The sequence below is a fragment of the Paenibacillus sp. GM2 genome (assembly GCF_900069005.2).
Lineage (GTDB): Bacteria > Bacillota > Bacilli > Paenibacillales > Paenibacillaceae > Fontibacillus.
In genome coordinates, this window is record NZ_LN831279.1 from 1,421,989 (window position 1) to 1,479,659 (window position 57,671).

The window sequence follows — 57,671 nt, forward strand, 5'->3', positions numbered from 1 at the left end:
GAGGACGGACTGGCTCCTTACCCGTGCTGGAATACGGCAAAAACAGCGAAAGGAAGTATGTTCAGTGAAGCTTCCTTGCAGTGGTTGCCGGAGACTCCGGATTGGGTGCCGGCGGAATGCGATGTGCCGATCCGCAAGGATCACTGGTTCTGGCATCCGAATGATGAGAGCTCTTTATTGACCTTAGAGCAATTGATGGATATTTATTACCGTTCAGTGGGGCACGGCGCGACCCTTCTGCTTAACGTCTCTCCGGACGATCGCGGGCTGCTCCCCGAGATAGATGCGAAGCGTCTGCTGGAGCTCGGAGAGGAGATCAGACGTAGATTCAGCCATCCTCTGGCTGAGACGGGGGGCAGCGGTGAACTGCTGGAACTGGAGTTGGTCGAAGCCGCGTTGATTGATCACGTGGTGCTGATGGAAGATATAGCGTACGGGGAACGAGTGCGCCAATATGTTCTTGAAGTCCATGCGGATGGAGAATGGAAGGAGCTCGTTCATGGCAGCGCAATCGGCCACAAGAAGATCGATGTCTTGACACCCGTAAATGCAGATAAAATCCGGTTGCGGCTTACGGAATCTGTGGGTAACCCTATCATCCGCAAATTTGCTGTATACAGCTCGCAATAGTTCTAAATAAATTTGACGACGTATTACAAAGGCCTTCTTTTCCTGGTTGGGATAATTCCTGGTTGGGATAAGAAGGCCTTTGTAATTAGGATGGGTTATAATAATAAGCAGGACAACCTAAGGAGCAAGATATCGAGTGCAAGGAGAATAGAAAAGCATGAAGGAAATAGAGAATTTAAGCAATTATGCTGAAGTAGAAGCATTTATTAATGAGCATGAGTTAAGTTTCCTGTACGTGTCCAGGCCGGATTGCAGCGTGTGCCACGCTATTCTCCCCAAGCTGAGAGCATTATTGGAGCATTTTCCGCAAATGAAGTTAGGACAAGTCAATGCGCTGCAGGTAGAAGAAGTCGCCGGGCATTTGTCGATCTTCACAGCTCCCACGCTGCTCCTATTTGTCAAAGGCAAGGAATATCTGAGAGAGGATCGTTTCGTCCGTTTTGCGGATTTAGAGGAGAAGCTGGCCAGAATATATGAATTCTACACTTCGGATTAACTCATCCGACTATATGTTCTCGGATTTGCCATTATCAGTCCGTGATATCAGGTCCATTTGTTCAGATTTATATTGCCAATGGTATCGTTTGTGCTATAATGATGTCGAATGGGCAGCCATTCACGTCATGTACAATAGAAAAAGTTATAGACAATGGAAGTTTGGTGTAAATCCAACGCGGTCCCGCCACTGTGATAGACCGAATACGCGGTCTTAAGTCAGGTCTTTTGTCTATGAACTTTGCCAAGACCGGTCATTTCGAGGCGAAAGTGGCTGGTTTACAAGTCTAGTGATGTTCACGCCTCGCTAGGCTTTTTTAATTTGCAGCAGGCTCCGACAATGTCGTCGGTACAGCCGGGTGTTCGCCGCCGAACATATACAATGATGTATTTCAACCCAACCGGGAAATTCTTCAGGGCTGAAGAAACCGTGCACAATGGAGTGCATATCCCTTTTTTTATGTTCATAGCCGTTTATGTGTCTGATCTAAGGACAAGTTCCGGAAGCGGTTGACGCAGATCGGAATAACGGTGTACAGTATAAATGGAAAATTAAATGATAAGAAGCTGCACAATGGCGTGCGCTTATGATAACAAGCAAAGAGGCTTTTGAAGGGAACATCCCTTTGAATGGCCTCTTTTTTTGTTGCAATTACTTCTTGGAGGTGCTTGTATGGATAAACTTTCAATTAAAGCCGACCTCTACATGGGGCAAGGCGCAATGGATCGTCTATCGGAATGGCGAGACAAACGAGTGTTCATCGTCACGGATCCATTTATGATCAAGTCTGGAATGATTGATCGGGTGATTGATCGGTTGGACAGCAGCAATGAGCAGTATATTTTCAGCAATATTGTACCTGATCCGCCGATCGAAGTGGTTACGGAAGGCGTCGAGGCGCTTGGCTCGTTCAACACCGATCTGATCATTGCCATTGGCGGCGGTTCAGCTATCGATGCGGCTAAAGCGATGAAATTGTTTGCCCAAAAACTGCTTGGCCGGCGTGATATCCCGTTCATCGCTATTCCGACAACAAGTGGAACCGGGTCGGAAGTTACGTCATTCTCCGTTATCAGCGACAAACAGAAAAACATTAAGTATCCGCTTGTATCCGACGATATGCTGCCGCAAGAAGCGATTCTGGATCCTGAGCTTGTCCAAAGCGTGCCGGATTTTATCACGGCTGATACCGGGATGGATGTGCTGACGCATGCGATTGAAGCGTACGTATCGATCAAAGCCAATGATATTTCCGATGCGCTGGCGGAGAAAGCAATGAAGCTGGTCTTTGCCTATTTGCCACGAGCTTATAAAGATGGGAATGATCTGGAAGCGCGCGAAAAAATGCATAATGCCTCCTGCCTTGCGGGGATGGCCTTTAATATTGCCTCACTGGGATTGAATCACGGGATCGCCCATGTAGCAGGAGCCAAATTCAAAATTGCCCACGGACGCATGAATGCAGTTCTCCTTCCGCATGTTATCGAATTTAATGCAGATTACAAGCCGGGATACGGCAAAGAGGACAGCAACAGAGCGGCGATTCGCTATGCTGAAATTGCCAAGATTTTAGGGTTGTCGGCCCCCCATGCGAAGAGCGGCGTCCGCAGTCTTATCCAAGCGATCAAACAGCTGCAGAAGCAGGTGAATATGCCGCAGACGCTGCGAGAATGCGGTGTGGAACAAGCATTGCTTGAAGAGATGAGGGAATCGATCGCTGAAGGAGCGCTGAAAGACAGATGTACGGAAACGAATCCACGTGTTCCTGCGGCAGAGGATGTGCTTCGAATTTTGAACAAAATGTTTCAATTCTAGGATCAAGTCGAGATTTGACGGATTTTGTGTTGACATCGCTTGCATTATTCAAATATAGTAAAAGTAACACAACGGCGTGTTGCCTATAATCAAAGCAAAGTGGCTTCTTAAAAATTCCGCGTGAACTTTTCCGCGTAAACTTTTAAGGGGCTTTTATTGTTTTTTGCAGGGGCTTTTAGCGTTTTTGATACGAGAGTGAGATGAGAAGCATGGAACAAGGAGCCGAGAAACAACGTGTAATTCAGGAGTATGTGCCTGGTAAACAGGTCACATTGGCTCACATTATTGCAAACCCGAACCCGGATATATATAAGAAGCTGGGACTCGGAAACGAAGCGCATCAGTCGATCGGCGTCATGACGATTACCCCGAGCGAAGCCTCCATTATCGCTGCGGATATCGCAACAAAGGCGGCTGGCGTCCAGATCGGTTTTGTCGATCGTTTCAGCGGCTCACTTGTTATTACGGGCGATGTATCATCAGTTGAATCTGCGATCAGCGAAGTGTTGCTTGGATTGCAAAATATATTGGGCTTCTCGGCGAATACAAGTATTACGAGAACGTAGGGGAAGCTTAGGATGAAGAAAATCATATTTGCCGGAAGTACGGGATCGGGCAAAACCACGCTGTGCCAATGGCTGCACGGTGAGAAGATTGCCTACAAGAAAACGCAAGCCGTCGAAAATTTCGATCAGGCCATCGATACGCCTGGCGAATGCATCGAGAATCGGTATTTATACAAAATGCTGTTGGTCTCCAGTGTAGACGCTGACGTAATCGGACTGGTTCAGGATTGTACCAAAGAAGACAGCTACTTCCCGCCGGCTTTTGCGACAGTATTTGCCAAACCGGTTATCGGGGTGGTAACGAAAGTCGAGCTGGCTAAGTCGCAAGAGGAAATCGAACAGGCCAGAGCTCATTTGGCGGCAGCTGGAGTGGAGCAAGTTTTTGAAGTCTCAACGATCGAGAATGTAGGAGTGGATGCCCTTCGAGATTACTTGGAGGAGTAAACGATTCCGGTTCAATGCAAGCGGGACTTTAACTGTATGGCAGACAAGCAAATAACGACAGACAATGAGGTGCATGACGCATGAATGGAAAAATTGTAATAGTCGATGACGAACCTATTACAAGAATGGATATTCGTGAGATGCTCGAGGAGGCGGACTACAATGTAGTAGGCGAAGCTTCCGATGGCTTTGAAGCTATCGAATTATGCAAGAAGCATCTGCCTGACCTCGTCATCATGGATGTTCAAATGCCCATTTTGGATGGGCTTAAGGCGAGCAAACGAATTCACTCAGAGCAGCTGGCAGGCGGGATCATTCTATTGACCGCTTACAGCGACAAACAGACGATTGAAAAGGCATCCGCTGTCGGTGCGCTTGGCTACCTGGTAAAGCCGCTTGATGAAAAGTCGTTCATTCCTATGGTGGAAGTAACCATCGCCAAAGGCAGGGAATTCCGCAAGCTGGAGCAAAATCTCTCGAAGCTCACGCAGAAGATGGAAGAACGCAAAGCCGTCGAAAAAGCAAAGGGCATATTGATGAGAGAAAACGGTTATACGGAAGAAGAAGCCTATCAAACCCTGCGCAAACTAAGCATGGATCGACGGTGTCCAATGATTGAAATTGCAAGCACTATCGTCATTTCCTATGATTGATTTCAAAGAGCGGGTCAGGCAGTTGTGCCACCTTCATACCGGATTGTCGGAAGGGGAGATAACCCAGATCTGCGAAATTGCCGAGTCTTTCGAAATGACCGAGGTGGAGGATGATGTCTTCATCGACGTATTGTCCGGCATGGCAAACGAAGCAGTGGTAGTATACCATCGCAGTCCCTGTCCAGGAAAATCGGTATATCAATTTCCGGTAACGGGTAAAAGGGCGCTTCGTGAAAATGAACCTGGCGTTCTGCGCACGTTGGAGACAGGCATTATGTCGCAGGGGCTCGTTGCCAATACACAGGAGAATCATCTGGTTCGGCAAACGGTATATCCTATTAAAAATCAGGCAGGCGTCATTGCCGTCCTGATCTATGAAAAAGATATCAGCGATAATATACAAGCTCACTTCAATATGCAGGGGATGTCATACGAGGATGGGGAGATGTCCTCAATGCTGACGGCAATGCTGCAGTTCAAGGATTCGATCATCAATCAATTGGAGGATGCCGTTCTGGTGTTCGACAAATACGGGTTTTTGAAGCTGAAAAACGAACGGGCGGATGTATATTACAGACAGCTTGGTTATTTGGAAGATATCCAGGGGTTGCATTACGATAATTTATCACTGGATCAGACGATGTTCTCGGAGGTGATGAGCCAGCATTCCTCCTCCCCATGTTGTCCGCTTACAGTTGAGGTGAAAGCCGCGGGCCGTTACTATCAGGTCAAACGCTTGTTTATTGAGGAAAAGGGGTTATGCGTAGGCGTTATTTTGCATGATATCACCGAGATCAGGAACAAGGAAGCCGAGATTATCTCCAAATCGGTTGCCATCCGCGAGATTCATCATCGGGTAAAAAATAATTTGCAGATGGTAGCATCCCTGCTGCGCATTCAGGGACGGCAGTGCAAAAGCCCGGAAGCCAAGAAATGCCTGGATGACAGCGTCGCCAGGGTACTTGCGATCGCGGCCACGCATGAATTATTATCGACGGAGATCCAGGCGGAAGTGGACCTGATGGAGGTGATCCGATTGATTGCATCTAATATCGAACGCTGTTTTGTCGATTGTCATGCAATCAAGATGGAGATCCTATCGGAGCAAGGGATTTGCTTGGACAGCGATCGAACCGTCACCGTCGCATTGATTGTCAGCGAGTTGCTGCATAACAGTTATGAGCATGCCTTTGGCGATTGCTCGATTGGGAAAATCACGGTCAAAACCAGAGCAGAAGGCGGATTGGTGACGGTCGTTGTGGAGGATGACGGAGCCGGCTTCATCGTCGAGGAAGCTTCGCAAAAAAGCTTGGGGCTGTCGATTGTGCGAAGCTATGTCAAAGACAAGCTGAAAGGCAAGCTTTCAATTGAATCCGGCAATAAGGGCACAACCGTGACCTTTACATTTAAACAATAATATCAGCGGGCTACAAGGGCGTAGTCTTATAAGCGATGAGGCTTAAAGTAAACCATTTCGGTACATCCGGGTGGTTATCACTTTAAGCCTTTTTGTGTTAAGTGCGCGTTCAGAATGGCCGGTTTTCTTGTCAAAAGCGGGCTTTTTGAACAAGGCGTAGTCCCATGATCAGAAATCAAGCCAGGGGGTGAACAAAGTGGAAGAACAATTGCTCAGCGTAGGCATCGATATGGGAACTTCTACGACTCAGCTGGTACTTTCGAAGCTTCATATCCAAAACATGGCTTCTTCGTTTTCGGTGCCGCGCTTGGTGATTACGGAGAAAGAAGTGGTCTACCGAAGCGACATTTGCTTTACTCCCGTGTTGGAGGACAACCGCATCGACATGTTGAGGATTCAGTCCTTCATAGAGGAGCAGTACAAAAAGGCCGGCATCCATAAGGATGAAATCCAGACAGGAGCGGTTATCATCACGGGTGAGACGGCACGTAAAGAAAATGCCAGTGAAGCCGTGTTATCGCTAAGCGGTTTTGCCGGTGATTTCGTAGTCGCCACTGCGGGTCCTGATTTGGAGAGCATTATCGCCGCCAAGGGAGCAGGTGCCCATACGTATTCCAAAGAGCATGGCACTTCGATCGTCAACATCGACATTGGCGGGGGCACAAGCAATTTGGCCTTATTCGCCGATGGCGATCTGCTGGACACGGGCTGCCTTGATATTGGTGGGCGGCTGATCAGGGTAGATCGAGACTCGCATGCGATCACGTATATTGCGCCTAAAATTAAGCTGCTTGCCGAACGAAAGGGAATTCGTCTTGCAATGGGGCAGCGGGCCACTCCGGATGAACTTCAGCCGATGATCGGGGAGATGGTCAAGCTGCTTGAAGAAAGCGTCGGCCTCAGACCGCCGGGAGACTTCTATGGCACCATTCTCACCAACAAAGGGCTAAAGCTGGATCGGGCAATCCCGTGCATTTCCTTCTCCGGAGGGGTCGCGGACTACATTTATCATGAAGCGACAGGGGACGTATTCGAGTTCGGAGACATCGGCATATTGCTGGGAAGAGCTATCGCCGCTTCCCCATTAACGCAGCAGTTAACCGTGGCCCGATCAACCGAGACCATCCGGGCTACCGTTGTCGGAGCAGGCTCCCATACGACAGAGATCAGCGGCAGCACGATTACCTATACGGAGGACAGCTTCCCGATCAAGAATATACCGATTCTAAAGCTTGCGGCCATCGATGAGTCGGGAAGCAGCGAGCGGCTGGCTCAGGCCATCACGGATAAGCTGGATTGGTTCAAGCTGAACAATGATTTGCAGCGGGTGGCTATCGCGGTGGAAGGAAAAAAGAATGCGAGCTTTCAGGAGGTTCAGAAATATGCCCAAGGTTTGTATAAGGGGATGTCTGAAATGCTGGAGCGGGAATATCCGCTCATTGTGATTGTTCATCATGATCTGGCGAAGGTGCTTGGACAGACCCTGTATGCCCTGCTGGATTACAAGAAAGATGTTATCTGCATCGACAGCGTACAGGTAGACAATGGCGATTATATCGATATCGGCAAGCCGATTGCGGATGGCAAGGTGCTGCCTGTCGTTATTAAAACGCTGGTGTTTCACTAAGAGTAGTCCATTACCATTACCGATTCAAGATTCTACTAATCGAGCAGCATTTGGAAGGAGGAGCTTTTATGATTTTAAAAACGAAATTGTTCGGCCGAGTCTATCAATTCAAGACGCTTATGGAAGTGATGGCAAAAGCTAATGAAGATAAGTCGGGGGATATGCTGGCCGGATTGGGAGCAGCTTCGTCCGAAGAGCGCGTAGCTGCCAAGGTGGTTCTTTCGCAGATCAAGTTGTCGGACTTGCGCAATCATCCGGCGGTTCCTTACGAAGAGGATGAAGTAACCCGCATTATTCAGGATGCCGTGAACGAGCGAATTTACAGTGAAATACAAAACTGGACTGTAGAAGAGCTTCGGGAATGGATTTTGAATGAGAACACAACGGAAGGCGACATCAAGCGCATCTCCCGTGGACTGACAGCGGAAATGATCGCTGCGGTTGCAAAAATTATGACGAACCTGGATCTGATATACGGAGCCAAGAAGATCCGGGTAACGGCGCATGCCAATACGACGATCGGTCGTCCAGGCACGTTGTCGGCACGGCTGCAGCCGAATCACCCGACAGATGATCCCGACGGTATCATGGCTTCCCTGATGGAAGGCCTGACCTTCGGGATCGGGGATGCGGTGCTCGGACTTAATCCGGTTGACGACTCCGTCGAAAGCGTTACGCGTGTCCTGAATCGGTTCGAGGAGTTCCGTCAGAAGTGGGAAATTCCAACGCAGACCTGTGTGCTGGCTCACGTCACCACCCAGATGGAAGCAGTTAAACGCGGCGCGCCAACAGGACTTATTTTCCAATCGATCGCAGGTTCGCAGAAAGGCAATGAAGCGTTTGGCTTCAATGCGGCCACGATCCAAGAAGCGCAGCAGCTTGTGCTGCATCAAGGCCAGGTGGTTGGGCCAAACGTCATGTATTTTGAAACCGGGCAAGGCTCCGAGCTGTCTTCCGAAGCCCATCACGGCATCGACCAGGTGACCATGGAAGCACGCTGCTACGGCTTTGCGAAGCGGTACAATCCGTTCCTTGTCAACACGGTTGTCGGCTTCATCGGGCCTGAATATTTGTATGATGCCAAGCAAGTCATTCGCGCCGGTCTGGAAGATCACTTCATGGGCAAGCTGACAGGCATCTCGATGGGCTGCGACGCCTGCTACACGAACCATATGAAGGCAGATCAGAACGACTTGGAAAATCTGGCGGTTCTGCTGTCTACTGCAGGCTGCAACTTCTTTATGGGCATCCCGCATGGCGACGATGTAATGCTGAACTATCAAACGACCGGATACCATGAAACGGCAACGCTTCGTGAATTGCTTGGACTGCGTCCAATTCGGGAGTTCGAACAATGGATGGAGAAAATGGGCTTTATCGAAAACGGCAAATTGACCAAAAGAGCCGGGGATGCGTCCGTATTTCTCAAGTAAGGAAAGGAGGAGGCTCATATGAACGAAAAAGATTTGAAATCGATGATCGAATCGATATTAAACGAGATGGTTGGCAACAAGATAGAGCAAGAAACAGCGGTGCCGGTTGTAGTAGCAGAACCTGAGGAATCGGCGCATGAAATTAGTGCAGAGGCGGCCGCAGATCCCCAAGGGGCAGACGAGCCCGAGGCGGTACAGCCCGACGACGGCGAATGCCTGGACGACATAACGGAAATTAACCTTCGCGAGCTTTTGCTTGTGCCTGATCCGGCAGACCGTGAAGGCTACATGAGAATGAAAGCAAAGACACCGGCTCGCCTGGGTGTCTGGCGTGCAGGGCCGCGGTATAAGACGATTACTTCGCTGCGTTTCCGCGCCGACCACGCCGCTGCGCAAGATGCTGTATTCTCCTACGTATCGGAGGATTTTGTCAAGGAAATGAAGCTGCTGCCGATCGCAACGATGTGCAGGGATAAGGACGAATACATTACGCGTCCGGACCTGGGACGCCAGTTCTCAGCCGAGACCATCGAGTATATCAAGCAGAACACAACTCCGCAGGCCAAGGTACAAATTATGGTTGGGGACGGCTTGAGCTCGGCGGCCATTGAAGCCAACCTGCGGGATATCATTCCATCGATGACTCAAGGTTTGAAAATGTACGGAATTGAAGCCGGCCATATTTTATTCGTCAAACACTGTCGGGTTCCTTCGATGGACGTGATCGGCGATGTGACGGGAGCGGATGTTATTTGCCTGCTTGTCGGCGAACGCCCGGGTCTTGTAACGGCAGAATCCATGAGCGCCTACATTGCTTATAAACCGACAGTGGGCATGCCTGAAGCGAGACGTACCGTTATCTCCAACATTCATTCGGGCGGTACGCCTGCGGTAGAAGCAGGGGCGCATATTGCTGAGCTGATCAAGACCATGATTGACCGAAAAGCATCGGGGATCGATCTGAAATTATAGGGAAGGGCTGGGAGATACGTATGAGAAACGAACCGATTCATGCACAGGTGCTTGGCATGAAGCTCATTTCCAACGTAAGCCTGGATATGGCAAACAAGCTTGAGCTGAAGCCGCACCATAAAAGTTTGGGTATCATTACGGCGGATATTGACGATGTAACCTATGCAGCGCTCGATGAAGCGACAAAAGCAGCTGCGGTCGATGTTGTATATGCAAGAAGCATGTACGCCGGATCAGCCAATGCTTCGACGAAGCTGGCGGGTGAAGTCATAGGGATTTTGGCAGGGCCAAACCCGGAGGAGGTACGAAGCGGATTAAATGCCGTCGTTGATTTCATCGAAAGCGGGGCTCATTTCGTTAACGCCAATGAGGATGGTAGCATTACCTATTTCGCTCATTGTGTATCCCGCACAGGTTCCTATTTATCCGAAACGGCAGGGATTCAGGAAGGGGAGGCGCTGGCCTATTTAATCGCTCCGCCGCTGGAAGCGATGTATGCCCTCGATGCGGCATTGAAAGCCGCCGATGTTACGATGGCCGCCTTCTTCGGCCCGCCTTCCGAGACTAACTTTGCCGGTGGTCTGCTGACCGGAAGCCAGTCGGCCTGCAAGGCAGCCTGTGATGCCTTTGCGGATGCTGTCCAGTTCGTAGCGGACAACCCGACGAGTTATTAAGGTAACGGCCCATGAGATATAGCGCATTAGGGTTGGTCGAGGTTAGAGGATATTTGGGCGCAGTCGCTGCAGCAGATGCCGCTTTAAAGGCGGCAAGCGTTACCTGCATCGGCGTGGAGATCATCAAGGGCGGATTGGTGACCGTCAAGCTGGAAGGTGATGTTGGAGCTGTGCAAGCCGCCGTTGCAGCGGGAGCGGAGATGGCGAAGCAATTAAATGTGCTGCTGACCCGCCATGTGATTGCCAGAATGCATGAGGAGACGGCAGCCTTGGTTGAAGGACTGCACGATGCAGACGCAAGTCCGCGTCCGGCAGATGGAGCCGCAGATAAGTTGCCACAGAAACAAGCCGTGGAAGCTGCTGAGATGGATGCTGGACAATGGGCTGGATCAGGTGAGATCAAAGAGGATGCAGCCGAGGCTCAACCAGAGTCGATACCACCAATAACGGAGGAAATCCAACTCCGGGCGGCGGAAGAGAAATCCACAACAGCTATCAAAGAAGCAGAAATAGCTAAAGACGGTGTGAAGCAGGCGGATGCTGCCGAGAAGTCATCTTCACCGGATAAAAAGCAGACCGATGCCCTTAATAACAAGGACAATGACGGTAAACCTCGTGCGCAGCCGAAGCAAACCTCGGCAGCCAAAGTCGGGAAGAAATCAAATAAAGCAAGTTCATAAATACGTCTAGCGATCTAAAAATGCAGTAGAGAGAAGGAATATTGATGGAAACATTGGATAAAGACCTGAGATCCATTCAAGAAGTCCGTGATTTGATCAAGAAGGCCAAGCATGCGCAAGTGAAGCTTGCCGCTATGACGCATGAACAAATCGATGCGATCATCAAAGCTGTTGCCGATGCGGGTTACGAGCATCGCGAAGTACTGGCGAAAATGGCCAGTGAGGAAACAGGCTTCGGTCGCTGGCAGGACAAGGTCATCAAAAATGCTTTTGCTGCTAAGCAGGTGTACGAGTCCATTAAGGACATGAAAACCGTCGGCATCCTGAAGGATGACAAGGAGGCCAAGCTGATGGAGGTAGCTGTTCCAGTCGGCGTCATTGCCGGCCTGATTCCCTCTACCAACCCGACCTCGACGGTCATCTACAAAACGCTCATTGCGCTTAAAGCCGGCAACAGTATTGTGTTTTCCCCGCATCCCAATGCGCTGAAATGTATTTTGGAAACGGTGAAAGTGATCAGTGAGGCCGCTGTACAGGCCGGATGTCCGGAAGGAGCGATTGGCGTCATGACGGTCCCGACTATCCAAGGAACGGATCATTTGATGAAGCATAATGATGTTGCCTTGATTCTTGCAACGGGCGGAACGGCGATGGTTAAGGCCGCATACTCGTCCGGTACGCCGGCCATTGGCGTTGGACCTGGCAACGGTCCGGCATTTATCGAGAAGAGCGCGAATATCCCGCTTGCGGTTAAACGCATTATGGATTCCAAGACTTTCGACAACGGCACAATTTGCGCATCGGAACAATCCGTTGTCGTCGAAGCATGCAGCAAGGAAGCGGTTGTGGCTGAATTTAAAAAACAAGGCGCGTATTTCCTCTCTGCAGAGGAAGCCGATCAACTTGGCAAATTTATCATGCGTGCCAATGGCACCATGAACCCGCAAATCGTTGGCCGCAGCGTAGAGCATATTGCAAAACTGGCGAATCTGGATGTTCCTGCAGAAGCGCGCGTGCTGATTGCCGAAGAAACCCGCGTAGGCCGCAATGTTCCTTACTCACGCGAGAAGTTGGCCCCTATTTTGGCTTTCTATACTGAAGACAGCTGGGAGGCCGCATGCGAACGCTGCATCGACATTTTAAATGGAGAAGGCGCGGGCCATACGATGTGCATTCACTCCGAAAATGAAGAGATTGTGCGTCAGTTCGCTCTGAAGAAGCCGGTATCCCGCTTGCTCGTCAATACACCGGGTACGCTGGGCGGTATCGGCGCTACAACAGCACTTGCACCAGCGCTTACACTCGGCTGCGGCGCGGTTGGCGGAAGCTCCACATCCGACAACATCAGCCCGTTGAATCTGCTTAACATACGCAGAGTCGCTTATGGACTAATGGAGATGGAAGATTTGGAGCGCAAGGAAGAGTCGCAATCGAAGACAGCCTGCAGTCTTCCAGAGGATAAAGAGCAGCTTATCAGCATGATTGTGGCACGCATCCTTGAACAAATGTAAGTTCAACATGATTTCATAGACAAACAGATCCATCTTTTATAGAACCATCTAATCTATTATAGGTAACACCGGTAACCCCAAAATTCAATATAAATATAAATTATTAGGAGGAATTTTATTATGGCAAACGCAAACGCATTGGGAATGGTAGAAACGAAAGGTTTGGTAGGAGCCATCGAGGCGGCAGATGCAATGGTGAAAGCAGCGAATGTTACCCTCATCGGCAAAGAGCAAATCGGTGCAGGTCTCGTAACGGTTATGGTTCGCGGTGATGTAGGTGCTGTGAAAGCAGCTACCGATGCAGGCGCAGCAGCGGCAGAACGAGTTGGCGAGTTGCTGTCGGTGCACGTTATTCCAAGACCACATGCCGAAGTAGATGCAATCCTGCCAAAAACCAACAAAGCGGAATAACTATAACCGGACAAGCCGGATAACAAAGACAGCAGGATGCGGGCGCTCAATGCCCGCATTCCGCTTCTATTCATAGTGCTTGATCCTGGCTTGAAACGGTATGGACGTTCGCATATAGGAATATGAACACGCATTCGCCATAAAAGGATGTGAAAGCATGGCTGTGATTACGGAAAGTGAGCTGCGGAAGGCTTTTCGAAATCGGAATCCGAAGGATGCTGCCGTTTATGAGGCGGCGGCTGGAACTATACTGACGCCCTCAGCTAAGAGCTTCTTGACCGATCATCAGATTGAATTGCGGTATGTGACGGCCGCTGAGACGGATAAAGATACGAAAAATGAATCGGTCCCAGAAACCGCGCAAGCCCAGGCGTCACAAAAAGAAGTAAAGCTTCAGGTTACGTCTAACCTGGACGTTGAACCGGCAGCTGGCGGGAAAAAGAGGTTTCGTACGCTGTACGGCGGATTTTTGGAAACGAAGCCTGAGCATATGACTCATTTGTATGGAAATATGCTTGTTTTTAAGGATCATCCACGGATATTGTTCCGCGGGAAGCTGGACTCATTAGAGACGAAAATATTGGAAGCGCAAATCAGCTGCTCCAAGCTGAAGATGAGCAAGCTGGTCAGCGACTTGGAAGAGATTTTGCAGTTCGTTAGACGGCTTGTACGCTGCGAGGTGTTAAGCGAGAGCATTGAGGAGTTCTATTTGCTTGGACTGGATCCCAAGGAACTCAGGGAGCAGTCCCATTTTCCCAAGAAATATTTCGGACTGGAACATTTTCAACCCAGCTATGATATGGGCGAAGCGGTTGTTGTCATAAATGCATTGCGCACATTGACGAGGGAGACAGAACTGCTGGCTTATCAAGCTTTTAAGAAGGAACACGGAGATGTGGAACGTGAAGATATTATTCGCTCATTGAACAGGTTGTCATCCTTGTTCTGGATTATTATGTTCCGTATCCGTGTTGGAGAGTACAACTGAAGAGGTGACTTAGGTGGATAACCAACTGGTTGAGAGCATCATTCATGAAGTGGTCAAACGCGTGCAGGAGGAAACCTGCATCGAAATCGAAGCATCCGGCAAGCATGTCCATTTGTGCCGCGAAGATATCGATGCCTTGTTCGGCAAGGGCTATCAACTGACAAAAGCCAAGGATCTTTCCCAGCCGGGACAATATGCTTGCAAGGAACGCGTGACGCTGATCGGGCCCAAGGGCTCTTTGCATAATGTTGTCGTGTTGGGGCCGGAACGTAAAGCATCGCAAGTAGAGGTATCGCTCACGGATTCGGTCGTGCTTGGAATATCCGCTCCGGTAAGAGAAAGCAGCAAGCTGGAAGGGACTCCGGGAGTGATCATTGCTTCCGGCAGCAATATGATTTGGCTGGAACAAGGATTGATTGCTGCACAGCGCCATATTCACGTTAAGGCAGAAGATGCCGAGAAATACAACGTGAAAAACGGTGAAATCGTACAGGTAAAAGTGTATGGCAAACGTCCGCTTATTTTTGATGATGTGCTGATTCGGGTAAGCCCGAATTATGAGACTTATATGCATATCGATTATGACGAGGCCAACGCCTGCGGTTTTACAAAAGGCACGAAGGGAAAAATTTTGAAATAAAGGCATCCGGATTTAGGAGCGTGAAAAAATGAACATTGAAGCTCTGGATCGGGCTGCAGTGATCGAAGCCGTAACGGCCGAGGTTATGAAGCAGCTGGAACAACTGGCGGAGGGAAAGTCGGTAGCGGCAGCCCAAAAGCAAGCGGTGCTTCTGACTGCGGAGCCAATGCCGGAACTGGAAAACAAGCTGAAGCCCTATTATGAGGTGCGTTATTACGATGAGACACTTAGAGACTGCGATGTGCTGATTATCCCCAGCATCTGCATTCAGCTCTTAGCCCACCTTGCCAACGGCATAAGCGCAGGCCCGCGTGAACGGTTCGTATTGACGATGCTGCTGAAAGGACGCAAGGTTATTGCACTTGAAGAAGGATTGCTTTATCGCAAATACAAATCGACTGCTCCTGTATTGCTATACAAAATGTATGACGAATTTGCGGGCAAGCTAAGCAACTGCGGTATCCGAATAGCGAACGAAGCAGGATGGCTTGCGGCTTGCTTGGACGAAGACCGGGCTGCCGATATGCAGGCAGTCCATCATGCATCATCGGCAGAGGTAACGGATGAGGCCGAAGTATTAAAACGCAAGGTCATAACCGAAGCAGAAGTGAAAAAGCATCGCTTGCGGAACGGAACAGAAATCATTATAGATCGGCATAGCATCATTACGCCGCTGGCTCAGGATTATTTGCGTATGCAGCAAATGCAGGTACGAAGAAGATAACGGGCGGGGTGAACCTATGATCATGGGACAAGTTATGGGAAGCCTATGGGCTACCCGCAAGGATAATAAGCTGAACGGGATGGCCTTCCTCGTGGTCAAACCATTAGCGTATGGCAAGGAACCCGCCACTGGCGAATGTTTTGTCGCTGTGGATAATGCCGGGGCGGGAATAGGGGATACGGTGCTGGTTACGACCGGGAGCGCGGGCCGAACCTCGTTTGCTAATTCAGACGTTCCTGTTGATGCGGTCATTGTAGGTATCGTTGATTCCATCGAGGTGACACATGACTAGTGCAATAGGTGTGATTGAGCTGCGCAGCATTAGCAAAGGTTACGAGACGGCTGACCGTATGCTGAAGACTGCGCCCGTTGAAGTGCATCATATGAAACCGATCTGCCCAGGCAAGTTTCTGATCATCATGAGCGGCGATACAGCGGACGTACAGGCGGCGATGGAGACTGCTAAGGCAGAAGCCGGCGAATTTCGAATCAGCGATTTTGAATTGCAGGGCGTTCATTCCGATATTATCGCTGGCTTAAAGCGCCGTAGCTCCTCACAACCTGTAGATGCGCTTGGAATTGTGGAGACGTCGACGGTGTCATCGGGGATTTTCGCGTTAAATGAAGCTTTGAAGCAATGCGATATTCATATGAAAAAAATGAATCTTGGCATGGCGATAGGCGGCAAATTCCTCGCCGTGTTTACGGGAAGTGTCAGCGATGTCGAGCAGGGGATGAAGGTATTTGTATCCTCCATGGATCCAAAGCGAATGGTTCATCATACGGTGCTTCGTTCCCCGTCTGAGGAAATCATTCAACACTTCCGGTAAGGAGTTTCCAGAGCAGCAGGCTATCATTTGCTTTGGGTCATATAGCGAAAGAATGGGGGAGCATGTACGTGGAGATTAATGAAATTATCATATACGGCATGGTTATTTTCATGATTCTGGGTGCGATCGATAAGTGCATTGGCTACAAGTTCGGCTTGGGGCATCAATTCGATGAGGGGATTATGGCTATGGGGTCGCTTACACTTGCCATGGTGGGGATCATTTGCCTGTCTCCGGTCCTGGCCAAAGTGCTAAGTCCGATCGTTGTTCCGGTATACAGCGCATTGGGGGCAGACCCTGCCATGTTTGCCACAACCTTGCTGGCGAATGATATGGGCGGCTTCTCGTTAGCCCAAGAACTGGCGCAAAGCCCGGAAGCAGGATTATTCGCAGGCACGATTTTGGGGGCTATGCTTGGCCCGACGATTGTATTTATCATCCCGGTTGCGCTTGGCATTATTAAGAAGGAAGACCAGAAATATTTGGCTACCGGCGTGCTTGCCGGTATTGTAACAATCCCGCTGGGCTGTTTGATTGGCGGTTTGGTTGCAGGTTACTCGATCAGCATGATTTTGTCCAACCTGGTTCCAATCATTTTGTTTGCTGTCCTGATCGTGCTTGGATTGTGGAAGTTTCCGCAAGGCATGATCAAAGGATTTACGATTTTTGGGCAATTCATCGTTATTGTAGCGACATTGGGACTCGCTTGCGGCATAACTCAGCAATTGACCGGGATGACCATCATTCCGGGGCTTGCTCCGGTTGAAGACGGAATCAAGATCGTTGGCGATATCGCTATAGTACTCGCCGGCGCTTTTGCAATGGTATTTGTGATTACGAAAGTATTTAATAAACCGCTAATGAAGCTGGGCCAACTGCTCGGTATGAATGAGATTGCGGCAGCTGGCCTGGTGGCTACGCTCGCTAACGTCATTCCCATGTTTGGCATGATGAAAGACATGGATGCGCGGGGCAAGGTCATTAACGTCGCATTCGCTGTGTCGGCTGCATTTGTATTCGGCGATCATCTTGGCTTTACGGCCGGAGTTGCGAAACAAATGATCTTCCCGATGATTGTCGGCAAGCTGGTCGGAGGGATTACGGCGATCATTGTAGCCGTATTTCTGGCTAAGAAGATGGCTCCGGACTCGAAGGAGCCGCAGAAGGACTTACAGCAGATTTCATAGCATTCAGCATTTCCCTCAGTTCTTTTAATAGAGCTGAGGGTTTATTTTTTTTCGATAGGATGCGGGACAAGGAAGGCTTCAAGGGCTTAAAAACCAAATGGTTTATATTGCTATTAAAGGTATCATATGGTATAAAATTAATAGAATCATAGAGTTCTATTTTAATCAATAAAGGGAGATTCACAGGTATCCGGAAGGCGGTGTATAAAACAGACGGAAGGGCGGTAAATGCAACAAGTTCAAGCCCGTCAACGTCGGTCAATGTAACCGGGTGGTTCAAGAAAAATTATGCCGAGGTGAGCATTTTGAAAATTAAAATTATGAAATTAGCGGTCGCAGCTATCATTCTACTTCCACTATTGCTCGGTCTTAGCTTTCAGGCAAATGCAGAACTAACGAATATCGGAAGCCCGAAACCGGGCATTGATGTGAAATATCCGGATAATCTGAACGATACATGGAAGACACCGATTTCCAATGGAATCTCCGCCTGGAATGGTACTGCAACCAAGGTCACTATCGGTTATCTGAGTTCCTCCACGAATACCATCACGGCAGCCCAGTACGCCGATACATGGTACGGATTAAACACACAATGGTCATCCCCTTATAAATACACCATTCAATTAAACGCCAGAACTATCACCAGAGATGCCACGAATTTCTCCAATTTCGTCAAGGGAGCCACCGTTCATGAATTTGGCCATTGCTTCTTCTTGAAGGATAACCCCAATACAACACAAGCCTCGATTATGAAATATACTAACAACTTTAATACCATTACAACCCCACAGCCGTATGACATTAATGACGTTAATTCCGTTTATTAATTAGAGGACCTGGAGGAGGATGGGCATGAATAAAAGTAAATGGGTTCCTGTGTTCTCGGTATTTTGCCTCACTATGGCGCTGCTTGGTTGTGGATCTAATGGAGCAAAGTCCAACGAATCGCAAGCTTCTGCCAGCAAAGCTTCTGAAGCCGTTCCGAAGCAGGAAATCTCGATTGAGGCTTCTTTTCCGAAATACAGCAGCTTGGGGGAACTCGAAAATCAGGCAGACCTGATCGTCGAAGGGCGGATACTAAGCTCTACATTCCAATTTCTGAATGTTGCTCAGAAGCCTTCCGATCCCGCTGATGCGCAATTAAACCCGGGCACCGATCCTGCGGACAGTCCGCTGATCCCATACACTATTTACGATGTGCAGATTCAGAAGGTTTATAAAGGTGAGGTGACGGAGAAGGAGACTATACAAGTAAAACAGGTTGGCGGCGAGAATCAGAAGACGATCTTCAAGGTTAATGATTCGACCGGGCTTAAAATGAATGGCGATTATATTATGTTCCTGGCAACTTACGATCACTCTCCGGCATCCTTGCTGAACCCGATTCAAGCTTCTTATCAGCTGGTTGATAACCAGATTGTTGCTAGCGACAAGAACCCGATCAAGCTGAACTTCAAGGATTTGAAGCAGCTAACGGAGTCATCGTCTATGAAGTGACTATGCTGTTAAATGCAGAAGACTCATATCCAGGGCCAGCAGGTCTGAAGAATATGAGTCTTTATTTTTAGCGATTTAGGGTTGCCGAAGCGGAAGGACGACAGCTCCTTTTTCGGGCATAGGCACTGCATCGGTTCCTGTGAAATATAACGGAAGCCCCTCCGCCAATATGGGATGAGGAGTGGACAATGGATTTTGCCGCTGATGATGAATATGCAGATGGGGCTCAGAGCTTGAACCGCTGTTGCCGACCCGCCCCAGAACATCGCCCGGCTTCACATGGTCCCCAACCTGAACTTGAACACTATTTTGCCGAAGATGGTTCAGGAGCAAATAAGTCCCGGTCTCTTCTATTTTCAAGTAGACATGATTGCCTTCCATAGACAGCACATCCTCTGAACCGGGTGTTATATCGGGCTCTGCGCCGTATGCAGCGATAACTGTACCGGATACAGGGGCGATTACATCTTGATTCCATATCCCGTAGTCTTCAAAATGAGTACTGCCTGTGCTATATGGCTCCATCAGCAGATCATATGCCCAGCGCTCTGACGGCCATATGACGTGGGGAAGATTGGTATGGGTGGAATCCCCGCCCCAGCCGACAACCGTGGGTCCGGCAAGAGGCCAGGTAGCGGTAACGGCGGGTTTGGTTCTGTCGATTTGTGCGGGGTAAGGCATCCGAATGATATTTAATGTGAGGAGCAGATGCAGCGCCATTATCGTACATAGCCCAAAAGTGATTATTCGACCTGCAAGCCGTCTTCTCTTGGACAGATTGATCGCGATAAGGACAAGACTGATCAGCATGCCTGCGGAGCCGAGGAACGGTATAACGAGCTTTAGCAGAAACCAGGCGTAAACCGACGGCAAGCCGGACGCCCCCAGGACAATCATCCACAGCAAAAAAAGGATGAAGGCCAGCAACGTGTTGGTATTCCCGATTTTGCGGTTAATTTTTCTCATAACTACCTCTATATTCAATATTGTCGATAATAACCTCTTAATCTATAACGATTGAAATAGTAGAATTACTACATAAGTATAGCTGAGATGAGCGGATGGATTAGAGAATGGTTGATATTCTGACATAATGAGAAGCTGGGAGATTTGGAGGAGACCAGAGTTGAACACACATGTAGCAGAACGGGTTAGAAATTTGCCTTTAACGCCGGGGGTATATTTGATGAAGGATTCCCGGGGAACGATTATCTATGTTGGCAAGGCCAAGCAGTTGAAGCGGAGGGTTCAGTCGTATTTTCATCATACCAAGTCTCATTCGCCGAAGATCGCCAAGCTGGTCGCCCACATCGCTGAGCTGGAGTATCGCAATACCGATACGGAGTTTGAAGCATTTATGCTGGAGTGCAGACTGATTCAAGAGCTGAAGCCAATGTATAACAGGAAGATGAAGAATCCGCTCGCCTATACCTATGTAGCGGTTCGAAATAAGGCCGGTTTGCGGCGTATGGAAGTGACTGAAACCTCAGAGGGTGACGGCGAGAGCATGTATTTCGGCCCTTATACCGCCAGTAAACATTCGGTTCAGCGAGCCATTGAGAGTATTGAGGAGTGCTATCACCTTGCTTGCCGTCAGCCGTTAACGGGGAGGGCGTGCCTAAATTATTCTCTCGGGTTATGTCTGGGAGTCTGTCTTGGCGGGGAGGCGGTGCAGGAGTATGAGCGGATCATGGATCGTATCGTCAGTTTGCTTCAGGGCTCGGGTTCAGCGCTTCTTGATGAGATGGAACAAAGCATGCAAATGGCGGCAGAGAGCTTTGAGTTTGAAGCGGCTGCGAGATGGAGAGATCATATAGAATCCGTGAAATTTCTGTTAAGCAAGAGAAAAGTAATTGAATTTTCGGCGCAAAATCTTAGCACTGTCGTCTATGAGTATATAGATGATGCTGCAATCAAGCTTTTTCTGATTAGACAGCACGAACTTTTATTTAGTCAAAAATATGCTCTCCCTGCAGATGGGCATCAGAGAGGGTTATTAGCGGCGGAGATTCGATCGAGAATCCTGCAATATTTTCGGATAGATTCAGACCCTGGCAAGGCCATGGCTCAAATAAGCCGGGAAGAGATCGATCAGGCTCAGATTATATATAACTATTTACATGGAAGTGGAAGCTGTCATCTCCATATCCAGCAATCCTGGCTGAAGGAGATGGAGCAGCAGGAGTTGGATGAAGCGCTGGACAGCTTCCTGCCGCCTATTTCCCGCGAAAATATTTAGGGGATTGCCCGATGATCTTCTTGAACATTTTCGAGAAAATGAATGGATCCGTGTAGCCGACGGAACGCGATATGTCGCTGATGGACAAAGCCGGGTTAGCTAACAGTTCAGTCGCCCGGTTCATTCGGTATTCTACGAGGAAGCTCTGTAGGGAGCTGCCGTATTTCGCCTTGAACAGGCTGGATAAATAGGTTCGGTCCAGACCAACAAACGCGGCGATATCCTGAATCGTAATCTTCTGGCTGTAATTGCTCTCTATAAAACCTATCGCTTGCTGGATATAGGCATCTCTGGAGGGAGAAGGCTTGGACGGTTCCAAAGAGGTTTCAGAGCAGGATATAAGCTCGGCGATTAGCCGATAAAGAATGCTTTGGCTTAACACATCGCTGCTTCGTTCGGCATGAACGGCCAATAGATCATCGTAGAAGGATTCAAAATAGGGGTTATGAGGCGCATCATATATAAGCTGGGATGCTTCAAGCTGAGCGCGTCTCATAAATGATTTAGCGCTGAGACCGTGAAAGGCGACCCATGAATACGTCCATGGATCAAGCTCATCTGCTTCATAATGAACAATCGTACCCGGTTCGATCAGAAAGCCTTGACCGGCGGATAGCGAATAGCTATGATTGCCGCTGTGAAATACACCGCATCCGCTATGAACATGATGAAGAATATAGGTATCGCGTACCCCTGGACCCCAGGAATGATTAGGCAAGCACTCCTCCTTGCCGAAGAAGATCAGGTTCAGGTCCAGCCGATCCGGCGGCATCGCGGAATTAATGGTAACATTGATTCGAGACATGCAGCAGCATCCTCCATTCGTAAAGTAAGTGGAAGTTACATATTACATTATAACAGGTAAAACAAAGGTTTAACGCTAAAAATGTTGTATACATATTGGATTATGACATGTGAATCATGGGTTGCTCCATGTTCCTTGCCCCTGTCTGCGCTTATACTCGAGATAGATTATGACATGGAGGCGATGATCAATGTCCAAAATAACTTTTCTAGGTGCAGGCAGTACGGTGTTTGTAAAAAATGTGCTAGGTGATGTCATGCTGACGGAAGCTCTGCAAGGCTATGAACTGGCTTTGTATGACATAGATGAGGAGCGTTTAAGCGATTCCGAGAGATTGCTGAATAGCATGAGACAGACCCTTGGAAGCAATTGCACAGTCAAGGCGTACCATGATCGGAAGGAAGCTCTTAAGGGCGCTAAATTTGTTATTAATGCCATTCAGGTTGGCGGCTATGATCCTTGTACGATTACGGATTTTGAAATTCCGAAGAAGTACGGTTTGCGTCAGACAATCGCGGATACTTTAGGAATCGGGGGGATATTCCGCAATTTGCGAACGATCCCGGTGATGCTGGATTTTGCGCGGGATATGCAGGAGGTATGCCCTGATGCGTTGTTCCTGAACTATACGAATCCGATGGCGGCACTTACGAATGTAATGAATACCGTTGGCGGAATCCGCACTGTAGGGCTGTGTCACAGCGTGCAGGTCTGTGTACCCGGATTGCTTGAATCATTAGGCATGGATCATGAAGGGGTTCAGTCGAAAATCGCGGGAATTAATCATATGGCTTGGCTGCTTGAAGTCACGAAGGACGGGGTAGACTTGTATCCTGAGATTAAGCGCCGGGCGGCGGAGAAGCAGAAGGAGAAGCATCATGACATGGTACGCTTCGAGCTGATGCTGCGCTTTGGCTATTATGTAACAGAGTCGTCCGAGCATAATGCCGAGTACCATCCTTACTTCATCAAGCGCAACTATCCGGAGCTGATCGAACGCTTCAACATTCCGCTTGACGAGTATCCGCGCCGCTGTGTTGAACAGATCAAGGGCTGGAAGGAGATGCGCGAGAAGCTGTTCGCCAGCGAGAGCATCGAGCATGTGCGAACTCATGAGTATGCTTCTTACATTATGGAAGCGATTGAGACGAACAAGCCGTTCAAGATCGGCGGCAATGTGATGAACACCGGGTTAATTACGAACCTTCCGTCCGAAGCCTGCGTGGAAGTGCCATGTCTGGTGGATGCCTCCGGAATCACCCCAACCTATGTAGGCGCGCTGCCGCCGCAGTTGGCTGCCCTGAACAGAACAAATATCAACACGCAGCTGTTGACTATTGAAGCCGCCGTCACCGGACGCAAGGAGCATATTTACCATGCCGCCATGCTTGATCCGCATACCTCTGCCGAGCTGTCGATCGATGATATCGTCTCGCTCTGTGACGACCTGATTGAAGCGCATGGCAGCTGGTTGCCGGCATTTAAATAATTGATTCGTCTGCTTATTTAGGAGAGACGGTCCCCCGTTTTAGACGATGGGGGCTGTCTTTTTTATATGGATATTTTTCATCTAAACTTTAAGCCTTTATCCGGGATATAAATTCATATCTTTAATAGAAACTACCATCAAAACTTAAAGTCTTTATCTAAACTTGAACTGTAAAAATGCCGGATTTTTCGTGCCAAACCATCTGTTCATAGGAGACTTTACAATCGGTAGTTTTTTCTAGCTTTTGAGCTGATAGCGTTGAAGAATAACTGCATTTTCGCAGGAATTTATGCTCTGCGGTGTCTACGGTTACAAGATGGGGTAAATTGCTGCATCTTGCAGGCTTTTTAGCTCCTGACATCCAATATATGGTATTATGGCTTGGTAACATATTCGATCGATTGGGGGAAGTGGGATGAAGCGAAGGGATCTCTTCGGAAAATGGTGCATTATAGCTTGCCTGGCCATCGGCGGCTTATGGGCGGGCGGTTATGAAGTTAAGGCGGCTTCGGCCCAGGTCGTTAGCGCCGCAGGCGGAGATGCATATGGAATTGCGGCCTGGAGCGACGGCACGGTTACCGGTTGGGGATACAATAAATTCGGCCAGGTCGGGGATGGTACGGGCATTCATCAATACATACCTAAGAAGATAGCCGGATTAGAGCACGTTACCCAGGTTGCTGCAGCGATGAATACGTCATTTGCTGTGACGGCTGCAGGAGAGGTCTGGGCCTGGGGGCAGCAATATTCGGGATATGTAAATGATGATCCTTTGCTTCCTGCTCAGAAGAGAGAGCTTCCGGTCAGGCTCAAAGGCTTGAGCAACGTGAAATCCATCAGCACGAACGGATTTGCAGGCATTGCCGTGCATGAGGACGGTACGGCGACATTGTGGCATATTTTTTATGATGAGGATTCCAACAAGCAGGTCAAATATATACCGCTTCAAGGGATTGCAGGGGCCAAAACGGTGGTGATTATGGACTTTTCGGCATTGATTCTTGATCAGGAGGGCAAGGCCAGCTCATTAAGCACCTATAACAATGTTTACGGAAGATATCGGGCGGGGAAGGAGCTGAAGGCGCCGCAGCCGCTCAAAACGGAGATATCCCGCATTGCCGTATCAGGACGCAACGCCTTCCTGCTTTGTAAGGACGGAACGGTTCTGCGCTGGAACGAGGACATTCAGAAATTAACAGCCGTCAGCGGTTTAAAAGGAATTTCCGACATCGGGACAGGTTATAACCGGCTTTATGCATTAAAGCAGGACGGTGCGGTATGGCAATGGGACTATAATTCTGGCAGCAAGGCCAAGCCATTTCAGGTCAAAGGTTTGACGGGCATCTCGGCAATATGGGGAACGACGGGGCAGACCGGCTTTGCCTTAGATGAAAAAGGGGAGCTCCTGGCCTGGGCTAATGGCTATAACGCCGGGCTTGCCTCCGGCAGTGGCTCGGAGTATAACGGCTCAGAGGTGCTGATAACTCCCGTACAGCAAGCTTTGTCTTGGAAAGTGAACGGTGAGGACATCAGTTTTTATGCTACCTCAGGCGTAGTGGATCATCAATTATACGTTCCCTACACCAGTGTGTTTGAAGTAATGGGTGTAACCATTACCCGTAAAGAAGTAAAGGCGGAAGATCCGAAGGCTGTCCCGCGTTCTTATACAGAATGGAGCTTCAATTCCGGGAGCCGGACGGTATCTATAAACAAAGGCAAGCCAGGCGAGGTATACATCAATGGCAAAAAATCGGTGGCTCCAGCCAACATCATTTTCATGTCCAACTCGACCTTGTTCCCGCTTGAGATAATTTGTGAAGGTTTGGGCATCGATTTAAAATGGAACAAAGCGACCGGCGAGGTTGTGATTCAATCATAATAGAGCGGGTAATTGCAAAATGACTCGAGCATATTGGTGTTGCTCGCTGCCCGCTGATTTGACCATCTGGTAATTGAAGTTATGACGGTGTTTTTATTAGATCGTTGGGCTTTGGGGCTATTGGCTTGTGGAAGTGTCAGCAAAGCAGGCTAGGCTTCGAGCCGATTTGCACATAAATACTGGACCACACAACAAAAATAGGGGCAGTCTCCAAGGTTGATTTTTCGATCTTGAAACGGAGACGCTCCTGTTTTGTTTTTTTATCAGGACGGTAGTGTTTTCCCCTTGAAGAGAGTTTGTCGTTTTATGTTTTTTAAATGCTGAATGGAAATAATAATAAAATCAATTTCGAGCAAACTAGGTACTGGAGGTGTTTAAGATGAATGGAAATGTAGAGTTGTTAAATTATATTCACCAAAATGCTGAGATGGGGAAAAATACAATTGGTCAGTTAATTGGTATTTCTGAAGAAGAGGAATATAAAAAATTGCTTCAAACCCTGCTTCAAGAATATAAATCGATTTATGATCGTACAGATAAAAAATTAAAAGAAGTAAATAAGGAAGCAAAAAATATCAATTCTTTCTCGAAAGCATCTACTTATATCATGATTAATTTGAAGACTTTGACCAATAAGACCCCTTCTCATATTTCCGAGATGCTGATTCAGGGGAGTACGATGGGGATTATTGATTTAACGAAGAAGCTGAAAGAATATGCTGATGCGGATCAGGAGATCCTGGCTCTGGCCAATCAACTGCTTAAGCTGGAACAAAATAATGTGGAAGAATGCAAAAAGTTTCTTCAATAAGATTCACTGTTGAAAATAAAGCCTTTAAAAGATTCTGTTTCCTGGAAAATGGGCGACTTCTTTAAAGTTGCCGAGGTCTTACACCAGGTCAAACGGCATCTTTTTTTCTATTCTCAAGGCACCTGGCGGACATAATTGACCGTTAGCGCTGATCGATGAGTGCATTGCCTGTGCAACGGACAACAAGGTTCATTACAAGGGAAAATGACCGTAAGGAGGGCGAGATCGCTGTTTTCCTGCTTCTAACGGTCAAAAATGTCCCTAAGTGGAGCAAGGTCGCTGCTTGTTGAGTCTAACAGTCAAAGCTATCCATAAGAAAGGCGAGGTCGCTATTTCTTGCATCTAGCGGTCAAAAGTTTCCGTAAGATAGGGGGGACTCTTTACAAATCATTTTTGATCGGCTTGTTAGGCAAGCTAGTTAAATAGCATATAAACTTATGCAGCCATAATCGGAATATAGCGCCAGGTAATCTTTCGTAAAGACCAAATTGCAGTTCTTCACGACATGCTCGGGCCTGAACTCGAGTATTCGCTGCCAGGACTCTGTATGATAGAGTTCAACTGTTCCAAAGCTGAATAGGGCCAATAAGGGCTTGGAAGGATGTACGGCGAAGCTTCGAACATGCTCGGTTTTCCATTCTGATCGCCTGGTTAGAGTATTCATATCATAGCATGCAAGCTCCCATGAGCCGTATTGTTCTTGAGTAAATAAGTAGCGGTCATCGGCTGAAAAGTCCATAGCTGCAGTCATAGCACTGATATCTTTGGCAATCGAATGCGTAGAGCTTGTCTCCATATCGCAAATGATAATTTCATCAGGATGGGTACAGTAGGCCATTAAGCGTCCATTTCCCGATAAGGCGGCGCATAGCTGAGGGCTGTGACCATTAACGATTTCTGGTGTTGCCTCCCTCTGATAAAGACGTTCCTGTGTCAGCAGGTCTGTCACCACTAAATAAGTTCCATCGTACCAAAGCCCATGGTTTCCGGCTAGGGATAGCGTGCTATGATGATATGTAAACGAAGTGCAGCTGCGAACGCTCCCATCCGCGGAGATTCCTGAAATCTGATGACTGTCGTTGATCAGAAGCTCTCCCGCCTCCGGACAATAAAACATATCATAAATCAAATGATTGCCTGCCAACTCCCAAGTGAGCTGTTTTTGCCCCTGCTCATCCAGAAGATAGATTTCTTCCTTTTCAAATTGGCCGACCACATATCCAGCATAAAACTGGTTGGTGCCGGAGACCGCGGCCAGCGGCATGAATCCGGTGTAACCGGCACCGATATAGAGTTGAAACAATGGTGTACCCGGCGCTGCCTTGTCATTCCTATAGATGAAGCCTTTTTTTAGCTTGTTCCACATTTCTTTTTTCGCATATTTTGCCGCTGCTTCGAGGTCATCAAACATCTTCTCCCGAGGCTTGCCCCCGTTATTGGACATCACTACACGATTCCCGTCCCAATCGATTTTCCAGGTTTTGTCGCTATTAGAATCTTGAAATAATCTGCTCATAGATAGCTGATCCCCTTTTCATTATAGATCCGTCAAATTATACCATGAAAGTAGGACCAAACAGCCCATAAACAGGAAAATTCAGGTGAAAAGGCCGAGCCCGATGCGTCGCTGGTCCTGTGTGCTTCTCAAAATGCTTCCTTTATACTGAAATAAGACTGCCGGAAAGGAGGGGAAGTTGGGTGCAGACAAGGCAAAGATAGCTACCTTGCGGGAGTTTAAGGCTCAGCAACCTGATGTAATGCCACATCCACGCAACGTCCACCCGCTCACCTGCGTATAACATGAAGTAGGCAGCGATGTCATGAGAGGAGGTGAAAAGCGATGAGTGTAATTCATATGCTGGTCGGCATTCCGGGCAGCGGGAAAAGCCATTACGCCAAGCAATTATGCAAGCGGGAGCAAGCCGTGTTGGTAGCAACCGATTCCATTCGGGAAAGATTGTTCGGCAGCGAGTCGAAGCAGAAAAACACGTATTTGGTTTTTGAGCAGGCCTTTGCAGAGATAGGAGAGGCGCTTGGGACGGGCAGAAATGTGGTCTTTGATGCTACAAATGTCAGCAGGGATCGGCGGCTCAAGTTTTTAAAACATTTCAAAGACTTCCCGGTTCAGTGTCACGTATTTGATACTCCTTATGCGATAGCAAAGGAACGAATCGAGGGAAGAAAGCGACGAATCAGTGATACGGTGCTTACCAAGTTTGCCAAAAACTTTGAATTCCCTGTTCGAGGCGAAGGGTTTCAAGCTTTACAGCTGGTGCATGCTGCGGCAGAAATCGGTCTCGGTCGGTCCAGACTAGAGCAGCTGTTGGAGGAGCGGGCGGGGCATGATGAACTGTTTGTTTATTTGGCAAGTTCGCCGCATTTCCGCGTCATGCTGGGATATGATCAGGAGAATCCGTATCATTCCAAGACCTTATCCGAGCATACCTATGCTGTCCTGGATTATATCAATGTCTTCTATGAAGGCGACAGCTTGCTGGCGATGCAGCTGGCAGCTTTATTCCACGATGCGGGTAAACCGTTTTGCAAAGTATGGAAAGAGATGCGCGGGAACTACTCCTATTTCGGGCACGAGCATGTGTCTGCCATGATTGCTTGCCATGTGCTGAAGGAACTCGGCTATGAGGAGAATTTTATTCTGCATGTCGTGGATATAGTCAGCTTCCATATGGAGATTTTGCACGGCGGTGATACCGGTGCGTCTCGAATTTATCATTTACTTGGCGAGGATCGGCTGGCGGAGCTGTATTTTTTTGCTGAGGCGGATTCCTTTGCTAAATGAGGATGCCGTAGCATTCTAAATAGAAAAGAGGTGTTTGATCCATGAAAATCAAATATCCAAAAACGATGCACCTGCCATGGTCGCGCGGGTATACCGATGACGATAAGATTTTGCGACATACCGATCATTTTGCAGGGCAAGAAGTTGTTATTACCGAAAAAATGGACGGTGAAAATACAACCATGTACCCGGATCTCATTCATGCCAGATCGCTGGACAGTAAGGACCATCCGTCCCGGCATTACGTCAAAACGCTGCACGGCGGCATCAAATATTTGATTCCGGAAGGATATCGATTATGCGGTGAGAATGTGTATGCGAAGCATTCCCTGTACTATTCGGCATTGCCAAGTTATTTCATGCTGTTCTCCGTATGGAATGAGCGCAATATTTGCCTGTCCTGGGATGAGACGGTGGATTGGGCGGCACGGCTCCATTTATCGACAGTTCCTGTGCTGTATCGGGGAATCTGGAGCGAGGAAGCGGCCAAGGCGTGTTATACGACACAGTCTCGCTGCGGCGGAGAGCAGGAAGGATACGTTGTCAGGCTGGCATCCGCCTTTGTGTATGAGGATTTCAAACGGTCCGTAGCCAAATTCGTCCGTAAAAACCATGTTCAAACCGATGAACATTGGTTAAGCAAACCGATTGAACCGAACCTGCTTGCCGAGATAGCGGCGGAGTAGAAAGAAGGCATACGGAGTGGCTCCAGGTCAGCGAAGCGGCGACACTAAGTAGGCTTGGAAAATAAGCCTTAATAAACATTTTAGAAAAGAAAGCGGTGTTGATCATGTAATTCCGAGTAGAAGTACCTTAAACAGAAGTTCTAACGAAACTGGATATCGCTATTGAGGCCAAATAGAGAGTGCGAAAGTTTTAACGAAACAGGGTATCGCTATTGCACGAAAATGAGAGCGTAGAGCTCGCTTTTACCGTAAATAACGTTCAGCAGTTTCGTTAGACTGGAATTGGGCTTGTAAATGAGGCAATAGCGTTCTGTAGTTTCGTTAGAAAAACCAGGAAGTTCTAACGAAACTGGATATCGCTATTGAGGCCGAATAGAGAGTGCGAAAGTTTTAACGAAACAGGGTATCGCTATTGCACGAAAATGAGGGCGTAAAACTCGCTTTTACCGTAAATAACGTTCAGCAGTTTCATTAGACTGGAATTGGGCTTGTAAATGCGGCAATAGCGTTCTGTAGTTTCGTTAGAAAAACCAGGAAGTTCTAACGAAACTGGATATCGCTATTGAGGCCGAATAGAGAGTGCGAAAGTTTTAACGAAACAGGGTATCGTTATTGCACGAAAATAAGGGCGTAGAGCTCGCTTTTACCGTAAATAACGTTCAGCAGTTTCATTAGACTGGAATTGGGCTTGTAAATGCGGCAATAGCGTTCTGTAGTTTCGTTAGAAAAACCAGGAAGTTCTAACGAAACTGGATATCGCTATTGAGGCCGAATAGAGAGTGCGAAAGTTTTAACGAAACAGGGTATCGCTATTGCACGAAAATGAGGGCGTAAAGCTCGCTTTTATCGAAAATAACGTTCATCAGTTTCGTTAGACTGGAATTGGGCTTGTAAATGCGGCAATAGCGTTCTGTAGTTTCGTTAGAAAAACCAATGCGTCCGAAAAGGAGGTGGTCATTTGGTGCACAGGAGTTTCGCTTTATCAAACTTTTCCCATTCACCTGTTGGATGCTTCGTCTGACCGGCTTTTATAAGGAAAGTACCTGTTGGGTGCTTCGTCCGATCGACAGTCATTTTATATGGGAAGTGGAAGTGGAAGTGGCCCGTTGGACATCTTGTAGCCGTGAATCAGCACTTGGGTGAAGCCGGAATTCTTGTGGCCTGGAAGCCTGAAAATAGCCAAGCAAGCATGCGAAAATTACCGTAAATGATGGAGGAAGCTCCGCAATTATATATACATAGGAGGCAAAGTGATGAGTGAAGAAGTAAATGCACCCGGCTGGGATGCGATTGATCAGGAAGTAGGCAAAATCTATGGGCAGCAGGAACCGAAGCATTATGGGACGCTGGTTCCTTATTCACTTGGAGGCGAGGATCCGCTTGATGGTATTAGCGCCTACAAAAGCGAGACGCCGGTGCCTCATTGGCATTTTGTTACGTACGGATTCTCGGAACTGTATGAGAAAGAATTGGACAATGCAGAGTATAGCGGCTACGGGTTTGAACTTACGTTCCGGCTGGTGCGGAATGAAGACGAGGAAGAGCCTCCAGCATGGGCGCTCAATTTGCTGCAAAATATGGGAAGATACGTGTTCGGCAGCGGCAATGTATTCCGCTCCGGTGATTATTTGGATGCCAATGGCCCGATCTGCCTCGGCGCAGACACGAAGCTCACTGCACTCGCTTTTACACTCGACCCGGAACTGCCGGCGATCGAGACACCGAACGGCCTATTGGAATTTATTCAAATGGTCGGCATTACAGCCGATGAGCTTGAGGCCATGCAGACTTGGAATACTTTAGGCGTGCTGAAAGCAGGCTTGGAGCAGATCCCAGGCTATGTTACGGATTTAGCGCGTGATTCTCTTTTAGAGGTTCCGGCGATTGCCGAGGCAGTTGAACAGGGGATGGAGAAGGAAGGCTCGAATACTGGCTTTTTGTTCGTGGATCAGCTGGGCTGGGAGCCCGGGAAGAAAGGATGGTTCAACAAGCAGCCGGATCATGTGAAGCTTGGAGCGAAGCAGGCCGGAATCATTGGCAAACTGCTGCGCGGCCGGATATTAAAGCAAAGAAGTCTTACCCTTGTTAGTCAAGAAATCCGCGTTGTATTTGAGCCCGGAGAAAGCGCAGTGTTTCGTATGGAGGATAAGGAAGTCAGTATCCGTTTGAATCAGAAAGCTGCCGCCGAGCTTAGCCAAAGGCTGATACCTTTGGAAAGCGAGTTTGTACTGCCTTCCTTGCCAGGGCTGGGGTTCCAAATCGTCAAGACTCATATTAAAGATCAAGAGGGCCATGTCGTCGAGACGATCGGCTAACATAAACAGGGTGAGGCAGAGGATGAAGTTGAACCTATACGTAGGTCTATAAGGGGAGAGTTTGTTTGAATCAATATGTCAAAGCTTTTCTTGACGATGTATGGAGTCAGATTAACCCGGTCTATGAGCGAGAAAGCAAAAGAATTCAGGAACTGAAAAATCGTAGCCGGCTTCAGGCTGGGGTAAACGATTATTTTAAAGTTTCATGGAAGAGCGGACAACAAAACGGCGGCGGATATGGAACGATATATATCGATTTATACGAGCCCTTTGATTGGAGCGATAGCTCTTATACGGTGAAAGCTGGTTCTTATATCGAAGGTTTGATGGAAATGAATGCTGAAGCGCTGTTGGAGGAACTTTATTGCGCATTGCGTGGTCAAGTGGAGGAGGTTTTTCAATCCGATCGATACGGCAGCCGATTTTTCGACTACCGACTGGAGCTGATTCTGGAGTTGGAGCCGGAATCTGCCGCCGCCCTGCGCCGCCAAGAGGTGCTAATCAATCAGCATAAACTCCAAGCGCTGAAGCAGGAGCTGGCTGTGTTCATCCAATCCAGGGTATTGGCGGAGCTGCCCGTGCGGCCGGACAAAGATGATGAATTTTTCTTTGCGCGCCATTTGCTGAATCCGCATTTTTTTGCCCAGAAGTCTGACATTATAGATCCGCTAATTCAACGTCTGAATGATAAGCATCGTACGAACCGCAGTCGTCTGGAGCAGTGGTGCTATCAATATACATCGGCCTTTAAAGGTTGGGCGGAAGAACAGTTTTTGCAACCGTATTTTGACCGCAGCGGGGATTTCGGGCAAGCCTGGCTGATAAAAGAGGGGGCCATGACCAGCCCGCCGAAGGCTGATGTAATGGAGTTTTTCCTCTATGCGGCGCTGCAGATAGGCTATAAAGAGCCGGACACTCGCAAGGCATATCTTGAGCTTGCCAAGCAGCTTGGATCGGAACAGGCAGCGAATTATTTGCAGCAGGGCAGCGGGCGGTATGAAAGCATGCGGCAGGGCAGCTTGTTCCAAGGCAAAGCGAATGATATTTTGCAGACGATCGATCTTCGAATCCTCTCTGAAGAGGAGGCCGCTTACCGCGAAGCGCTGGATTATGTGATTTCGCTGTTGGAGCAAGGTTTTCCTAAAGGTTATAAGCTTACGTTGCGAAGCAAAGCCAAAAACGTTCTACCGGTCAAAAAGCTGGTGAAATCGCAGCAGCATCGTTTTTTTGCCAATTGCCTCCTGTATCCAGGCTTGTTTCCGCGTATAGCGGAATATGCAGAAGCTGCTATGGAGGAATTCGCCTGGTACGGAGATGTCGAGCCTGGCGAGAAGTCGGCAATGCCGGGAACTTATGCGGTATTTGGACTGGGATTGTACAGCGATGCCTATTACCCGCTCGTGCAGCGGTATATGGAGCTGGTGGATACGGAGCATCAATCGGTTCAGGATGGATATGCGGAGGCTTTTGTGGAAGCACATGGGCTTTCCGTGAAGTTAATGCCGGTCTTGATATCCATCCTATTGGGAGGCAATGAGTCGGCAGGGGGGGTCAAAAATATCGTCATCGACAGTCCGGAACTGGCGGTCGCACTGGTGCATGAGCTGGCAGCAAAGCAGGACTATCAGCGTGAATACGTGCTTTATCGGATTTTTGGCAGCCGCAGCAAGCTTGCGCAGCGTGTGAGGAAGGAAGCATCGCCACTCAAGGACGAGCTGGAGGAGCTGCTGGCTTGGATGAGGTAAGTAAGCTGGAAACGTCCGAACGAAGGAATCTGGAACAAGGCGGAATTAGCTGAACTGAATTTAGACGAACTTCGTACAGCATGCAAATCAGTCAATCAACGGGAGGAGATATGGATAATACACCCGCTAGACCTATAACCATCGAAGAACTTATAGATACCGCGAATGATTCCTGGGCCGAGCTTAGTGAAATGCTAAAAAACAGCACAAATGCCTGCAGGATTATACCAGCGGAGCTAGATGCGGCTAAGGAGACTTTATACGCTTTGCAAGTGAGCACCCGATCCTATTTAGGCAGTGTTGCCTATCGGACCGGAGGGATTTTGTTTGACGAAGGCTGGATCACTCTGCTAGGCGCAGGCGGAGCGGAAATATGCGGCAGCTTGGCTTCTTGGAATGGACTTCATAAGAATGATCCAGAGTTTGCTCCCTTGGAGGGAATGCTGGTTGTAGCCTATGATGCGGCTGGCGGTTTTTTTGCCTTGAATACAGGACGATATGAAGATGCTGGACGCATCTATTATTTTGCACCGGATACGCTGGAATGGGAGTCGACCGAGCTGGCTTATTCCGGATTTATGGCTTGGCTGGGCAGCGGAGATTTGGAGCAGTTCTACCAGACCTTCCGCTGGAAAGGCTGGCAGGAGCAAGTCAGGCAGCTTGAGGCTGATCAGGTGCTGAGTTATTATCCACCGCTATGGTCGGCAGAGGGGGATGGAGAGAGCAGCAGCAAACGTGCGATCCCGGTCAAGGAAGCATGGCTCGCAGCCGTGAAATAATGAATTTGCCCAGGTTACCAACCAGGAGGAGGGAGGAGAAGGTATGACAGAAAAGGTTCCCTGCCAAAGCGAAGGCTGCACGGCAATGATATTGCCAACAACGGCCGCTAAAACGGGAGGATACTGCATGCCCTGCCACCAGGAGCAAGAGCGGAGGAAGCGGGAAGCTTATATTCTACAGCATCGTAAGACGGTGAATTTGTATGAAGGGCTAAATGATCCGGTGGAAATTTTGAAAATCATGCACAGCCCCCGGCAATATGATCCGTTGATTAAATACACTGCATACCCTCGCAGCAAAGAGCAGGTTTACGCATCGCTATCCCCCGTTGAAGCGCAAAGCATGGCTGTTTATGCCTTGAACTTATTAGGATCAGGAGATGAAGATACGAGCCGTGATATTTTATCCTCCCTTATGTGCTTCCGTGATGAATCGATTGCCGATGGCTTGCCGCTTCTCTTGGAACATGAGGTATACTATCCGGGAATTTTGTATAGAGACGCTGGACCCGAGGTTCGGGACCGGCTCTTCGATCAGGTAGAATGGGATGACGAAAATAGAAATTATATTTTGCTTGCCTTAGCCTGGATTGGGGACGAGCAGGTCGTTCGCCGCTTTCATGAATGGCGGATGAAGCCTCCGCAGTGGGCAGAGCAATTGCACGTTGTTCCGGAATTGTACGCCCGGGAAGCGGGCTGGAAGCTGTCGGATTCTGGGCAACGCCGCGATCTGTTTCAAGGGAGCAGCTATGCTGTTGAGAAAAGGGAAGACCCGCGTGATCTCTCAGTTCAACAGATGTCCTCCGGATTTTTAAAATATGCCGCTGCCGATTGTCCATGGTGCGGCGGAAAATTAACTAGACTGGTCGATGTGGACACTTCCCATACGGCACTAGCCAAATTGAATCTGCCTTGGGAGAGGCTGCAGGTGGATACCTGTGTGATTTGTGGATGTTATGGCATTATTTATATGGAGCTGGATGGAGGCGGTATGCCAAGCTGGAGTGCATATAACCGGAAGCCAGCTTACTTGCCTGACATCAAATCGGAAGAATACAGCGGGGAGTATTTGCAGGTCGGTCCGCAACTGACGTTATCCGACATCCCTCGTTCCTCTTGCTACGCTGCGATATGGGAGTTGGATTCCCATTCCAAATTCGGCGGATATCCGGGTTGGGTACAAGATGCCGAGTATCCGGATTGTCCCTGCTGCGGCCGGAGCATGCTGTTTATCGGACAGCTGGATTGGTCGGATTTGGAGGATTACGGCGAAGGAATTTATTATATGTTTTTTTGTCCCAAGGACCGGATTACGGCGACAACGTATCAGCAAAGCTGAATCGGATCTATATGCGAAATACAGGCGAAACGGTGTGAAGGAAGGGGATATTTATTATCTATGGATCGGAAAGCGAAAAAAATCCTATTTGAAACCTTCTGGCAATCCGGAGGTTGGAGAAAAGGGGGATATACCTGCACGGAGGAAGATTTTCTGTATGCCAAGAGCCGCGGGCTTATGTTCGACCCCTTGAACCGGTCCCACGATGAATGTGTGCAAAGGCTGCGGCAGCTGCATGAAGAAATTCTCACCAAAGAGGCTGTTGTTGAGGCTTTTTTACATAGTTTGTCTACTCGAAAAGTCTATTTGCGAAGCGCTTTGTCCAGCTGGGCGCTTACCCATGATTTGCCCGTGCATACTTATGCGGAGCGGCCAGCAGAACAACGGTCGTACAGTGCTTGCGGGGATTGCAACGCCCATAAGCTGATGTCCGATGAAGCATATGTCAACGAGGATCTGAATGTTCTGAATTTCGAACGGGTAAAATGGGGCGGCGTCCGCTTGAACTGGCTGGCATACTGCCTGCTGGATCTTGAATGCCTTAGCAGGGAAGAGCCGTTCACCGTCAGTGAAGCGGATGTGGAAATCTTAAAGCGGATGCTTGAAGCCATTGCCTCTTGTGCAGACAAGGATGCCGCCCGGCAGCTGGAGAAACGCTGGAAGGATATTTTTCCGGCGAATAAATATGAACGTGATGTAATTATGGAGATTTGGGAATATGCGGGCCTGCTGGAATCGAAGAATGATTCCCGTAAAGAGCGCGGGCGGGGGACCGATTATATGTCGATGGCCACCTGGAGAGGGGAAGACGGATATTCACATGAAAAAGTAGAGTTCTACTTCGGCCGCTATCTGTGACAGGGTATCTGTTACAGGGCTTAGTAAGCTTAGCAGGAGGCATCCGATGAAGAAACAGAGCAAGAGATCGCTGCAAATCGTAGACATCGCTAAGGAACCTTTGGAGAAAATCCCTTATATTACTGCAGCTACCCAAGGGGCAGGAATATCTTACGAATGGCTGCCCATTTATTGGGGCGAGATGCTCGGAATGCCAGAAGAACTGGATGCGGTGGTTATCGCTTCTGATTTGCAAGGAATTGCCGGGCATGGGTGCGGAGAGACCCAGGAAGCAGATCATGTGGGAGGATCGGAGATAGGAGGGCAAAAGCTGCTGGGCGAAGAGCTGGCGGATACGCTGGCGCTTTTGCTGCAAATCCATTTGCCGGACTTGAACCCGGACAAGATGATGGTGTGCTTATGCGGAGATCTCTTTACGGATCCAGCCCAAAGGGGGGCCAGCGGCGATCCGCTTCCTGTATGGCGGGCTTTTCGTAAATACTTCGGGTTCGTAACAGGCGTTGCGGGGAATCATGATCTTTTGACGCAGGAGGGGATAGATGAATTATCCGCTGCGGCAGGAGTGCATTTTTTCTCTGAGGCAGGAATGATCACATATGGAGAGCTGTCTATAGCAGGGTTGGGCGGAATCATTGGCAGAGCGGATAAACCTAACCGCATGGCGGAAGCAAGTTATCTGGAAAGCTTGCGCCGGCTTGTCAGGCGGAGGCCTGATATTCTACTGCTTCATGAAAGTCCGGAGATCGGGGCGCAAGGACTGCCGGGCAACCTGGTTATTTACCAAGAGTTGCGAGGAGCTTCTGTCCCACTCGTATGCTGTGGACATATTCATTGGGAAGAAGCGCTGGCTGAACTAGCAGATGGTCCGCAGATTTTAAATGTGGATGGGCGTGCATATATCTTTACAGCAGCGGCGCTGGATTAGAAAGATAGCCTTATTTGGCTTCCATTCACTGTTAGTGCAACATAGTGGTATCCGAAGCTATAGAAGAAGCTGCGCTTGATTGCGCAGCTTCTTTGCTGTAGATCTGGTTATATTGCTAGTTCAGCGGCACTTGTTTGGACAAACGTTCGAATTCATCCATGTGAGGGTTCAGCTTTTTCTGGATTCCCTGTAAGTACTTTAACGCCTTGTCTAATTTACGCTGTTCGGATTTAGTGTCCGCTGGAAAGCTGGAATATAGTTGATTGACCGAACCGTTGCGGTATTTAATGCTGAATAGTGTGCCTTTTTGCAAGGCTTCTTTTAGTCCGGAATTTGTACCGAGGATTTCCAGCTTCTCATTTCCATTTTTGTAGGTAAAGCTATAATCCGGGTCTGCCTGAGCGTGAATCACATCATAACCGCTTTGAAGCACTCCGTTTTTAAATGTACCCGCCTGGATTTCATTCCATATGACCTCGCCGTCTTCCTGGGTCACTTTGTGAGTCAAAGTTCCCTTGCCTTCCATTTTATCCTGCTTCCAAGTTCCGTTATAGACAAGTTTATGCTTCTCGCCGTCCTGCGTATATTCATTGATATATTTACCGCTGCCTTCGCGCTTGCCATTCACAAAATCACCCGAGTATTGCTTGCTGCCTCCCCAATGAATTGTACCGCGTCCGTTAGGTGCCCCGTTTGTGACTTCCCCATAGTATTGGGTTTGCTCCGAAATTTGAATTAATTCTTTTGTAGCGGCAGCATGTGCTATGGAAGAAGCGGGAACGAGCGACATGGTTGACAAAGCTGTGCAAAGAGCGGCGGACAGAGATAAGGCAATCATTTTTTTCATCGTTATACTTCCTTTCGAGTATGTAAGATATGCAGTTTGAGCAAAGAGGGAATCGCCCGCAAAGAAGAAATAAGCGTGATTTCCAGGAAACTCGTTATTTTAACGTATTACTATTCAAGAAAGTTTCTGAAAATATACGATTTGACGCTCCCAGGCAGAGAGTTTGCGGATAGAGAGTTTGCACTAGAAACCCGCACATGGTGTTAAAGGATACATTCTTACTGGAAATTACGTATTTTCTCGAAAATCTCCCTGGCTTTAAAAAAAGAAAAATAGTTAATTACGATTATTTGTGACAACAGTTGCAATTGAAGGTTAGGTAAATCCAACTAATCGGACTGGGCCCAAAGGAGCTTTTAAGGTTCCCATGAATGATAGAAATTGATTACAGAACTTGCCAAGCTTTATACTATTTTTGAATTAAATAACATCATGTTTATTTTTTATAGGAATAAGGGTGTCATGAATTATCGTGCATATGAATTTTTTTGATACATATGGTTCCAGGTAGGGAATCGGATCGTGTGTCAGCAGGATATGTAAGCGAGGGGGAAATGCAGATGAAGCTGATCGTATCGGTGAAAAAGCCGGGCAAATGCAAGGAGCTTGCAGCGCAAGAGCTTGAATTGCCTGGCATTCCACAAACCCTCCGAGAATTGATTGCCGGGGTTGTGGAAGGTGGGGTACAGGCGTTTAAGGAACGACAGTTCGAGAAAAATGTAATTTCCTACATAACAGAGGTGCAGATTGGGGAAAGCGCAGAACAGGGCAAGGTCGGTTTCGGAACGGTTTATGATGACAGGCAGGCTGATCCGGAGCAAGCGGTGAGTGCAGCTTTGACGGCTTTTGCAGATGGCTTGTATCGGGTGTTTATCAATGAGACGGAAATCGTGGATTTGGATGCTCCGCTTGTGACCCGGGAAGGGGATCGAATCGTATTTATGCGCTTTACGATGCTGGCGGGAGGACTATGGTGAACATGGAGGGATATGATGATGGAACTGACTCAGGAAGAACAATATTGGACTGCTATCGAAGCTAGGGTTAAAGAGGCCGAAGCAGGCGGGGATCAGAGGGTTCGGGATTTATACAGGCTCATTCGCCAGCCCTGTATTAATTCCGATAGCGATGAATACAAGGCACTGTACAAGGAATTGTCCAGACTCTGCGGCACGCGGCCAGATCGCTTTTATGCTCCGCTTGAGCAAACGATGCTTGCTCTGGCTGGCGAGAAGACGGTGGAAATGGTAAGGTACATAACCCGGCATGCAGCTGAGTTTCCGTATGCCAACGGGTATTACCGAAGACCGTTCAGAACGCAGCGGCCAGAAGTTCACTTGGACATGATTCTGGGCAAAATCAAGGAACTCTTCGCTGCTGAATCTTTGCAGTTTTCGCTACGTGATTATCTGACTAAACCGGATTATACCATCGAGCGGATCTATTGGATTCATCGGGTAATTCCGGATTTGCTGGCTTATGAGCTGGATCATGGGGATGGCTGGGTCGAGGCGGCGCTGAGAGAGATCATTTATGGCGATAACCAGACGGCCCTTCTTAAGCCCGAGATGATCAAGGGGATTCTGATGAGTCACCGTGAGGATGTCTACACGATGGTTGGCGAGCTGCTTGTTGCGGCGCGGCTGCAGGAAGGACTTCGCCAATCGATTGCCGAGCAGATGGATGCGGGTACGCTGCAGGCGAATTTGTATTTGTTGAAAGTGATTCTGGATCACGACTTGTACCGGTTCAGCTCGATTGTGCGTGCGCTTGGGACCTGGACTGGCATGGGGCTGGATGCGGCGAATCAACGTGTGGCCGGCCAACTGTTACAGCAGGCATACACCGTGCTTACCGATGAGAAGCAGCGTCAAGAATGGCTTGCTTCCGTGAGTGCCAATCAGGTATACATGAGCCTCTGGGCTTCAGCGGTTCATGAGGAAGAGGCACTTCCAGAACAGATCAGGTATTTGATGGAGAACGGTGAGCACTACCAGAAGGTAGTCGCCCAATATGTACTGGCAAACAGTCAGAACACAGCGGTGAAGTTTGAAATCGCCCGGAACAGTCTGAATGAGAATGATGATCCTGAACTGCTGTATTGGATATTGCAGAACTATAGCTACGATTATGAATATGAATGGCAGGTTGGGGAAAGCCAGGAACGTGTGCTGAAGCTTAAACGAACGCCTGTGTTGGAAGACAAGTCAACAAGAAGTCAAGAATACGAGCGATTCAAAGCGATTCTTAAAGCGGTTCCGGTGAAGGAGAAATCAGGCGTATCGCCCGTGCTTGATTTTACGGAATTCCGCTATTCCTCTGACCTGGTATTGCGCAAATTGTTATATTTGACCGCTTATGATATGGACGTGGAGTGGATCGCAGAACTGATCGACATGTCGGTGCAAATGAGCCCCGATCTGCGAGGCGATTTGATCAATTACTTTACGGCTGATCCGAGTTCCGGGAAGCAGCGCGCTTTTATTTTTGCTGCCCTCTCCGATAAGAGCATGACGAACCGCGAGCATGCGCTGCGCCAGGTGAAGAAGCTGACGCTGCAAGAGAGTGAACTGAAGCTGGTTGAAGACTTGCTCAAGCTAAAGACCGGCTCACTGCGGCAGAATGCTATCGATATCCTTTTGCATCAGCCTGGGGAATTACTGTCTCTAAGCCTGGAACGGCTGTTGTCTGCCAAAGGTGAGCTACAGCGTCTTGCCGGACTCGAGCTGTTAACGGAACTCAAAGATGATCCGGATCGCACGGAGCAATATGAGCAGCTGAAGCCGTCAGCGGATCGCATTGCGAGCCCGACGCCAAAGGAAAGACAGCTTCTTGATAAATTGAAGCAGGATAGCGGCTTCAGCGCCGAGAACGGCTTTGGCCTTTACGATCCGCGGCAGACGGAGCCATGGCTTCTGGAGCAGCGGGACGTATCCGGGGCAGACATGAAGCAAATATTGATGATCTCGACAGAACGCGCCAGCAAGTTCCTGCAGGGATTGGATGAACTGGTGCATGAATATCGCGATACCGAATATGAGGTTGAATATTATAGCGGACACAAAGAAGCGAAGCTTATCGGAGCCGAGTTAAGGCCTCTATCGTATAAGTATCGTATGGAGGCGTTGGAATACGATCGCTTCGAGGCAGAAAGTGAACTCCAGTTGTACCCGCTGGCCGAGAAGTGGCAGCAATATTATGAAGAGAGCGGTTTAAGTTCTCAGGAGCTGCTGGGACTTCACTTCGCACTGCAGATGAAAAATCTGAAGTATACTCTGGATTCTTTTTATAGCCATTTTGCCGATGTTTATGATTACGACCTAATGAGGAAAACCAAGCTGTTAGAGGGAGGACGACGGCAATTCCTGGAGCAGCTTATTCCGTTGGAGAGCATTTTGGAAGTATTGGAAATAACGGATGGTCTGCGTTACAGTCAGCAGGTGATGACGCTGGTGCCTGCCTGTTTTGCCGACAGCAAGAGAAGCGACACCTATGATTTGGTGGAAGCCGCTCTGATCAAAGCGATGACGAGCGATGTGACGCAGCTGGAGAAGCGGGATCAATCGGTATGGTTAATTGCGGCAGAACCTTTATTTTCAATTTTACAAAGTCGTGTTCATGATCTGCCATCATTCCGCTCTTTCTTCCGTACGGCGGTTCAATATGATCTGCGGAGAGCGGATAAAGATGAGCAGCATCGTTATTCGGTTCTTCATGTAAACCAATATTTCAGGGCATTTTTACTGGGACTGATTGGGGAGAACGAATTGTGCAAGGAATTGCTGGGCCGGGACGCGCGCAGTCACATGCGTGAGATGACCTCGCCCCGGGATACACTGGTGAATCGACATGAACCGCTGATCGAACTGCGTGAACGGATCGTATCACGGTTGCTTGATATCGAACTTGCCCGCGGTGATTTAACAACCGATGCCACCACGTATACGATGTCCTTTGAGCGGATATATGGTATGGCGCCGTTGATCCGTATACTGACGAGTTTGCGCGGTGAGACCTTTGTCCGCGGCTATATTTATGGTTACGGTAACCAGATCACGAAGAAGGAGTCGCTTAGCCATCTTCTTAAGGTTTGTTACCCGCGTGATGGAGAAGATGAAGGGAAGCTGGGGCAGCTGCTCCAGGGGACGGGAATTACGGAGAAGCTCCTGCTGGAAGCCGCGATGTACGCTCCGCAATGGATTGAAATTGTAGCCAGGTATTTAGGCTGGGAGGGGCTCCGCAGTACGGCTTGGTATTTCCATGCTCACATCAACGAGAGCTTCTCAGCGGAAAAAGAGACGATCGTTGCCCATTATTCGCCGATTACGCCGCAGGAATTTAACGATGGAGCTTTTGATGTCCATTGGTTTAACGAAGCATACCGCACTATAGGGGAAGAGCGCTTCCGTCAGTTATATGATTGCGCAAAGTACATTTCTGCCGGCTCTAACCATCGTCGTTCGCAATTGTTTGCCGATGCAGTGCTCGGGCAATTGCGGCTCGATGACATGAAGAGATCTGTCGTGGATAAGCGGAACAAGGAGCATTTGCTTGCGTACAGCTTAATTCCGTTTACTTCTAATCCGGAGCAGGATCTGCGCGAGAGATATCATTTTATTCAGGAGTTCTTGAAGCAAAGCAGGGGATTTGGGGCACAGCGGAGAGCGAGCGAAGGTACAGTTGGGCAGATTGCGCTCGGCAACCTGGCACGCAGCGCAGGGTACACCGATGTGATTCGATTGACCTGGGATATGGAAGCGCGCATGCTGGAGCAATTGGCAAGTCTGTTTGAGCCATATGCTTTGGATGCTGATACCCATGTACGCCTAACCGTAGACGAAGAAGGCAAGGCCGAGTTAGAAGTGACCGGCAAAGGCAAATTGCTAAAATCTGTACCGGCAAGATTCAAGAAGAACGGTTATATCGAGCAGCTCAAGCAAGCCAAGACAGAGTTGACGGATCAGTATCGCCGTGCAAAACGGGAGCTGGAGCGCTCCATGGCTGAGCAAAGCGGCTTCCGCGCCAGTGAGCTGGCGGCTTTGACCGCGAGTCCGGTGCTGCGTCCACTGGTAGCTGCCTTGGTATTCAAAGCAGATCAACAGCTTGGATATTTCACGGCAGCAGAGGACGGCACCTTGCGGCTGGTTGAGCCGAGCGGCGATGCCTGGGTGCTGGCCGACAAGGATCAGCTGACGATTGCCCACCCGCTCGATCTCTATGAGAGCGGCGCGTGGAGTGCGTATCAGCGCGACTTGTTCACCCGCGGCATCCGCCAGCCGTTCAAGCAGGTGTTCCGCGAGCTGTATCTCGTGAACGAGGATGAACGAGCTGGTAAGACCGGGTCGCAGCGTTATGCCGGGCACCAGGTGCAGCCAAGCAAGACGGTGGCATTGCTGCGCGGACGCGGCTGGACGGTCAGCTATGAATCGGGCCTGCAAAAGGTACATTACCGGGAGAACATTATCGCGACGGTTTATGCCATGGCGGATTGGTTCTCACCTGCGGACACGGAGGCGCCAACGCTGGAGGCGGTGGAGTTCTTCGACCGGAAAACGTACGAACATATTCCAATAGTCCAGGTCCCGCCGATCTTGTTCTCGGAGACGATGCGGGACATCGACCTTGTCGTTAGCACGGCCCATGTCGGAGGTGTCGATCCGGAAGCGAGCCTGACGACGATCGAGCTGCGGAAGGTGATCGTGGAGGAATCCTTGCGTCTGCTCAAGCTGAATCAGGTGAAACTGGATGGCAGCTTTGCCCGGATCGAAGGGAAGCTTGGGGAATACGCTGTGCATCTTGGCAGCGGCATAGCTTACAAGCAAGGCACCGGGGCGCTGAATATTATCCCGGTACATTCCCAGCATCGCGGACGTCTCTTCCTGCCGTTTATGGATGAGGATCCGAGAACGGCCGAAGTCCTGTCCAAGGTTGTACTGCTGGCCGAAGACAACAAAATCAAAGATCCGCAAATTTTGATGCAGCTATAAGGGGGAGCGGCCAGGCTGGTGGCCTGTATCCGATGGCAGCCTGGCGGCTGGCTTTGGGGGGCTGCCTGGTGGAGGGTTAACTGACGGCGTGTCTGGTGGCTAGCACCATGTCCAGCTCGGTTGGAGCTCTACTCGGTGGCGTGCCGGTGTCAAGCTTGTTGGTTTACCCGATGTCTACCTAATGGTCTGCCGAGGGATATATCTGACGGCCAGCTTAATGGCCTACCTAACGGTCTGCCTGGTGGGTTAGTCCAATGGCCAGTCTGGTGCCCCACTGGCTGGCATACTTGGTGTCCTACTGGCTAGCGTACTTGGTGCCCCACTGGCTGGCATACTTGGTGTCCTACTGGCTGGCGTACTTGGTGTCCTACTTGTTGGAGTATTCCGATGGGTCAGCTTGATGGTCTCCCTATGGTCAGCCGATGTCCTACCCATTTGCTAGCCCGATGGCGGGCTCCACTCCTAGCGGTATGTAACGCTAACGAAACTGTGACACGCTATTTAGGCAAAATGAAGGCCTTTTTAAATCTAACGAAACACCATATCGCTATTTGAGCAAAATTCGGGTTTATCCCCGCTTTTTTCACAGAATAGCGATACCCAGTTTCGTTAGATTTTTTTGCGCCCTTTTTTGGACCAAATAACGATCTGTAGTTTCGTTAGCGAAATCATCTTCGCTATTGACATCCCCTATTTTATTTTGCTACTATGTAACACGAAATAATTTTCCTTTAATACGGTCCAGAGAGGCTGAAAAGGGGTACTTGATGTTATAAGCTTAATAATATCTATGTATTTACATGCCCTTTTGTCCTCTGTGCCAGAAGGGCTTTTTATTATGTTTTTGGTCTGACTCTTTTAAAGGAAGTCCCGTGAGGCTTCAAAAGAGAATGGAAAAGATTGATGCAATCCATTCCCTCAAACACCTAAAAGAGGCTTTTATCAACAAGAAATTGGAGGAGCGTCAAAATGGATTATCGTAAGAAAACTGTGGTAGCTTCAGTGGCTGGCTTAACGTTAGAAGGGATGGACATTATGTTTATTTCCTTCGCGATGACAATGATTATTTCAGAGTTCAACATTGATCTCGCAACGGGTGGACTGATTTCATCCATAACGAATATTGGTATGCTGTTAGGCGGTATTATTTTTGGAGTTTTAGCTGATAAGTATGGTCGGGTAAAAGTGTTTACGTACACCGTCTTGTTGTTCGCAATAGGGACAGCGCTAACTGGACTCGCAACGAATATTGAACAAGTTTATATTTATAGATTTGTCGCAGGTCTTGGCGCAGGAGGCGAATACGGAATAGGCATGGCTCTTGTTGCCGAGGCCTGGCCGAAGAATAAGCAAGGAAGAGCTTCTTCATATGTTAGTGTAGGGGCTCAGTACGGAGTTATTTTAGCAGCATTGCTTAGTGCAGTGATTCTACCGACATTAGGGTGGAGAGCTTTGTTCTTCGTGGGTGTGTTACCTGTCATTTTCGCATTCATTGTACGTAAGAATCTTGAGGAGTCACCGGAATGGCTGGCAGCTCAGAAAAATAAAAAAGAGGCCAATAAAGGGAAGTTAGCGGGACTTTTTGCAACGTCGAGAACATCGATGACGACCATTTCATTGATTATTATGGCTACTGTACAAATTGCCGGTTACAATGGCTTAATGATCTGGCTGCCATCGATGTTGCAGAAATCTCAAGGTTTATCCGTTTCAAGCTCCGCTTTATGGACGATTAGTACGGCGGTTGGCATGATTATTGGGATGCTTGCGTTTGGACGGTTTATGGATCGATTTGGTGCCAAGCGTGCTTTTGGTATATTTTTGCTTGCATCCGCATGCGCTGTGTTCTTGTACTCTTACGCAACGGGAAGTATTTCTATTTTGCTCGGCGGCGCGATCGTCGGCTTTTTCTCGAATGGCATGTTTGCCGGGTACGGGGCTTTAATTGGTAATTTTTATCCTGTGCAAATTCGGAGTACAGCGACAAATACGATTTTTAACTTCGGTAGGGCTATAGGAGGGTTTTCGCCAATCTTTGTGGGTTATATCCTTCAAAGCTATGATATGACGGTCGTAATGATCTATTTAGCTGCCTTATACTGTATTTCCTTCATTGTGATGTTAACTTTAAAAAAAGGCTCAAAACAGGCTCTGCAATCGGTTGAAGTGGAGTAGGGGGAGGGAGGGGCATTTTACCAGCCATTCTGGCAGCACGCTTAATGTTGTGTTTAAAGGACTGGTTGGGTGCTTGCGCAGGGGCCGAAGCATACAGACTGCTCGTCGCATTCACCGCATCACCTGCATGCCCAGACTCCAATCTGTCACAAGGGCCGGAGTTATGCGCTGCTGATTAAAGAAAATGCTTCTTGTTGCACGGCGTCTCGAATGGACCGCATGGCGGGATTGCATAGTACTAATGAATGAGTGCATTCCGTGATTGTGAGCTATGGTTCTTAGGAATATGGCTGTTAGAGTGCAATCCGTACATGTGGGGAAATAGTACTTACCGCTAAACAAACACACCCCGACACCTCTCTAACGAAACTGTGGCACGCTATTTGCGTGAATTTGAGGCCTTGAGAGTTCTAACGAAACACCATATCGCTATTTGAGCAAAAACGGGGAGTAATCCTGCATTTTTTACTAAATAGCGATACCCAGTTTCGTTAGAAATTTTCGGGGTCTTTTTTGGTCTAAATAACGATATGTAGTTTCGTTAGAGAATATATAGAGGTAATTTGCAGCGCTTGGGGTTCGATCACCAAATGGTTGAATTATGACATTCGCAAACGATATTTGCGATATCTTTTGCTCCCGGTGGCTATCTCCAAATGATTCGCATCTACCAGCTTATGCAGGATACGCCGGGCGTATTGGTCTGAGATTCGCAGGTGATTTGCAAGCTCTGTCGGACTAAAAGAACAGAACTGTCGTAGGGCATAACGTACGGTTTCCGCTTCAAGATAATCTAACTCGGGCGGTGCATCAACAGCCATAAACCTGCCAATAAAGGATAGAATGAGCTGTTGGCATCGCTGTGGCTCATCTTTAATTGAAAGGTACGCAATCGGTAAAATGATCCAATGATCCAGTGCCAACAAGCTATGCCGCCAGCAAAGATCCTTAAACCGTCTAACGTCAAGATCCCGGGCATGAGGGCCGTAGCCTTGAATTTCGATGGCTCCCTTCATGGCTCCGGGAAGGTAGGCAAGATCGACGTAACGATACCCGTTATGAAAATCGCGTACTTCCCACTCAGGGTATAAGTGATCGAAATGTTGAACGGCGGGATACCAAATGGTGCGTAAAAATTCAATTGTTCCGTGCCCCAGTCCTTTTACTAATAATTCGCGTCTCCTTTGATTTTCTTCCTGAGCAATATTTTTCTCCAGCCATTCCTCATACATTTGCTCAAATGTTGTCAATCTGCTTCACCACCGATTTGGAATTTTTAGTAACAAAAAAGCCGCCTCGATACAAAGTACCGAAGCGGCGTATGCTTTACGACCACATTACTAACAAGTTTAACCTCTATCCTAGTATTTGGCAACTATTAGACTAGTTCCGTTTGCTGACTGCAATGCCAAACCACAATTTCATATGTACGGACAGCTCGGTGGGCGCCTCTGCGTTAGATGACTACAATGTCACACGCAATTGGAATGCCAGCCACTAACTAATTAGCCATGGGAAAAGCGGTTCTTCTAATAGTAACTGGAGCATTCCACCAAGAAACTTGGCGCTTTAGTAGGCATACCCCGCTAACGAAACTGTGACACGCTATTTGGGCGAATTTGAGACCCCGGGAGTTCTAACGAAACACCATATTGCTATTTGTACGAAAAAGGGAAGAAATCCTGCATTTAAGCAAAAGTCGGAACCGCATTCAGGAAACTTGGCAGCTTTAGCTGGCGCATCTCAGCTAACGAAACTGTGGCACGCTATCTGGGTGAATTTGAGGCCTTGAGAGATCTAACGAAACACTATATTGCTATTTGGGTAGAAATGGGAGAGTGTAATCTTGCTTTGAGGAAACTGGCAGCTTTAGCTGGCGCATCTCAGCTAACGAAACTGTAACACGCTATTTGGTCGAATTTGAGGCCTTGAGAGATCTAACGAAACACTATATCGTTATTTGAACGAAAATGGGGAGAAAACCTGTTTTTTCACTAGATAGCGATACCTAGTTTCGTTAGAAATTTACGAGGCCTTATTTGGTCTAAATAACGATACGTAGTTTCGTTAGCCACAGGTGGACCACACTTTAGACGCACGTTGACCCTACTAAGGTTTCGGTTTTCGGTTCTAGGCACTTATAGGCAAAGCAACTAATAGGAATTCAGTGTGAGGAAAAAAGGCTTGAAACGTGGCAGCTTAGTCGGAATCCCCCAGCTACTAAAACTGTAACACATTATTTGGGGAAAATTGAGGCCACCACGAGAGTTCTAACGAAACTTCATATTGCTATTTAAGCAAAAATCGGAACTGCATTCAGGAAACGTGGCAGCTTTAGTTGGCGCATCTCAGCTAACGAAACTGTGACACGCTATTTGGTCGAATTTGAGGCCTCGAGAGATTTAACGAAACACCATATCGTTATTTGAACGAAAATGGGGAGAAAACCTGCATTTTTCACTAAATAGCGATACCCAGTTTCGTTAGAAATTTACGAGGCCTTATTTGGTCTAAATAACGATACGTAGTTTCGTTAGCCTCACGAACCCCGCACGTTGCCTACACAACACAGGTGAAGCCCCCGAACCCCGCACGTTATCTACACAACACAGGTGAAGCCTACGATTCCCCGAACGTTGACGCGACAGGCCACAGGTGGACACACGAACCCCGTACGTTGCCTACACAACACAGGTGAAGCCCCACGAACCCCGCACGTTGCCTACACAACACAGGTGAAGCCTACGATTCCCCGAACGTTGACGCGACAGGCCACAGGTGGACACACGAACCCCACACGTTGCCCGCACACCACAGGTGGGTCAAGCGTTACACGTACGTTGACCACACTAAGGTTTCGTCTTCTATACTCAATGGGTTTATAATACTGCCAAGTTCCTGGGCGATGTAAATGCGGTTAAGCAAAACCACTTACAGGCTGGGCAACTAACAGGATTCCACCAATGTGAGGACAAAAAAACCGCTTCGATTAGTTGCATCGAAGCGGCGTCTACTTTATGGCCAATTTACATAATTGTAACTCGCGGTTATGAGTTTTGCAACTTTTGCTATGCTAGACCTCAATAGGACGCAATTAGGGCGTTACTAGCATGCCGCTAGCATGTCACTAGACCGCTACTAAGGACGCTGCTGGCATATGCGCCACTAGACCGCTACTAGCAAGCATGCCACTAGCATGACTAGACCGCGCCACTAGTATGCCACTAGACCGCCGCTAGCATGTCACTAGACCGCCACTAGCATGTCACTAGACCGCCACTAGGACGCGCCGGATTAACTTGCCGGTGCTTGGAGGTGACTTTTAGATTAGTCCTTTTGTTATATATCAGGAGGAAATAGATGGCATCTGGTAGAATACATAATTAAATAAATATATTGATAAGTGGGGAAAGAGAAATGGCATTAATCGATGTAATCAAGTATGACGGCTCCCCGGACGTTCTCGTATGGAAGCATCCCGAGACAGAATTAGGGACATGGACTCAACTCATTGTAAATCAATCCCAGGAAGCGATTCTGTTCAAGGATGGCAGAGCGCTTGATTTATACGGCCCCGGTCGTCATACGTTAAGTACGGCAAATATACCGATATTGAACAATATCATCAATTTGCCGTTTGGAGGAAAATCTCCGTTTTCGGCTGAAGTTTGGTATATCAACAAGGTAAGCTCGTTGGATGTAAAGTGGGGGACGTCCAGCCCGATTCAACTCCAGGACCCGAAGTATAATATTATTGTTCCTGTCAGAGCTTTTGGGCAATTGGGCATTGAAATCGAGGATTCACGTAAATTCCTGACCAAATTGGTAGGAACCCTTCGCGGATTTACCCAAAATACGCTGATCGAGTACTTCCGCGGCTTAATAGGAATGAACATAAACTCACTCATTACTTCCTATCTTGTACATAAAAAAATCAGTGTGCTGGAGATCAACGCATTTACTAGTGAAATGTCGGATCATTTCAAAAATGCAGTAGCCCCTTCTATGGAAGAATACGGGATTAATGTCCTGAATCTATACGTACAGAGCGTAAATCTACCGGAATCAGATCCTTCTGTAAAGCGTTTGAGAGATGCGCTGGCACGCAAAGCGGAAATGGACATCCTCGGATACAATTATCAGCAGGAGCGGACCTTTGATACATTAGAGGGAGCGGCCAAAAATGAAGGAAGCATGCAGGCTGGAATGATGGGGAGCGGACTTGGCTTTGGAATGGGAGCAGGTATTGGCGGGCCGTTAGGAAATGCGATGTCCGAGCTTGCCGGAGCTATGAATACCAAAGCGATAGACAAGCAAGCTGCCGCCTACCGCATTTGTTCGAATTGCCAGCATGCTAATGAGGGGAACTCGGCCTTTTGCAGCAGCTGTGGCCAGCCGTTAGCGGAGAATATGCAGCATGCCGCTGCTAAGGAGACCGTCGCAACCTGCAACGTTTGCGGATCTCCGATTCAGAAGAATTCCAAGTTCTGTCCGAACTGCGGGGATAAATATTTTGCCTGCCCAAGATGCGGCACCGATAATCCGGAGAATAGCCTGGAATGTGAAAAATGCAAAGAACCGCTGCCTCGTCGTTGTCCAAAGTGCAGTGAATTAGTGCCGGGCGGCAGTAAATTCTGCGGGAATTGCGGTACGGAGGTCGTTCTAAGATGCAATAGCTGCGGACATGAGGTGGGGCCAAATCAAAAATTCTGTTTGGAATGCGGGGCCGGCCTATTGGAAGGGGGCAACGATTAGTGGCAACCCATCGGTTACCTTTAGGAAAGATCGTATTGCTGGGTTTATATCTGGTAGCAGTCTTTTCAACGCTAATCTCGTTTTTGGCGCTATATACGGGCTTTGTAATGACGATTTCCTTCTGGATTTCACTGGCCTCAGTGCTATTGGCGGAAACCGTTCTGTGGCGTTATGCGGATTATTGGTGCGGTCATGTCGATACCATTAAAAGAATGGTTCCCGGTTATCTGGCTTTGGGCATCGTTATTGTTGCTTATTTCGTAGCGGTACTTGCTTTTTCCTTTTTAACCGGATTTGCTGACATGGCCCTACGCTGGTTCATCCTCTTGCACGTGTTGACCTTTGCCATAGCGGTCATGCTCGGCGGGCTGCTTCTCTTGTTCCTAAGATCAGCTATCGCTCATGAAGAAGAGACGAGCACAGGGGTTGTCAACCTGCATGCTATTGAGATGGGCTTAAAGGAATTACACGAAAAAATTCGTTCCGTAGATAGTCCGCACCGTTCTGAGATGGAGTCCGTTATGATCAAGCTGATCGACAAGGTTCATTACAGTGATCCGGTTACGCCACAATCCCTTTCATACATGGATCAATCCTTGTATCAGCAGATTCATTCCCTAATAGAGCAGGTAACGCTGATGCTCTCCGGCGACCAGGAGTTATCGTTTGAGCTTATTCTGCAAGGCTTAAATGAATTCTCGGGTACACTTGCCAGACGCAACAGTCAGCTGCTCATATCGAAATAGTCTATCAATGATTCAGGTTTAGGAGGTTATACCGTGAAAAAATTATCCGGTGTCTTGCTTATGGTATTAGCAATAGGCTTGCTGCTTATTGGAATCGTCGGTTTTTTTGGAGGTTTAGCATCTTCTGAAATAGCGATTAGCATCGTTGCTATTGTTATATTAATTGTACCAGGCATTTTGCTGCTGGTGATGAGTGTCAGGATGGTTGATGCCAAGAAGCAGTCCCCGCTTAATATGGCAGGCTCAGGCTATCCTCAAGGTAGACCGGTCAATCCCGGTAACTATAACAGAATGCCAAATGGTGGACCGTATGGGATTCCTAATTCAAACCAACCGGGTCCCTCTGCAATGGGAACGGTTAATAAAGGTTTTGATCCGCTTGATGCCAGGTCGGTCAATGATTTTGTACAGGAGCAGCTCAAACAAGCAAGTAGTCAGGGGGTTAGAACCGTTACCACCAGTTATGTATATACTTCATCGACGGAGAATGGAAATCCCGTTAACGCTTTTCCGGGAGGGGCTGCTTCAGTAGCGGGAGGGGCTCCAAAAGCACCTGTATCCGTCGAGTGTCCGGGGTGCGGAGCTGTAGCTACGGTTCCACCGGATCGGGCGGTAAAGTGCGATTTCTGCGGTGCAGTAGTCCCTTATAAAGAAGCAACGACTTAATTATTTCATTAGCCTTACAGACGATAAGCCAAGAAGAGCTCACTATATTTCAGCAGGTGGGGGGTTCATGGCTTATTTGCTGTATAGATACTCTAGCATCGATAACTGCCATGTCGCGTATACATAACTAATCTTGTTCAAGCAGTAGGTAGTTTCTGTCTGATTGGGGGGATCGATTTGGTGATAGCGATTTGTATTTTTGTTGTCCTGGGATGCATCTCAGGGTTTGTGCTGTTCCGAAAAAACACAGTCCCGCAAAGCACAGAAACCTATGCACGAGATGAACGGGTTTCCGTTATTATCCCGGCCAGAAATGAGGAAGCGAACTTGCCGCATATTCTCAGCTCCCTACTTAAGCAGAGCTATCAACCAGATGAGATCATCGTTGTCGATGATGGTTCAGAGGATCGAACTCGAGAAATTGCAGTTGGTTTTGGCGTGAAGGTGGTCGATAATCCGGAGCTGCCCGCAGGATGGACCGGAAAGACCTGGGCCGTGTGGAACGGATTCCTGCATAGTACCGGTGATTTGATCGTTTTTCTGGATGCGGATATTCGGCTGGCTCCCGATGCCTTGGAGAAGCTGCTCGGAATACGCCGCAAATCCGGCGGGGTTATCTCTGTTGTCCCATACCACGATACGGAGAAATTTTATGAGCGATTAGCTATGATTACAAATGTGCTCGGCGTGTTCGCCTTTACGTCTCCTTTTGAACGCAAAAGCAAACAAACCGGGTTATACGGTTCCTGTATCATAACGACCAGAGCGGACTATGAAGCGGTTCAGGGACATGACGGAATCAAGTCGGAAATTTTGGACGATCTGAACTTAGGGGCAAAATATCGGGCCGCGGGAATTCCGGTGGTCAATTTCCTGGGGCATGATCTTGTCTCCTTCAGAATGTATCCGGGCGGGATCAAAAGTGAGTTACAGGGTTTTGGAAAAGGGGCTGTTCTCAGCACTGCCAATTTGGCTGCATCAACCACCGTATTGGTTGCGTTATGGCTCATTGGACTCATCGTGTCCGAGAGCTTCCTGTTTCTCTGGGGCAACCAAGCCTGGCTTTTGGCTGCACTGGCCGGTTATGTGATATATACACTGCAAATTTTTTACTTAATTCAGTACGTAGGGAAGTTCGGAAAGCTGATGCCGTTCATTCATATTTTATCAACCTTGTTCTTTCTGGTTGTGCTGCTGTATTCGGCCTATCAGGTTGTATTTATTGGGGCTGTGTCGTGGAAAGGCAGGGCAATCCAGGTGAGGGGCAGGTCCTAGCCATGACCATCTTGTTGACCGTTACGGCATTTTTGTCCGGCTCGCTGATGTTCTCTTATTGGCTGGGGAGGGCAGCCAGCAAAGATATACGAAGAGAAGGGGACGGCAATCCGGGTGCCTTTAATTTATGGCATGCGGCGGGATATAGGCTCGGGCTGCTGGGCGTTGTGCTCGATTTTGCCAAAGGGTATCTTCCCTTACTCTTAATGTTGCAGACCGGATTAATTGAAGGTTATGAATCGGTTTATGTCGCTCCCGCTTTTATTTTGGGGCATGTGTTCTCCCCATTTCTGAAATTCAAGGGCGGCAAAGCGATCGCTGTGACCTTTGGGGTGTGGAGTGCACTGACCAGGTTTGAGGGAGCTTTGGCTTATGCACTCGTATTAGCTTTAATGAAGCTCTGCTTTAGATGGCTACCGAGCCTCAGGGCGAACCCAAGGGAGGCGGACGGCTTCCAGGTGGTTGCCGGATTTCTTATAATCCTCATCTATATTGCGCTAATCCATTTCTCCATGCCCTTGTTATACATTTGGGGGATTAACTTTGCCATTTTGCTATTTACGAATCGGAGAGCCTGGGTATCTTTTCTCAAGAGCCATTCGGCTGATCAAACTACGCATAATCAGGGGCATTAGGTGAACAGCAAGGAAGCGTCATTCGATCAACAACGGTAAAATATATTCGCGAAAAATATCCGGCTGTTCCTTCTTCTTGCGATTATCATGCGTCTGTACAACTACGATTTCAAGGCTGGGAATGACATGGATGAATTGGCCGCCGAAGCCGCGTGCATAGAAGTAATCCAGCGAAGACAAGGAATCCGCCCACCAGTGCCAGCCATAAAACCCACGCCGCGGCGCTTCAGCAGGAAGAGCAGGCTTGACGGATCGGGCGATAAGTTCCGGCGAGATGATCTGCTGATGCTCCCAGATTCCCTGCTGTAAATAGAGCTGTCCAAACTTTAACATATCAGCAGGTCGAAGCCATAATCCAAAGCCGCCGGTGTGGAACCCCTGAGGGTCGGTCTCCCATTTATAGGACTCGATCCTGAGCGGACTGAATAAATGCTTCTCGGCAAATTCAGCAACGGACAAGCCGGTGGCTTGGACCAGGATAGCGGACAATAGCTGTGAGACTCCGGAATTATACTCCATTCTTGCCCCGGGCAGGTCAGAGAGGGGGTGATTCAGCACGAAATCGATCCAATCCGGCGTTCGGGTCATTTTCGGAAATGAATTTTGCCCGCCAAACTCTGTCCAATCAAAACCGGCAGACATCGTTAATAGATGCTCGATCGTGATCTCAAGCTTATGAGCATTTGATATTTTGCCCCCGCTGGACTGCTCGTCTATCCGGATGCCATCAAACTTCGCCTTGACGACAAGCTCCGGGAAGTATTTCGAGATCGCCGTTTCTGGAGGAGGAACGGCCCCTTGATCCATGGCGATGCAGATTAGAGCGGATAAAATGCTTTTGGTGCAGGAGTTGATCTTGGCGATTTGGCCCCGGATGTTCGTGTCTTTGTAATATTCGAATATAAGCTGGCCCCGCTTGCTAATCAGACAGCTTCTTAGCTTCAGTTCTGTAAGGGTGGCTGGCAGTGATGCAAGATTCATGGCGTGTTCATCCTTTAATTAAAATATATGTACATATCACATTATGGCCTAAATAAGCATAAAAAACAGCCCTTCGCGTCATTCAAGCGACGAAAGGGCTATTTGTCATAGGAGCTATTCAAAGTGAGTCCGTCAAAGTTATTTCTTCGCTTTTAGTCCGAGAGCTTGCATCAGCTTGCTGAATACCTCTGTATTCTCGTAGATTCCGGAGAATAGTTCGGCATTTTTACCTGTTGCCGTTAATGGAATATCCACAGCCGTATGTCCGGATGTCGTCCAGTCCACCACGAAGTTTTGCTTCGATTTAGCGATAGCGAAAGGACCGTCCTCCTGAGAAATGCCATCTCCTGATTCATCCTCACTGTCCACAGGTTCGATCGAGAAGCCGCCTGTCTCATGGTCGGCCAGCACAAGGACGAGCGTATCTGGATTTTTCTTGGCGAATTCCTTAGCAACTTTAACGGCTTTATCAAGCTCTTGGCCCGATTTGATCGTCATTTTTGCGTTATTGGCATGCGCAAATTCATCCGTGCCTTCCTCTTCAACCATCAGGAAGAATCCTTTCTTGTTGGTGGAGAGGGTATCCAGCGCTTTCTTCGTCATATCAGGCAGAGAGACGACCGGATTATAAATATCGCCTTCGCCTTCCGGATTTTGCTGGAACATCTCCTCATTGGCAAACAAGCCAAGCAGCTTACCACTCTTCGTTTTTTGCAGCTCCTCTTTGCTGGAAACATAGGTATAACCTAATTGCTTCGCTTTATTAACAAGGTTGCCTTGAGTTCCCTTGCTCTTCTCGGAAGGATCTTCAGCAGGCTCATCCTTGAACTTGCCGGGATTTCCGGCAGGGTACCAGAAGTCCTCGCCACCACCGAGGATGACGTCGATCTTGCTCTCGGTGATGAACTGCAGAGCAATATCGCTCTGCTTGGAGCGATCCTCCACATGTGCGCCAAAGGCTGCGCCCGTTGCATCCGTTACCTGACTGGTTGTTACGACGCCAGTCGATTTCCCGGCTTCCTTGGCATATTCCATAATCGTCTTGACTTTCTTCTTGTCCGCGTTCATGCCGATCGCGCCATTGTATGTCTTAACGCCGCTGGCAAAAGCGGTTGCGGCTGCAGCAGAATCTGTTACCGGAACGGTGGAGCTTGTATGAACTAGACCCGTATAAGGCATATCATCCATGGCCAGCTTGCCCTCAAGGCCAACGGTTGCCAATCGGATTGCATTGCGCTGGGCCGTACCCATTCCATCTCCAACGAATAGAATGACATTTTTCGTGAGCGGGGATGCGGCATCTGCATGGTTTGCGATTTGTGTGGAAATCGCACCGGAGATAAGAATGGCTGCTGCGGCAGTCGCTGCAAGGGTTTGCTTCAATTTGGTCTTATGTGATTTCATATTTTCCCTCCTAAGGTATGTTCTACAAGTTTAATAGTAGGAGATTTACGTTAAGAGAGTATTTTCGCAATTAACAGTTTATGTAAATGAAAAAGGCAGCCCGCTTAAATTAGGGCTGCCTTTGTATATTTTATTGATCATAACCCGATTAATATTCATCAAACATGGCTGCAATTTCATGATATTCTGTCGTTTGTATCAGCGCAAGAGAGAGAAGGATCCGGGCTTTCTGCGGCACAAGGCTATTGCAAGGAATAGAATTGGCAGATAAGTCAATATATGCATCCTTGAGAGTAATCCCGCTGGAAATGCGCGAGCAGCGAACTACCGGA

General features: G+C 48.4%; 51 protein-coding genes and 1 riboswitch (2 of these 52 only partly in view). Of the genes, 43 read left to right on the forward strand and 8 right to left on the reverse strand.

Annotated features, from left to right (window positions below):
• The 22 genes from BN1360_RS16185 to BN1360_RS16290 form a co-directional block, all read left to right on the forward strand.
• A protein-coding gene (locus BN1360_RS16185) for an alpha-L-fucosidase (RefSeq protein WP_068780884.1) crosses the window boundary here: on the forward strand, positions 1-630 show its 3' end. It extends 630 nt beyond the left edge of the window; only the last 630 of its 1,260 coding nucleotides appear in the window; the start codon falls outside the window, past its left edge; it ends in the stop codon at positions 628-630.
• A gap of 157 nt (positions 631-787) precedes the next feature.
• A complete protein-coding gene (locus BN1360_RS16190) occupies positions 788-1,126 on the forward strand; it encodes a thioredoxin family protein (RefSeq protein ID WP_068780885.1) in 339 nt (112 codons plus the stop codon).
• A gap of 128 nt (positions 1,127-1,254) precedes the next feature.
• Positions 1,255-1,409: riboswitch (adenosylcobalamin (AdoCbl) riboswitch) on the forward strand.
• A gap of 389 nt (positions 1,410-1,798) precedes the next feature.
• Positions 1,799-2,941 carry a 1-propanol dehydrogenase PduQ gene (locus BN1360_RS16195; protein WP_068780886.1) on the forward strand — a complete coding sequence of 381 codons (1,143 nt, stop codon included), beginning with the start codon at positions 1,799-1,801 and terminating at the stop codon, positions 2,939-2,941.
• 209 nt (positions 2,942-3,150) lie between these two features.
• On the forward strand, positions 3,151-3,507 hold the full coding sequence (locus BN1360_RS16200; RefSeq protein ID WP_068780887.1) for a BMC domain-containing protein: 357 nt from the start codon (positions 3,151-3,153) through the stop codon (positions 3,505-3,507).
• 12 nt (positions 3,508-3,519) lie between these two features.
• Positions 3,520-3,951 carry a EutP/PduV family microcompartment system protein gene (locus tag BN1360_RS16205; protein WP_068780888.1) on the forward strand — a complete coding sequence of 144 codons (432 nt, stop codon included), beginning with the start codon at positions 3,520-3,522 and terminating at the stop codon, positions 3,949-3,951.
• An 80-nt stretch (positions 3,952-4,031) separates the two neighbouring features.
• Positions 4,032-4,604 (forward strand): ANTAR domain-containing response regulator, encoded by a 573-nt coding sequence (locus BN1360_RS16210; protein WP_068780889.1) that lies wholly within the window; start codon positions 4,032-4,034, stop codon positions 4,602-4,604.
• A complete protein-coding gene (locus BN1360_RS16215; protein ID WP_068780890.1) occupies positions 4,597-6,021 on the forward strand; it encodes a sensor histidine kinase in 1,425 nt (474 codons plus the stop codon). Before BN1360_RS16210 ends, BN1360_RS16215 begins: the two co-directional genes overlap by 8 nt.
• 196 nt (positions 6,022-6,217) lie before the next feature.
• Positions 6,218-7,648: an ethanolamine ammonia-lyase reactivating factor EutA gene (gene eutA, locus BN1360_RS16220; protein ID WP_068780891.1), complete on the forward strand. Its 1,431-nt coding sequence runs from the start codon at positions 6,218-6,220 to the stop codon at positions 7,646-7,648.
• Between the two features lie 68 nt (positions 7,649-7,716).
• Entirely contained in the window at positions 7,717-9,081 is a 1,365-nt protein-coding gene (locus tag BN1360_RS16225; protein WP_068780892.1) for an ethanolamine ammonia-lyase subunit EutB, read from the forward strand.
• A gap of 18 nt (positions 9,082-9,099) precedes the next feature.
• Complete coding sequence (gene eutC, locus BN1360_RS16230) at positions 9,100-10,053, forward strand: ethanolamine ammonia-lyase subunit EutC (RefSeq protein ID WP_068780893.1); 954 nt, start codon at positions 9,100-9,102, stop codon at positions 10,051-10,053.
• Between the two features lie 20 nt (positions 10,054-10,073).
• Positions 10,074-10,727, forward strand: coding sequence for an ethanolamine utilization microcompartment protein EutL (gene eutL, locus BN1360_RS16235; RefSeq protein ID WP_068780894.1), 654 nt, complete (start codon positions 10,074-10,076; stop codon positions 10,725-10,727).
• An 11-nt stretch (positions 10,728-10,738) separates the two neighbouring features.
• Positions 10,739-11,407 (forward strand): BMC domain-containing protein, encoded by a 669-nt coding sequence (locus BN1360_RS16240; RefSeq protein WP_082790086.1) that lies wholly within the window; start codon positions 10,739-10,741, stop codon positions 11,405-11,407.
• 44 nt (positions 11,408-11,451) lie between these two features.
• Complete coding sequence (locus BN1360_RS16245) at positions 11,452-12,918, forward strand: acetaldehyde dehydrogenase (acetylating) (protein ID WP_068780896.1); 1,467 nt, start codon at positions 11,452-11,454, stop codon at positions 12,916-12,918.
• 120 nt (positions 12,919-13,038) lie between these two features.
• On the forward strand, positions 13,039-13,329 hold the full coding sequence (locus tag BN1360_RS16250) for a BMC domain-containing protein (RefSeq protein ID WP_068780897.1): 291 nt from the start codon (positions 13,039-13,041) through the stop codon (positions 13,327-13,329).
• Positions 13,330-13,486: 157 nt separating this feature from the next.
• The gene (locus BN1360_RS16255; RefSeq protein ID WP_068780898.1) at positions 13,487-14,317 is read left to right on the forward strand and encodes a cobalamin adenosyltransferase; all 831 of its coding nucleotides are present in this window, start codon (positions 13,487-13,489) and stop codon (positions 14,315-14,317) included.
• 13 nt (positions 14,318-14,330) lie between these two features.
• The gene (eutD, locus tag BN1360_RS16260; RefSeq protein WP_068780899.1) at positions 14,331-14,957 is read left to right on the forward strand and encodes an ethanolamine utilization phosphate acetyltransferase EutD; all 627 of its coding nucleotides are present in this window, start codon (positions 14,331-14,333) and stop codon (positions 14,955-14,957) included.
• Between the two features lie 28 nt (positions 14,958-14,985).
• A complete protein-coding gene (locus BN1360_RS16265) occupies positions 14,986-15,681 on the forward strand; it encodes an ethanolamine utilization protein (RefSeq protein ID WP_068780900.1) in 696 nt (231 codons plus the stop codon).
• Positions 15,682-15,697: 16 nt separating this feature from the next.
• Positions 15,698-15,973, forward strand: a complete 276-nt coding sequence (locus BN1360_RS16270) for a EutN/CcmL family microcompartment protein (protein WP_068780901.1) — start codon at positions 15,698-15,700, stop codon at positions 15,971-15,973.
• The gene (locus BN1360_RS16275) at positions 15,966-16,511 is read left to right on the forward strand and encodes a BMC domain-containing protein (RefSeq protein WP_068780902.1); all 546 of its coding nucleotides are present in this window, start codon (positions 15,966-15,968) and stop codon (positions 16,509-16,511) included. The genes BN1360_RS16270 and BN1360_RS16275 overlap by 8 nt, the downstream gene beginning before the upstream one ends.
• Before the next feature lie 68 nt (positions 16,512-16,579).
• Positions 16,580-17,698: an ethanolamine utilization protein EutH gene (gene eutH / locus BN1360_RS16280; RefSeq protein ID WP_068780903.1), complete on the forward strand. Its 1,119-nt coding sequence runs from the start codon at positions 16,580-16,582 to the stop codon at positions 17,696-17,698.
• Positions 17,699-17,898: 200 nt separating this feature from the next.
• Entirely contained in the window at positions 17,899-18,528 is a 630-nt protein-coding gene (locus tag BN1360_RS16285; protein ID WP_068780904.1) for a zinc metalloprotease, read from the forward strand.
• 25 nt (positions 18,529-18,553) lie between these two features.
• Positions 18,554-19,198, forward strand: a complete 645-nt coding sequence (locus BN1360_RS16290) for a hypothetical protein (RefSeq protein WP_068780905.1) — start codon at positions 18,554-18,556, stop codon at positions 19,196-19,198.
• A 75-nt stretch (positions 19,199-19,273) separates the two neighbouring features.
• Here BN1360_RS16290 and BN1360_RS16295 read toward each other — a convergent pair whose 3' ends face one another.
• Positions 19,274-20,164, reverse strand: a complete 891-nt coding sequence (locus BN1360_RS16295) for a M23 family metallopeptidase (protein ID WP_069188361.1) — start codon at positions 20,162-20,164, stop codon at positions 19,274-19,276.
• 160 nt (positions 20,165-20,324) lie between these two features.
• Between BN1360_RS16295 and BN1360_RS16300 the strand changes: the two genes are divergently transcribed.
• A complete protein-coding gene (locus tag BN1360_RS16300; protein ID WP_229521022.1) occupies positions 20,325-21,437 on the forward strand; it encodes a GIY-YIG nuclease family protein in 1,113 nt (370 codons plus the stop codon).
• On the opposite strand, the gene BN1360_RS16305 is transcribed toward BN1360_RS16300, so the two are convergent.
• A complete protein-coding gene (locus tag BN1360_RS16305; protein ID WP_068780907.1) occupies positions 21,415-22,242 on the reverse strand; it encodes an AraC family ligand binding domain-containing protein in 828 nt (275 codons plus the stop codon). The genes BN1360_RS16300 and BN1360_RS16305 overlap by 23 nt on opposite strands.
• A gap of 190 nt (positions 22,243-22,432) precedes the next feature.
• Here BN1360_RS16305 and melA point away from each other — a divergent pair, with 190 nt between their 5' ends.
• The 4 genes from melA to BN1360_RS26250 all read left to right on the forward strand — a co-directional run bounded on the left by melA (position 22,433) and on the right by BN1360_RS26250 (position 26,711).
• On the forward strand, positions 22,433-23,731 hold the full coding sequence (gene melA / locus BN1360_RS16310) for an alpha-glucosidase/alpha-galactosidase (protein ID WP_068780908.1): 1,299 nt from the start codon (positions 22,433-22,435) through the stop codon (positions 23,729-23,731).
• 415 nt (positions 23,732-24,146) lie between these two features.
• A complete protein-coding gene (locus tag BN1360_RS16315; RefSeq protein WP_068780909.1) occupies positions 24,147-25,610 on the forward strand; it encodes a stalk domain-containing protein in 1,464 nt (487 codons plus the stop codon).
• Between the two features lie 379 nt (positions 25,611-25,989).
• Positions 25,990-26,421 (forward strand): hypothetical protein, encoded by a 432-nt coding sequence (locus BN1360_RS16320; RefSeq protein WP_069188362.1) that lies wholly within the window; start codon positions 25,990-25,992, stop codon positions 26,419-26,421.
• Between the two features lie 155 nt (positions 26,422-26,576).
• Positions 26,577-26,711 (forward strand): hypothetical protein, encoded by a 135-nt coding sequence (locus BN1360_RS26250; RefSeq protein ID WP_267490891.1) that lies wholly within the window; start codon positions 26,577-26,579, stop codon positions 26,709-26,711.
• A 128-nt stretch (positions 26,712-26,839) separates the two neighbouring features.
• Here the strand turns inward: BN1360_RS26250 and BN1360_RS16325 are convergent, their stop codons facing one another.
• On the reverse strand, positions 26,840-27,937 hold the full coding sequence (locus BN1360_RS16325; protein ID WP_068780911.1) for a WD40 repeat domain-containing protein: 1,098 nt from the start codon (positions 27,935-27,937) through the stop codon (positions 26,840-26,842).
• A gap of 324 nt (positions 27,938-28,261) precedes the next feature.
• Here BN1360_RS16325 and BN1360_RS16330 point away from each other — a divergent pair, with 324 nt between their 5' ends.
• The 8 genes from BN1360_RS16330 to BN1360_RS16365 all read left to right on the forward strand — a co-directional run bounded on the left by BN1360_RS16330 (position 28,262) and on the right by BN1360_RS16365 (position 37,868).
• Positions 28,262-29,221 (forward strand): AAA family ATPase, encoded by a 960-nt coding sequence (locus BN1360_RS16330; RefSeq protein WP_068780912.1) that lies wholly within the window; start codon positions 28,262-28,264, stop codon positions 29,219-29,221.
• A gap of 41 nt (positions 29,222-29,262) precedes the next feature.
• Positions 29,263-29,907, forward strand: coding sequence for an RNA ligase family protein (locus BN1360_RS16335; RefSeq protein WP_068780913.1), 645 nt, complete (start codon positions 29,263-29,265; stop codon positions 29,905-29,907).
• 1,253 nt (positions 29,908-31,160) lie between these two features.
• Positions 31,161-32,222 carry a suppressor of fused domain protein gene (locus tag BN1360_RS16340; protein WP_068780914.1) on the forward strand — a complete coding sequence of 354 codons (1,062 nt, stop codon included), beginning with the start codon at positions 31,161-31,163 and terminating at the stop codon, positions 32,220-32,222.
• A 65-nt stretch (positions 32,223-32,287) separates the two neighbouring features.
• Positions 32,288-33,967: a DUF6138 family protein gene (locus tag BN1360_RS16345; protein ID WP_068780915.1), complete on the forward strand. Its 1,680-nt coding sequence runs from the start codon at positions 32,288-32,290 to the stop codon at positions 33,965-33,967.
• Between the two features lie 110 nt (positions 33,968-34,077).
• Positions 34,078-34,746: a DUF2625 family protein gene (locus tag BN1360_RS16350; RefSeq protein ID WP_068780916.1), complete on the forward strand. Its 669-nt coding sequence runs from the start codon at positions 34,078-34,080 to the stop codon at positions 34,744-34,746.
• A gap of 43 nt (positions 34,747-34,789) precedes the next feature.
• A complete protein-coding gene (locus BN1360_RS16355) occupies positions 34,790-36,085 on the forward strand; it encodes a YwqG family protein (protein WP_068780917.1) in 1,296 nt (431 codons plus the stop codon).
• 60 nt (positions 36,086-36,145) lie between these two features.
• Positions 36,146-36,943: a hypothetical protein gene (locus BN1360_RS16360; RefSeq protein ID WP_068780918.1), complete on the forward strand. Its 798-nt coding sequence runs from the start codon at positions 36,146-36,148 to the stop codon at positions 36,941-36,943.
• Between the two features lie 46 nt (positions 36,944-36,989).
• Entirely contained in the window at positions 36,990-37,868 is an 879-nt protein-coding gene (locus BN1360_RS16365; RefSeq protein WP_068780919.1) for a metallophosphoesterase family protein, read from the forward strand.
• Positions 37,869-37,983: 115 nt separating this feature from the next.
• On the opposite strand, the gene BN1360_RS16370 is transcribed toward BN1360_RS16365, so the two are convergent.
• On the reverse strand, positions 37,984-38,715 hold the full coding sequence (locus BN1360_RS16370; RefSeq protein WP_068780920.1) for an MORN repeat-containing protein: 732 nt from the start codon (positions 38,713-38,715) through the stop codon (positions 37,984-37,986).
• Between the two features lie 560 nt (positions 38,716-39,275).
• Between BN1360_RS16370 and BN1360_RS16375 the strand changes: the two genes are divergently transcribed.
• The 3 genes from BN1360_RS16375 to BN1360_RS16385 all read left to right on the forward strand — a co-directional run bounded on the left by BN1360_RS16375 (position 39,276) and on the right by BN1360_RS16385 (position 46,877).
• Entirely contained in the window at positions 39,276-39,692 is a 417-nt protein-coding gene (locus BN1360_RS16375; protein WP_068780921.1) for a hypothetical protein, read from the forward strand.
• Positions 39,693-39,707: 15 nt separating this feature from the next.
• Positions 39,708-44,702: a DUF4132 domain-containing protein gene (locus BN1360_RS16380; protein ID WP_195714273.1), complete on the forward strand. Its 4,995-nt coding sequence runs from the start codon at positions 39,708-39,710 to the stop codon at positions 44,700-44,702.
• Positions 44,703-45,671: 969 nt separating this feature from the next.
• Positions 45,672-46,877, forward strand: a complete 1,206-nt coding sequence (locus BN1360_RS16385; RefSeq protein ID WP_068780922.1) for an MFS transporter — start codon at positions 45,672-45,674, stop codon at positions 46,875-46,877.
• Between the two features lie 599 nt (positions 46,878-47,476).
• Here the strand turns inward: BN1360_RS16385 and BN1360_RS16390 are convergent.
• On the reverse strand, positions 47,477-48,127 hold the full coding sequence (locus tag BN1360_RS16390) for a transcriptional regulator (protein WP_148466591.1): 651 nt from the start codon (positions 48,125-48,127) through the stop codon (positions 47,477-47,479).
• 2,167 nt (positions 48,128-50,294) lie between these two features.
• On the opposite strand from BN1360_RS16390, the gene BN1360_RS16395 reads away from it, so the two are divergent.
• The 5 genes from BN1360_RS16395 (at position 50,295) to BN1360_RS16415 (ending at position 54,954) form a co-directional block, all read left to right on the forward strand.
• The gene (locus tag BN1360_RS16395) at positions 50,295-51,632 is read left to right on the forward strand and encodes an SPFH domain-containing protein (protein WP_068780923.1); all 1,338 of its coding nucleotides are present in this window, start codon (positions 50,295-50,297) and stop codon (positions 51,630-51,632) included.
• On the forward strand, positions 51,632-52,378 hold the full coding sequence (locus BN1360_RS16400) for a hypothetical protein (RefSeq protein WP_068780924.1): 747 nt from the start codon (positions 51,632-51,634) through the stop codon (positions 52,376-52,378). The genes BN1360_RS16395 and BN1360_RS16400 overlap by 1 nt, the downstream gene beginning before the upstream one ends.
• A 33-nt stretch (positions 52,379-52,411) precedes the next feature.
• Positions 52,412-53,044 (forward strand): TFIIB-type zinc ribbon-containing protein, encoded by a 633-nt coding sequence (locus tag BN1360_RS16405; RefSeq protein ID WP_068780925.1) that lies wholly within the window; start codon positions 52,412-52,414, stop codon positions 53,042-53,044.
• A 183-nt stretch (positions 53,045-53,227) separates the two neighbouring features.
• The gene (locus BN1360_RS16410; protein WP_068780965.1) at positions 53,228-54,319 is read left to right on the forward strand and encodes a glycosyltransferase family 2 protein; all 1,092 of its coding nucleotides are present in this window, start codon (positions 53,228-53,230) and stop codon (positions 54,317-54,319) included.
• Between the two features lie 2 nt (positions 54,320-54,321).
• Positions 54,322-54,954 (forward strand): glycerol-3-phosphate acyltransferase, encoded by a 633-nt coding sequence (locus BN1360_RS16415; RefSeq protein WP_068780926.1) that lies wholly within the window; start codon positions 54,322-54,324, stop codon positions 54,952-54,954.
• 18 nt (positions 54,955-54,972) lie between these two features.
• Here BN1360_RS16415 and BN1360_RS16420 read toward each other — a convergent pair whose 3' ends face one another.
• The 3 genes from BN1360_RS16420 to BN1360_RS16430 all read right to left on the reverse strand — a co-directional run.
• Positions 54,973-55,935, reverse strand: coding sequence for a serine hydrolase domain-containing protein (locus tag BN1360_RS16420; RefSeq protein WP_068780927.1), 963 nt, complete (start codon positions 55,933-55,935; stop codon positions 54,973-54,975).
• Positions 55,936-56,073: 138 nt separating this feature from the next.
• The gene (locus BN1360_RS16425) at positions 56,074-57,339 is read right to left on the reverse strand and encodes an alkaline phosphatase (RefSeq protein WP_068780928.1); all 1,266 of its coding nucleotides are present in this window, start codon (positions 57,337-57,339) and stop codon (positions 56,074-56,076) included.
• A gap of 148 nt (positions 57,340-57,487) precedes the next feature.
• Positions 57,488-57,671: the final stretch of an asparaginase gene (locus BN1360_RS16430; protein WP_068780929.1), read on the reverse strand. 854 nt of this gene lie beyond the right edge of the window; only the last 184 of its 1,038 coding nucleotides appear in the window; its start codon lies beyond the right edge, outside the window; the stop codon is at positions 57,488-57,490.

Bases quoted from the DNA above. Each gene is read 5' to 3' on its own strand.
- BN1360_RS16190 (WP_068780885.1), top strand. From the start codon at position 788: ATGAAGGAAATAGAGAATTTAAGCAATTATGCTGAAGTAGAAGCATTT.
- BN1360_RS16195 (WP_068780886.1), top strand. From the start codon at position 1,799: ATGGATAAACTTTCAATTAAAGCCGACCTCTACATGGGGCAAGGCGCA.
- BN1360_RS16200 (WP_068780887.1), top strand. From the start codon at position 3,151: ATGGAACAAGGAGCCGAGAAACAACGTGTAATTCAGGAGTATGTGCCT.
- BN1360_RS16205 (WP_068780888.1), top strand. From the start codon at position 3,520: ATGAAGAAAATCATATTTGCCGGAAGTACGGGATCGGGCAAAACCACG.
- BN1360_RS16210 (WP_068780889.1), top strand. From the start codon at position 4,032: ATGAATGGAAAAATTGTAATAGTCGATGACGAACCTATTACAAGAATG.
- BN1360_RS16215 (WP_068780890.1), top strand. From the start codon at position 4,597: ATGATTGATTTCAAAGAGCGGGTCAGGCAGTTGTGCCACCTTCATACC.
- BN1360_RS16225 (WP_068780892.1), top strand. From the start codon at position 7,717: ATGATTTTAAAAACGAAATTGTTCGGCCGAGTCTATCAATTCAAGACG.
- eutC (WP_068780893.1), top strand. From the start codon at position 9,100: ATGAACGAAAAAGATTTGAAATCGATGATCGAATCGATATTAAACGAG.
- eutL (WP_068780894.1), top strand. From the start codon at position 10,074: ATGAGAAACGAACCGATTCATGCACAGGTGCTTGGCATGAAGCTCATT.
- BN1360_RS16240 (WP_082790086.1), top strand. From the start codon at position 10,739: ATGAGATATAGCGCATTAGGGTTGGTCGAGGTTAGAGGATATTTGGGC.
- BN1360_RS16245 (WP_068780896.1), top strand. From the start codon at position 11,452: ATGGAAACATTGGATAAAGACCTGAGATCCATTCAAGAAGTCCGTGAT.
- BN1360_RS16250 (WP_068780897.1), top strand. From the start codon at position 13,039: ATGGCAAACGCAAACGCATTGGGAATGGTAGAAACGAAAGGTTTGGTA.
- BN1360_RS16255 (WP_068780898.1), top strand. From the start codon at position 13,487: ATGGCTGTGATTACGGAAAGTGAGCTGCGGAAGGCTTTTCGAAATCGG.
- BN1360_RS16265 (WP_068780900.1), top strand. From the start codon at position 14,986: ATGAACATTGAAGCTCTGGATCGGGCTGCAGTGATCGAAGCCGTAACG.
- BN1360_RS16270 (WP_068780901.1), top strand. From the start codon at position 15,698: ATGATCATGGGACAAGTTATGGGAAGCCTATGGGCTACCCGCAAGGAT.
- BN1360_RS16275 (WP_068780902.1), top strand. From the start codon at position 15,966: ATGACTAGTGCAATAGGTGTGATTGAGCTGCGCAGCATTAGCAAAGGT.
- BN1360_RS16290 (WP_068780905.1), top strand. From the start codon at position 18,554: ATGAATAAAAGTAAATGGGTTCCTGTGTTCTCGGTATTTTGCCTCACT.
- BN1360_RS16295 (WP_069188361.1), bottom strand. From the start codon at position 20,164: ATGAGAAAAATTAACCGCAAAATCGGGAATACCAACACGTTGCTGGCC.
- BN1360_RS16305 (WP_068780907.1), bottom strand. From the start codon at position 22,242: ATGTCTCGAATCAATGTTACCATTAATTCCGCGATGCCGCCGGATCGG.
- melA (WP_068780908.1), top strand. From the start codon at position 22,433: ATGTCCAAAATAACTTTTCTAGGTGCAGGCAGTACGGTGTTTGTAAAA.
- BN1360_RS16315 (WP_068780909.1), top strand. From the start codon at position 24,147: ATGAAGCGAAGGGATCTCTTCGGAAAATGGTGCATTATAGCTTGCCTG.
- BN1360_RS16320 (WP_069188362.1), top strand. From the start codon at position 25,990: ATGAATGGAAATGTAGAGTTGTTAAATTATATTCACCAAAATGCTGAG.
- BN1360_RS26250 (WP_267490891.1), top strand. From the start codon at position 26,577: ATGAGTGCATTGCCTGTGCAACGGACAACAAGGTTCATTACAAGGGAA.
- BN1360_RS16325 (WP_068780911.1), bottom strand. From the start codon at position 27,937: ATGAGCAGATTATTTCAAGATTCTAATAGCGACAAAACCTGGAAAATC.
- BN1360_RS16330 (WP_068780912.1), top strand. From the start codon at position 28,262: ATGAGTGTAATTCATATGCTGGTCGGCATTCCGGGCAGCGGGAAAAGC.
- BN1360_RS16335 (WP_068780913.1), top strand. From the start codon at position 29,263: ATGAAAATCAAATATCCAAAAACGATGCACCTGCCATGGTCGCGCGGG.
- BN1360_RS16340 (WP_068780914.1), top strand. From the start codon at position 31,161: ATGAGTGAAGAAGTAAATGCACCCGGCTGGGATGCGATTGATCAGGAA.
- BN1360_RS16350 (WP_068780916.1), top strand. From the start codon at position 34,078: ATGGATAATACACCCGCTAGACCTATAACCATCGAAGAACTTATAGAT.
- BN1360_RS16355 (WP_068780917.1), top strand. From the start codon at position 34,790: ATGACAGAAAAGGTTCCCTGCCAAAGCGAAGGCTGCACGGCAATGATA.
- BN1360_RS16360 (WP_068780918.1), top strand. From the start codon at position 36,146: ATGGATCGGAAAGCGAAAAAAATCCTATTTGAAACCTTCTGGCAATCC.
- BN1360_RS16365 (WP_068780919.1), top strand. From the start codon at position 36,990: ATGAAGAAACAGAGCAAGAGATCGCTGCAAATCGTAGACATCGCTAAG.
- BN1360_RS16370 (WP_068780920.1), bottom strand. From the start codon at position 38,715: ATGAAAAAAATGATTGCCTTATCTCTGTCCGCCGCTCTTTGCACAGCT.
- BN1360_RS16375 (WP_068780921.1), top strand. From the start codon at position 39,276: ATGAAGCTGATCGTATCGGTGAAAAAGCCGGGCAAATGCAAGGAGCTT.
- BN1360_RS16380 (WP_195714273.1), top strand. From the start codon at position 39,708: ATGATGGAACTGACTCAGGAAGAACAATATTGGACTGCTATCGAAGCT.
- BN1360_RS16385 (WP_068780922.1), top strand. From the start codon at position 45,672: ATGGATTATCGTAAGAAAACTGTGGTAGCTTCAGTGGCTGGCTTAACG.
- BN1360_RS16395 (WP_068780923.1), top strand. From the start codon at position 50,295: ATGGCATTAATCGATGTAATCAAGTATGACGGCTCCCCGGACGTTCTC.
- BN1360_RS16415 (WP_068780926.1), top strand. From the start codon at position 54,322: ATGACCATCTTGTTGACCGTTACGGCATTTTTGTCCGGCTCGCTGATG.
- BN1360_RS16420 (WP_068780927.1), bottom strand. From the start codon at position 55,935: ATGAATCTTGCATCACTGCCAGCCACCCTTACAGAACTGAAGCTAAGA.
- BN1360_RS16425 (WP_068780928.1), bottom strand. From the start codon at position 57,339: ATGAAATCACATAAGACCAAATTGAAGCAAACCCTTGCAGCGACTGCC.